Genomic DNA, 44,917 nt, shown 5'->3' with positions numbered 1-44,917 from the left:
ACCCGCAGCAGGCCGCCCCCGTCACGGCTGATGACCTTCACGCCGTTGCCTTGCAAACGGCTCAGCAGCGGTTGCGCAGCGCCCAGATCGCCTTCGACCACGCAGGTTTGCGCAGCTGGAGCATCCGGCAGGGTGCTGGGGCCGGGGCGTTTGGCCTGCTCGCTGTAGCAGTAGAAACCCTGGCCGCTTTTGCGCCCCAAGCGGCCTGCGTCGACCAGCGCTTTTTGCGCCAGTGATGGCTGAAAGCGCGGGTCGCAGTAATAGGCGTCGAACACCGAGCAGGTGACTGCGTAGTTGACGTCATGGCCGATCAGATCGGTCAATTCGAACGCACCCATGGCGAAGCCACCGGCCTCACGTAGCAGCGCATCGAGCGTCGGGCAATCGGCTGCGCCTTCTTGCAGCAGGCGCAGGCTTTCGGCGTAAAACGGCCGGGCGACACGGTTAACAATAAAGCCGGGCGTGGAGCGCGTGTGCACCGGTTTTTTGCCCCAGGCCTTGACGGTGTCGTACAAGCAGTCGGCGAGCGCCGGGTCGCTGGCCACGCCACACACCACTTCCACCAGCGGCATGACCGGCGCCGGGTTGAAAAAATGCAGGCCGAGCAGGCGTTGCGGGTGCTTGAGTGGCGCGGCGATGGCGGTGATCGACAGTGACGAGGTGTTACTGGCGAACACGCACTGCGCACTGCACACGCTCTCCAGCTGCACAAACAGCGCGCGCTTGGCCTCGAGGTTCTCGGCAATGGCTTCGATGACCAATGCGCAGTCAGCCAGCGCTTGTGCGCTTTCGACCGGGTGCAGGCGGGCGAGGGTGGCATCTCGGACTTCGGCGGCGAGCTTGCCGTTTTCGACGCGTTTGCCCAGTTGCCGATCGATGTTGTCAATGGCCTGGGCAGCAGCGCCCGCACGGTTGTCCAGTAACAGCACCTGATGGCCGGCCTGCGCTGCGACCTGGGCGATCCCGGCGCCCATGGCCCCGGCGCCAATCACGCCGATGCGGGCAGTGAGGTTGAGTGCGCTCATGGCTAGCACCCCTTGAAACGCGGGCTGCGTTTTTCCATGAAGGCGCTGACGCCTTCACGGTAATCGTCGCTGCGCCCGGCCAGGCGTTGCAGGTCTTTTTCCAGCTCCAATTGTTCATCGAAAGTGTTGCTCAGGCTGGCATTGAGGCTACGCTTGATCAGTGCCAGGCCGTAGGTCGGTTGCGTGGCCAGGTGGCGGGCGAGGATCAGGGCTTCGTTGCGCAGTTCAGCATCGTCTACACAGCGGTAAATCAGGCCCCATTGTTCCGCTTGTTCGGCGCTCAGTTTATTGCCCAGCAGGGCCAGGGCCTTGGCCCGGGCCATGCCGACCAGACGAGGTAAGGTCCAGGTGCCGCCGGAATCCGGGATCAGGCCGATTTTGCAGAAGGCTTGGATAAAGCTGGCCGAGCGCGCCGCCAGCACCAGGTCGCAGGCCAGCGGGATATTGGCCCCGGCCCCGGCCGCCACGCCATTTACGGCGCAAATCACCGGCATGGGCAGGTCGCGCAGTTGGCGGATCAACGGATTGTAGAATTTCTCGATGGACAGCCCCAGGTCCGGCACTTCGCTGCCGGGCGCCACATTGCGGTCGCTGAGGTCTTGCCCGGCGCAAAAGCCGCGGCCTTCACCGGTCAGCAGCAATACCCGTACTTCGGGGTTTTGCCGCACCTGTTTCAGGGCTTCCTTGACCTCGCCGTGCATCTGCGTGTTGAAGCTGTTGAGCTGCTCGGGGCGGTTGAGGCTGAGCAGCGCAACGCCGGCCTCAATGGAAAACACAATGTGTTCGAAAGTCATGGTCTTGATGCTCGCTTGAGAAGTCGTTCGAGTGCGCGGTTTATTCGCCGGTGAAGGCCGGTCGGCGCTTTTCCTGAAAGGCGCGGATGCCTTCGTCGCGGTCACGGGTGCCGGCCAGCAGGGTGAAAGCATGGCGCTCCAGGCGCAGGCCGCTGGCAAGGTCAGTGTCCATTGCCTTGAGCAGCGCCTCTTTGGCCAGACGCACGGCCAGCGGCGCCTTGGTGGCGATGCTGTGGGCGATGTGCAGGGCGCGTTCAACAGTGAATTCGGGTTGGGTCACTTCACTCACCAATCCTGAACGCAGGGCCTGGCGGGCGTTGATCGGCTCGCCCGTGAGGACCATTTGCATGGCCATCGACTTGCCCACGGCGCGCAGCAGACGCTGGGTGCCACCCGCGCCGGGCATGATCCCCAGGTTGATTTCCGGCTGGCCGAAGCGTGCGTCTTCACCCGCGATGATGATGTCGGCATGCATTGCCAGCTCGCAGCCACCGCCCAGGGCAAACCCGTTAACCGCTGCAATCAACGGCTTGCTGAAACGAGTGAGGGTCTGCCAGGACGCCTGGCGCGGGTCGTCGAGGATGCCGACCAGATTGCGTTCGGCCATTTCGTTGATATCGGCGCCTGCGGCAAAGGCCTTGGCGCTGCCGGTGATGACCACCGCGTGGGTGTTGTGGTCGCTTTGCGCAGCGTTCAGTTCGTCGGCCAGTTCGCCAAGCAATTGGGTGGTCAGGGCGTTCAAGGCTTGCGGGCGCTGCAAGGTAATCAAACGCACGCCGGGCTCGATGAACTCGACGGCAAGGGTTAGTGGCATGGCGGATGCCCTCACGGTGCACGCTCGGCGGTCAGCCGGCTCATTATTGGATCGGCCTGAGGGGCCGGTTTTGCCCAAGTATAGCTTTGACGTGATACACAAATGCAACGATAAAATTAATTTAACGTGTCTTATTCTGTTGGTTTGAGTTTTTGTGTAGCGCTTTTTAATGAGGGTTTATGACCTGAGAGCCGCGATTTTATGCGCTTTAAAGGCGTTATATGGCCGATTTTACGGGGTTGCTGGTGAGAGGTTTTTAAGTGATACGCTTTTTTGTAAATTGTGATTACAAAAGTGATGTGATACAAAATGCCCGAACATTGGCATCGCTTTGCGAATACGCCAGGCACTGAGTCAAAAGGAAGCGTTCATGACCTGTTACAGCCTCGATGGCCTGACCCCGGTGGTCGATCCCACCGCCTATGTCCACCCTTCAGCGGTGCTGATCGGCGATGTGATCATTGGCCCGCATTGCTACGTGGGCCCGCTGGCGAGTTTGCGCGGTGATTTCGGGCGGATCGTGCTCGAAGAGGGCGCCAATCTTCAGGACACCTGCGTCATGCATGGTTTTCCGGACAGCGACACAGTCGTGGAGCGCAACGGCCACATCGGCCATGGCGCGGTTTTGCACGGCTGTCGGGTGGGCGCTGATGCGCTGGTGGGGATGAATGCCGTGGTGATGGACCATGCGCGCATCGGTGAGCGCTCATTTGTGTCGGCGGCGGCGTTCGTTAAAGCCGGTTTCGAGTGCCCGCCGCAGTCATTGGTCATGGGCACACCGGCCAGCGTCAAACGCATCCTCAGTGATGAAGAAGTGGCCTGGAAACGCACCGGTACCCTTGAATATCAGCGCCTGGCCCAGCGTTGCCTGACGCAGATGCAAGAATGCGAGCCGCTTGGCGAGCCGGAGCCCGACCGGCCGCGTATCAGCGACAGCGGTTTGCGCCCCAAGCGCAGCGCCCAGTGAACTCTGGCGCCGAATTTTTCGGTATATTCCTTTCTTTTTTCAGCCCGGTACGTCCATGTCGTCCCTGACCCCCTTGAATCAACTGATTACGCGCTTTCAGGAGCAAACGCCGATTCGCGCCAGTTCCCTGATCATCACCTTGTACGGGGACGCCATTGAGCCCCATGGCGGAACGGTCTGGTTGGGGAGTTTGATTCAACTGCTCGAGCCTGTCGGGATCAATGAACGGCTGATCCGCACGTCGATCTTCCGCCTGACCAAGGAAGGCTGGCTGAGCGCCGAAAAAGTCGGCCGACGCAGTTACTACAGCCTCACCGGTGCCGGGCGTCGGCGTTTCGACAAGGCGTTCAAGCGGGTCTACAGCTCGACCGTTCCGGCCTGGGATGGCTCGTGGTGCCTGGTGATGCTCACGCAACTGGCCCAGGACAAGCGCAAACAAGTGCGCGAAGAGCTGGAGTGGCAAGGTTTTGGTGCAATTTCTCCGGTGCTGCTGGCCTGTCCACGCAGTGATCGTGCCGACGTTAACGCGACCTTGGCCGATCTCGATGCCCAGGAAGACACCATTGTCTTCGAGACCACCGCGCAGGATGTAATGGCCTCCAAGGCCTTGCGTCTGCAGGTCCGCGAAAGCTGGAATATCGAGGAACTGGCGACCCATTACAGCGAATTCATCAAATTGTTCCGACCGCTCTGGCAAGCCCTGCGCGAGCAGGACAATTTGCTGCCGTCAGACTGCTTCCTGGCACGTCTTCTGCTAGTGCATGAGTACCGTAAATTGCTGCTGCGTGACCCGCAGTTGCCAGACGAACTGCTGCCCGGCGACTGGGAGGGCCGGGCTGCACGACAGCTGTGCCGAAATATCTACCGTTTGATCTTCGCCAAGGCGGAGGAGTGGTTGAACAGTGCGCTGGAAACGGCCGATGGGCCGTTGCCGGATGTCGGAGAGAGTTTCTATCGGCGTTTTGGCGGACTTAAGTAGGCCGCCATCATCCCAGGAGAGTCGCTGTTCGTTTTAGCGTGGATCAACGTAGATAAAAACAATAAACCTGCGTGAGGCCTCACATGAATTCTTCAATTGCACAGCGCCGTGACGGGTTCGATCAATGGATCCATCAGGTCAACCGCATCTGCGGCGCCTTCAGCGCGCAAACCTTGGGCGATGAGTTTTCCGGTCACATCCGTGAATACCAGAGCGGTGCACTCAAACTCAGCTTTGTCGATGCTTGTCAGGCCCGGCTGTACCGCACGCCAAAGGAAGTCGCAGCGAGCGAAGGCGGCAAGTACTTTGCGGTGTTCCAGCTTGACGGCAGCGCCTGCATGGCACAGGGCGACAACCGGGTGTCGCTGTGCGCCGGTGACATCACCTTGATCGATGCCTCCCAGCCCAGCGATTTTACTTACCACGAAAACTCCCGCCAGTTGTCATTGATCTTGCCGCATCGGCTGATCGAGCAGTCCTTGCGTTTTACCCCGGTCAAATGCGGCCACCTGATCGGCGCCAAGTCACCCATTGCCACGTTGTCGCACCACTTGATACTGGACGCTGCGCGCCAGACCAACTTGAGCCAGCAGGAAAGCGAAGCGACCCTGGATGCCGTGATCAGCCTGCTGCGCCCGGCCATCAGCCAGAGTGAAGGCGTCGACGATGTGCATGAGCGTATTTTTCGCAAGACCCTCGGCTATATCGATGAGCATATTCGCTCGGAAGACCTCTGCCCCGAACTTCTGGCGCGGGAGGTGGGGGTATCGATGCGCGGGTTGTACCGGATGTTTGCCCGCAAGGGCCTGGTGGTTGCGCGCTATATCAAAAATCGCCGCCTTGACCTGTGTGCCGAATCCCTTCGTCAGTCGCGTACCGAACAGAAGTTGTCGGCACTGGGCTACTCGTGGGGGTTTTCCGATTTGAGCTACTTCTCTACCGCGTTCAAGTCGCGCTTTGGTATTTCGCCAGGTGAATACCGCAAGCAGTACGCCTGATACAACAATGCCCCCGTCACTACGGTGACAGGGGCATGGCTTGTACAGGTTATTTTGCCGCGTTGAGGTTCAGCGTCGGAGTCTCATCGAAGAAGTTCCACGGTTTCAACAGCACGTGTACCCACTCGGTCGGCATGATCGGCCATTCCTCGGCCCTGGCGATGTGGGTTGTACCGGTGGTGAGCCACACCACATTGTCGGTGTTGTCGATGGACTGGTTGTCATGGGTGAACTGCCCCAGCCCGGTGTCGGTTTGCGAGCGATTCGGGTATTTGCCTTCCGGGTACTTTTCGTCCGGGTTGTAGCGCGTCACCCAGAGTTGTTTGTCCATGAAGCTCAAGCGGTGGTAGAGCCATTCGTCCTTGGCGAAGTTGGCGCCCTTGGCCACCGGGTGAGTGCCACCGGCATACGGGATCAGTTGGTAGGACACGGGGTTACCGACTTTGTTTTCCTTATTAAGGTTGCTCAGCAGGCGCACGGTCGACGGGTCGAATTTTTGTGCCGCTTGCTGTTCGGTGCTGACCACCCGCTGTTCAGTCTGCATGGTGCTGGTGCGTGGTCCGCCACGGTCGTTTGGCGCGATGACCGGGTTTATTTCGACCAGTGAGTTGTTTTCCCCGTCAATGTCCATGTCCAGGCGAAAGTTATAGATGTGCTGGTGGGTGGTGCCGACGATGTTGTGGTCGATCAGGGTGCCGTAGCGAGTGTCTTCCTTGGCGGTTGCTTCATGCATGGTTTTACTTTTTACGCCCTTGACCGCTTCGATGCCCGTGGCGCCTACGTCGATGCCAATGGTGCCGTTCTGCTGCAAGACCCAGTCGAAGATGTAGTCGTAGTTGCCCACGGTGCTGATCCAGCGGATCACCAATTCACGCCGCTCGGCGCTCAGGTTGGGCTGGCCCATTTCCTGATGTTTGTACTCTGGACCGGCGTAGCGTTCGAACACAGCGAGGGCGTGAGGGATGGTGGTGGGTGCACCGGTGTAATCAGCAATGGTTGCATCCAGCAGCACGGCATTTTGCGGAGCGTCTTTACCACGGGCTATCGGCGAGGTGAGTGTGCCCATGCCGTAGTCGCCCGAATCCAGATACGCCTTGAAGTACCAGCCTGCGTCCGGGTCCCCGTACGGCACGATCATGCCGCCCAGGTTGCCCTCGTACATGATTTTGCGTTTATTGCCCTTGTCGTCATAAGTGACGGTAGACAGGATCGGCCCGACCCGTGAGTCAAGACGCACGTGCAAGTCCCAGTTCTGCCAATGAATGCTGTTGCCGGTAATGGTGTAGTTCTTGCCCTCCGGCTCGATGATCTCCAGCGGCTTTAGCGCGACGCTCTTGCGATCGCGACCATCGTAGGGGGTGGCTTTTATGGGGACCGGAATCACTCCTCCATCCTCGACCTTGATGAGTTTTTTTTGCTCCAGGTCGACCACCGCGACCAGCCCTTCGATCGGATGGGCCCAGTAGTTGCCGTCACCAACATCGAGGTAGCTGACGATTTTCAGCAGGCGCTTGTCTTGGGTCAGACCGTCCTTGCCGTCGAAATAGCCCACGGTGAGTGGTGTCGTCACCACTTTTTTAATGTCAGTGATGCCACGTTTGGCCAGCGCCTGGGCGTACTCGGGGCTGGTATCGATCACGGATTGCACGGTGGCAAAGTCGTCCAGCAGGACCATGCCGTGAGCGCCTTCAATGGGCTTCCACGACAACAGGGTTTTGCTGTCCAGATCGACCTGGCCTTCAATCACGTGCTTTCCGTCCAGCACCACGATATTGGCCTGACGCGGCTGCGCAGGTTTTTGCCCGGTGTAGATGAAATTCCACACCTGGTCCTTGGGCGGGGTATGCACCGAGATTTCGGTGAAACGCAAACCCGGTTTGTAGTGCCCGGATGTCTTGATGATCTCGACCGCAGTGTTGATCTCATCCGCGCTCAGCGGGTTGAGCGGGCTGGGGCGGGTTTCGATGACAAATGTTTTGTCCAGACCGGACTGGAACACCTGGTTGATAAAGTCTTTGGACATGAACGCCGTCTTGCCCTTGAACACCACTGGCACCGTCAACTCCATGCGCTTGCCGTTGAGCACGGCGACTTTGCTGTCGGGTTTCACCTTGAGGTAGGCGCCGTCCTTGGCAATCACGAACACATCGGCGTAATCGTCCCATTTGACGGTGGCGCCAAACGCTTCAAGGGTTGACTGCAGCGGCACCATTTCGGCGGCGCCGCCATGGGCGTGGGCGTTGGACTGCAAACCGGGCAGGCCTAAGGTACCCAGGGCAATGGCCAGTGCGAGTCGGGCCAGGGGCGTTCGTTTGAGCAAAGCGGCGGGCGAAAGCATTTCTGATTTCCTTGAGGTAAACCGAGGACAGTGTCAGGCAGCACTTTGCTACAGCGCGTGGAGGGATGCTTTTGGATTCTCGCCAAAATCCTTGTGCTGCGTGCCTGAATTGTCAGGCCGCCTTATTCGCAACCGTTGTTCAGCCTGCGATCCAGGTTGCGCAACGTTTGGCAAATCAGCCAATACAACTGGCACGCAGGGAAAACCCGGCTTGGCGTCGAGCATCGACAATCGCGTCAACCTTGCCGGTCACAGTGAACGGCTTGCAACTCAATTGAAAGAAAGGTGCTTTATGAGCAACGTTGAAATCCTGCCACAGGTTGCCGCATTCCTCGATCGTCGCCATGGCTGCTTTATTGACGGCCAATGGGTATTGGCAGAAGGGCAAGCCATTGCAGTGCTCAACCCGGCGACCGGTCAAATGCTGTGCGAAACCCTGGATGCACCGCCGCACCTGGTTGAACAGGCCGTACAGTCGTCTCGCGCTGCTTTCAAGTCGGGTGTGTGGTCCGGTTTGCGTCCGGCCGATCGGGAACGGATCCTGCTGAATTTCACTCGCCTGGTTGAAGAGCACGCTGAAGAACTGGCGCAGCTTGAAACGCTGAGTCAGGGCAAATCGATCAATATGGCGCGGGCGCTGGACCTCAATGCCACCGTTGAATTCATGCGCTACATGTCCGGTTGGGCGACGAAAATTGAAGGCCAGACCTTTGATGTGTCGATTCCGCTTCCGCAGGGGGCGAAGTTCACCACGTTTACCAAGCGTGAACCGGTCGGTGTGGTGGTGGGTATCGTGCCGTGGAACTTCCCGCTGATGATCGCCGCCTGGAAACTGATGCCAGCGCTTGCCAGCGGTTGCACGGTGATCATCAAACCAGCGATGGAAACCCCGCTGACCGCCATGCGCCTGGCTGAACTGGCGGTTGAAGCGGGTATTCCGGCTGGCGTATTCAACGTGGTCACCGGCGGTGGCGCCTCAGTCGGCGGCAGGTTGACCAGCCACTCACTGGTGAGCAAGGTGTCGTTCACCGGCTCCACCCTTGTGGGCAAAAGTGTCGGCGTGGCCTGTATGGAGAACATGACCCGGTTTGCCCTGGAAATGGGCGGCAAGAACCCGATGATCATCCTGGCCGATGCTGACGTCGAAAAAGCCATCCAGGGCGCGATTCTGGGTGGTCTGTTGAACAATGGCCAGGTGTGTGCTGCGGCATCGCGCTTCTATGTGCACCGCTCGATTCACGATCGTTTTGTCGAGGGGCTGGCCGCTGCAGTCTCGGCGTTGCCGATGGGCGCGGGCATGAACTGCGATGCGGCGATCAATCCTTTGGTGTCGCGTAAACAGCAACAGAGCGTGCTCAAGCACATCGAACTGGCGCGCGAGCAAGGTGCGCGCGTGGTGTTGGGGGGTGAATCGCAGGAAGGTGAGGGGTTCTATGTGCAGCCGACCATCCTCGCAGACATTGACCACAGCATGGCGGTGGCCCGCGAGGAAGTGTTTGGTCCTGTGCTGGCTGTCATGCCGTTTGACGATGAGGACACCGCGATTGAACTGGCCAACGACAACCGCTATGGCCTGGCTGCCAGCCTCTGGACCAACGACCTGACCAAGGCGCTTAACCTGGTACCACGCATCGAAGCCGGCACCGTGTGGGTCAACGCCCATGTCCTGCTGGACCCGGCGATGCCATTTGGGGGTGTTAAACAATCGGGCATGGGGCGTGAATTTGGCCGCTCGGTGATCGAGGCGTGTACTGAGCTTAAATCGGTGTGCATTGCCCACTGATTGCTCGTCGCCCAGTTTGATTGCCTTCTCACGCTTCACTGCAAACGGCGCAGGCATGGCTGCGCCGCCGGGTAATCAGGACTCCAGTGGCCACCACCAAAATGCCCACGTAGGTGGTCCAGTGCAGGGCGTCGCCAAACATCAGGGCGGCCCACAGCAAGGTGACCGGCGGCTCCAGATAGACCAGCGCCGACACGCGAGTAGCGGACATTCGCTTGAGCAGGGTCCACAGGCTGAGGTAAGCAATAAACGTTGAGAACAGCGTCAACCAGCCGACGGCCACCCAGACATTGGCCTGGGTGGGCACCTGGAGGTCATTGAGTGCCAAACCGGCAGCAAACAGCAGGACCAGCGTGGTGGCCGATTGTAGAAACAGTGGCATTAGCTGGCCGTCCTTGCTGTGTCCGGTTGCCAATACCGATTGCTGGCGCTGATACAACGTGGCGATAGACAGGGTGATCGCCGCGATCAATGGCAGGGCATACAGACCAATGCCGATGTTGTTGTCGGACAGGGCATACTCGCCGCAGATCACGATGCCGACCCCGCTGAATCCGATCACCAGACCAAGCCATTCTTGCAAGCCGCTGCGCTCGTGGTTGCCCCGTGCTGCCAGGGCGGCGGTGATCAGTGGCTGCAGTGCGCAGATAATCGCCGCTATCCCGGCGGGCAGGCCGCCACGTATGGCGATATAGACACTGACCAGGTAAGCGAACTGAGACAGGAAGCCAATAATGGCGTTATAGCGCAACTGTGCCCGGGACAATGCCCACAGTCGCTGCCAGACAAACGGCAGCAAACACGCAGTGACCAGCAGGAACCGCCAGAACAGCAGGTTGATGGCGCCAGCATCTTCAGTGCCCAAGCGGGCGCCGATAAAGCCCGAACTCCAGGACAGGACGAAGACCGCTTGCAGTGAAAACAGATACAGCGTGCTGCGTGACATAGTCAACTCTCTGGATAGCGCAGTTCTTCGAAGGTAATGGGGGCGATACCGATACGTGCGAATTGTCTGGCGGCTGAGCGCTGTAAGGCCCAGCGCAGTTTTAACCAGTTGGGAATGGTCGCGGGGATGCCATCGTCTGAGGCGAGGTGCCAGAACTGGTTGGAATCTTGACGGGCGTAAGGGCAGTGGAAGGACAGCACCAACGACATGCGTCGGCCGGTGCTTACTGGCCGAACGCCATGAAACAATCGACTGCCATAAATGAATAGCGCATCACCGGGTTCGATCAGCGGGGCGGTTTCGAACGTACGGTGATTAAGGGCGTCGAAAGACTCGACAGTGCTGTTATGAAAGACGAATTCTCCGCCGGTGTAGTCGGACGAGCGCGTCAGCACAATGTTCAGCACATAGTTGGTGCCGTCGGTGTGCCACATACCGAGTTGCTGCTGTTCATGCTCAGGCTTGGGATAGAAATAATTGATCTGCGATCGGGCATTGAGCATGGGGTAGGGCACCAGGGGGACGCCCGCAATGCGCGAGATGGCTAACAGGAAGCGGCGACTGTTCATCATGGCGTTGATGAACGGCGATAGCGTGGTGACTGCGCGTGTGCGCCGGGAAATGATCCAGTCGCTGTTATCTGCACATTCTTCCAGACGCGTGCAGATGTCTTGAAGAATCGCCACGGCTTCGGGCGTGAACAACCGGTGTGCGCAAGCCACTGCGGTGATGGTTTCGGCCGGTATGTCGGGGTGCGGGCTCAAGGCGTAGCCCAGGTCGGCAAGTGTTCGCGCATCGCTGATCGTAAGGTTTGCCTGGCAGAGCAGGTCGTCACGCCAGAGCGCTTGCTCGTCGGCAGTGGGCGAGGCACTGCGCGAGCTTTTTCTCAACGTGGATTTCAGCGCCAGTTTTACTCGCCCGACGCCGCGCTCAAACAGGGGTAGCGGGTCTGTGTGATCCATGGTTCATGGCTCCCTGTGGTGTTGCTATTGGAGGTATTTGGCAATCTGATAGCGCACCGAGCCATCACCGCTGGCGAATTCATCCAGCACGCTGCAGTTGCAGTGTCGGGCTCTGATGCGACGGAACTGTTCTGGGGTGTATTTGAGGCAGATATTGGTCAGCAGGCAGCCTTGTTGGCGTCCCTTCTCAACGGGTTGCAGGGTGACGGCCACATGGATCAGCTCATCCAGCAGTTTGAATCTCACGAGGGTGACAGCATGCTCATCCAGCGGGATGAAGCCTTGCTGCATTGCAACGACCTGCGAAAACCTGATCATGTGCGGGTTGGCATAAAAAGCGTGGATGTTGCTTTGCAGCCCTTCTTCGTAGATCTGCATCTCCGAAATGATGTAAGTGGCGTCGCTCGCGAGGCTACGAATGAGTCGTCCGGTGGTCACCGGCAACTCGTTGCCTTCCTGAAAGCCAAGCAAGGTAATCAGGGTAATGTCCTGCTCATGATGCAGGTCGGCACGTTCAACGGTTCGATAGTCGGCGGCGATGTAATTGAAGCTTCCATGCTGTTCCACGATTGGAAACACCGCGTCACGCATTACGCTTTCTGAGGTCTGATTGATGTCGATGGCGGTATAGCGCAGGGAGGTGCAAGCCTCAGTGATCCGCCCCAGCAAGTGCGCGGTTTTGATCGGTTCAGGGCCTAATTCAACATAGTGCACATGGCGATTCTCGCTCATCAGGGCCAGACGCTCGGCAAGCGTGCCGAGAATGTCTTTGAGTGCGCCCTGGCCTTGGGCGTCGGCACACAGCCCATCCTCGGCCATACCTTGCTGATTCAAGGCGCACATGAGCTGAAATATTTGCAAGTTGAAGCGCGAAGGGTTGCCAGAACTGGCCAGGGGGGCGGTCAGGGTCGAGTACTTGGCGTGGTTCTCAACGGTCCATAGTCGGGTGTTCTTATAGCGTTCGGTGCGTATGAGGGCATCTACAACAAAGTCATTCAGGCTCATCGGTGTCACTCCATACGATGGTTTGAGTGGTCTTGTTTGCTCCGGTTGAGGTTGCGCGTGCAGTGGCTGGCATGTGTTGACCCACCATAGGAGTGGGTGTAAACCCTGTACAGTTGAATAAATCGAATCGCTGGTTCGACATAACGAAATCAGGTGACCTCATGGGCAGAGCCCTCGACATTGATGTGCTCAGAACCTTCCAGGCCGTGGCCAGGTTCAGGCGCTTCAAGGATGCGGCCGATTACGTCCATCGCAGCCCTTCGGCAGTGACAACGCAGATCCAGAAACTTGAGGCAAAGGTTGGGCATCAACTTTTGGTCCGCAACAATCAACTCGTTGAGTTGACGACTGCAGGGCGGCAACTGTTGGGCGAAACCACGCGTTTTTTGATGGCCCATGACCGGCTGTTGGCAACGTTGTCGCCACAACTGATGACGGGCAAGGTTCGTATGGGAGTCCCGGACGGTTATGCCGAGCAATTGATGGCGGACTTTTTACCGCTGTTCGTCGCGGGCAATCCGGCTCTGGAGCTTGAAGTGGTGGTCAAATCCAGTACTGAACTGCTCGACCTGTTTGCACGCAAACAACTGGACCTGACCATCGCTGTCAGTCATGAGCAACTGAGCCATGCTGAGCGGCTGCGTTCTACACAGCCGTGCTGGGCGGCGGCTGCTGGCTTCAAGTACGATCCAGATCAGCCTTTGCCCATTGCCCTGCAATTGAGTGGCTGCCCGTACCGGGAGTCAGCGCTGGCGATCTTGAAAGCCGGCGGGATCCGTTACCGGATCCTGCTGGAGAGTGCCAATTCCCATGCTGTATTGGCGTGTGTGAGAAGCGGTTTGGCGTTGGGCATTGTGGAGGCCCAGGGGGCGGCCGATGACGGTTCGCTGATTCTTCAGATGGCGTTGCCCGGCCTGCCTGAGCATCACGTTTATCTGCTGACGGATACGTCCCATCATGCGGCAGTGCATCTGCACGAAATGCTCAGGTCATCCTTTTTGATTCAGTGATGAAACGCAGGCCCGTTGGGCTTTAAGCGGATGCCTTCACGCAAGCTTGTCCATGGGATGTCCGCCGGGTCTGCGGTCATCGGACCGGGTGCTTTGGCCACCAGGATGTGCTCGGCGATGGGTTGGAAGTCGGCGCGAAAATGCACGGAGCTTTTGTTGACCAGCACGCTCATTTTTTCAGGGTCGATGCCGGCCAGCCGATATAGGGTACGGTCCAGCATCTGGCATTTGCTTGAGCTGACGGCAATGCTCACATCGTCGATTTTCAGACCCGCCACCGGGCCGACATCAACGTCCATGCCATTCATCATGGGGCCTTCGAAGCGGCAGCGGCCGTCAGACAGGTGGGTGACTTCAAAGCGGCCTTGTAATGGCTCATCCCCCGGCACGCCGGATTGCCCGCCCAGCGCGATGTCAATAAAACCACCCAGCCCGGCGGCAATCGCGGCCTTAACGGCCGCAGGGTCATAGATCAAACCGATGGCGGCGTTACGCGCCTGGTGCTTTAACAGGGCTTTGAGCATGCCCATGGTATTGCCGTCGCCACCTGCGCCGGGGTTGTCCTGGGTGTCTGCAATCACGATGGGGCGTTGGGCCGACGCTGCCAATGCCATGGCCTGGCGCACGGCATCGTCTGGAAGCAAAAGCGGCACTTCCCACTGATCTTCTTCTCTGACCAGCTTGTCATACAGGGCGCCGACGGCGGCTTGCAGCGCCTGCGGATCCAGCCCATAGCCCCAGATGACCGGCCCGCACTCTTCGAAATCGGCGGCCGGAAAGCCCGGGGTGAAGGACAGCGACAGGCTTTCTGATTCCAGGTGCTCCAGTTGCTGGTAAAGGCTGCGCGCGGGCTCCAGCAGGGTGCACATGCCATTGACCGGAATCAGGAAGGGCAGTCGCAGACTGGCGTGCTGCAGTTTCCCGCAACGCAGTCGCAGATCAAGCAGTTGCGCGGCTTTTATGCCGGTTTCAGCCATGTCCACGTGGGGATAGGTTCGAAAGGCAACCATGGCATCGGCCTGTTCGAGCATCAAATCGGTCACGTTGGCGTGCAGGTCCAGTGAGACTACGATCGGTATGTCCGGCCCAACCACGGCACGCAGCCGGCTCAGCAGTGTGCCTTCACCGTCATTGGTATGTTCGGCAACCATGGCGCCATGCAGGTCCAGATAGAGGCCGTCCAGTGTCTGGCTGGCAGCCGCCTGAATGATTTCGTTGCCAATGCGTTCGTAGGCCGCTTGGGTGACATGGGCTGACGGGCTGGCTCCGGCCCAGATCACTGGAACCACCTCATAGCCCAGTCGTTCGGCCTCAATCAGAAAGCCGCCTGCGGGGATGTTGACCTCGCGTAATTTGAGCACGTCCGCGCCCCTGACCATTTGCGGAAAACCTTCGCCTCTGACGAAGTTTTCGTATTCTGCTTTGGAGGGCGCGAAGGTATTGGTTTCATGCTGGAAACCAGCCACCAGGATTCGATAGGCCATGACAGTAAACACACCTTTTTATTATGGGTTTAAACGGTTTGGGTAGACGTTGTTCTTTGCTGAGCGTGTTCAGGTTTGTTCGCGGCCAGCAGTACGGCCCCCAGCAGCAGAATCACCGAGATGAACACCAGGCCCGAGTCAGAGTTGCCCGTGGCCGTTTTGACATAGCCCATCAGCGTCGGGCTGAGGAAACCACCGGTAAGCCCTATGGTGTTGATGACGGCAATGCCGCCTGCGGCCGCATCACCCTTTAAGTGCTGCGAAGGGATGGCCCAAAACACCGTGTAGGCGGACCACATCATGGTGGTGGCCAAGGTCAAGAACAGCAGTGATAACCCGAAGTGGGTCTTGTAGATCACCGACGCGGTCAGGCAGATCGCACCAATCAATGCCGGAAGGGCTGTGTGCCAGCGCCGTTCATAGAAACGGTCGGAGGTCCGGGCAAAGATCAACATGCCCGCCATAGCGCCTATATAAGGAATGGCCGAGTACCAGCCGATCTGCATGGTGTCGTGGATACCTGACTCTTTGATGATGGTCGGCAGCCAGAAACTCATGGCATAGATGCCGCAGATCAAGCAGAAATACCCCGCTGCCATCAGGTAAACCCGCGGGTCTTTCAATACCTCTTTGAACGAATGGTGATCGCCCCGACCTGTGCCGATGTGCGCCGCCAGTGCCTGTTTTTCAGGTTCACTCAACCAGGGCGCGGTGGCCGGTTTGTCACTCAGCACTTTCAGCGCAAGCACACCCAGCAGCACAGCGGGGATGGCTTCCAGAAAGAACATCCATTGCCAGCCGGACAAACCGTGTACGCCTTCGAACGCAGTCATCAGCCACACCGAGAGCGGCGCGCCAAAGATCCCGCCCAGCGGCGCTGCCAGCATGACGATTGCCAGCACTTGCCCCAGCCGTTCGCGGCCGTACCAATAGGTCAAATAGAACAACATGCCCGGCGCGAATCCGGCCTCAAACACCCCGAGGAAAAAGCGCAAGACGTAAAACGCCCGCTCCGTTTCGACGAACATCATGCAGGCCGATGTGGTGCCCCATAAGATCATCACTCGACTGAGGGTCTTGCGAGCGCCGATCTTGGGTAGCAGCAGATTGCTCGGCGTCTCGAACAAGGCGTAGCCGATAAAAAAGATACCGGCTCCCAGCCCATAAGCGGCATCGGACAAGTTCAGGTCGCTTTGCATTTGCAACTTGGCAAAGCCCACATTGACCCGGTCCAGATACGCCACGAAGTAACACACGAGCAAAAAAGGTAATAACCGCCAGTCAATCTTTCGATAGATGGCTGAAAGCTCACTCGCTGGCTTGCTGCTGTGCATACGGCTCTCCACGGGATCTTTTTATTGTTCGATCGATATTCAAGTGGAAACCTTGCGTGAGCAAGAGCAACTTTTTAATGCTAGCGTTGCTCTGTAAGCAACAGTCATTGAGCAGCAGGTTTATCGTGAGAGATCTGAATCAACGTCGAATGCGCTATTTCTATGAAGTCCTCTCCAGCGGCTCCATTCGCGGAGCGGCGGAGAATCTGAACACCGCGCCTTCTGTGATTACCCGGCAAATTCAATTGCTGGAGGAAGAGGTCGGCAGCGTCTTGTTTGAACGCCAAGCCCGCGGTGTGGTGCCGACTGAAGCGGCGCAGTTTCTTCTGGAGTTCTGGCGTGGCTGCCAGGCGCAGCAAGAACACCTCGAAGACCGCTTGCGCGGGCTCAAAGGTTTGAGGGAAGGGGATATCCGGATTGTTATCAGCGAGGGCTTTATCGACTTGCTGATCGATAAGGTCTTGAGTGAGTTCACCGACACCTATCCCGGCATTCGCATCACGCTGGATGTGTTGCCGGTCAACAGCGTGCTTGAAGAAGTCGCGCAAAGCGCCGTGAGCATTGGCCTGGCCTACAACCCCCCGGCGCACCCTGACGTGACCTATCGCGCGTCGTCCTTGCAGCCGGTTCGTTTACTGATGCGCTCGGGCCATCCGTTGGCGCAGCTCAGCGAGCCGTTGAAGCTGGAAGACATCTTGCGTTACCCGCTGGCAGTGATGCCGTCGGAATACGGCCTGGGGCAAATCATTCAGCTCGTGCTGCATACCGAAAACCTGTCCATTCGCCCGGCCATGGTCACCAACTCGCTGACGGCCCTCAGGCGGTATGTGATGAGCGGTGATGCGGTGACCATGATGAGCGAGTTCTCGGCCTTCAACGACCGGGTCAGCGGCGCGCTGGTGACCCGCTCAATCGATCACCCGCTGTTTCAGAATGTGCATGCCCGGCTGTTGGTCAAGCTCAACAAGCCGCAATCGGTAGGGGCTGAAGAGCTGCTTAAATGGATCGAGCATCGAACGTCTATTTTCGGTCAGTGAGCGTGTGGCTCAGGCGTAGACGAGCCCAGCCGTTCGCTGATGAACGTGACAAAGGCATTGAGCTTGGGCAGTGATTTTTTTGAGCGCAAATAGACCATTTGCACCGGCTTGGGCTCCGGTGCACAGGCACTCATCAGCGGCACCAACTCACCACTGGCCAATGCCGCGGCTACCAGAAAATCGGGCTGCATCAAGATCCCGCAGCCGGCAATGGCCGCTTCAAGCAGCACCTTGCCATCGTTGCTTTTGAGGACCGCCCGCTCGGGCCATGGGATGTCCTTGTTACCTTGGCGCAAGGGCCAGGCAAAGCGATTGTTCCACGAGGTGTGGGTCAAAATCCGGTGTGTAGAAAGGTCCTCCGGGGTCTGCGGCGCCTGCCAGGTGGCGAGGTATTTGGGTGCCGCGCAGATCACCATCCGGTAGGGCGGCAGTGGCCTGCAGACGAGGTTGACGTCCACCCGCTCGGAAATCCTGAAGCCCAGATCAAATGAGCTTTCGTAGAGGTCCACGACCTTATTGCTCAAGATCAGCTCAATCTGAATCTCGGGATACAGTTGCATGAACTCGGTGACGAGTGGACCAATCAACGCGCTGCCCAGGGTCATCGGCGCGGTTACGCGCAGCAGGCCGCTGGGTCTGTCGGTGGAGGCTTCGACGCGCTTGAAGGCGTACTCGATCTGCTCAAGGGCGGTTTTGGCTTCGGCGTAAAACAACCGGCCTTCACCGGTGACGGACTGGCGGCGCGTTGTTCGCTGAATCAGCCGGGTGTTCAAGGCCGTCTCAAGGCTCTGAATATGCCGCCCGACCATGACCGCCGACATGCCCACCTGAACCGCAGCCTCAGCAAAACTGCCCGCCTCGACGACGGCCACAAAGACTTCCATTTGCCTGAGCTTGCTCATAAAAAATGCCTTCTGGCTGGACAGATAAAAAACCAAAAACCCTTATAGCGCAGTTTGCGGCCTGAACAGCAGGCGACATTGATTGCGAACCTCAGGTTATACAAGTACTAACTTTCAGTGCGTTTATTACCCGCTGGTTTGTTCCTATATTAATTAAGAATAAACATCAGCGATGAGGTCACAGAACATGCAAACCAGACTGGACAAGGCTTTGGCGGCCTTTCCCCGGGCAGATGTGTTGCAGGGCGCACCCGCATTCAACGCGCCGAGCGGCTTGAGCAGGAGTTGGGCTTGCGCGAGCAAGGCGTCGGCCTTTACCTCAAGCGTGATGATCACATGCACATCGGCGGTGGTGGCAACAAGCTGCGCAAGCTTGAGTTTCATCTCGGTGCCGCGCTGAAAAACGGTGTTGATACGCTGATTACGGTTGGTGGTATTCAGTCCAACCATGCGCGTTTGACGGCGGCGGTGTCTGCGCGACTGGGCATGGCCTGCGAGTTGATTCTGACCCGCTCGGTGCCCAAGGCCGACACCGATTACGAACTCAATGGCAACGTCTTGCTGGATCAGCTTTTTGGTGCCCGGATACAGGTGCTGGCCAAGGGGGGCGACTCTCTGGCCGCCGCCGAGCACCGAGCCAATGAATTGAGAGCCGCAGGGCGCAACGTCATGGTCATTCCCACTGGCGGCTCGACGCCGTTGGGTAGCCTGGGCTACGCCCGTTGCGCGGCAGAAATCGCGCAGCAAGAGATCGAATTGGGCGTTCATTTCAGCGAAGTGGTGATCCCCAATGGCAGTGCGGGCACCCATGCCGGGCTCGCGGCAGGCTTTGAGCTGCTGGGGCGTGGGGCTTCGACCGTGAAGTCCTGGTCAGTGCTGGCCGACCAGCAAACCTCTGCGAGCAGGACGCGGCAGCTGACTCAAGAGGCGCTGGCGCTGCTCGGTCATGCAGCCACCCTTGACCCGCAGGCCATCCATATCGATGGCAGCCAACTGGGGGAAGGCTACGGGCTACCGACACCGGCAATGATCGAAGCCGTGCACCTCATGGCCCGTTGCGAAGGGCTGCTGGTTGACCCGGTGTACTCCGGCAAGGCCTTCGCAGGCCTGCTGGCAGACCTCCGCCAAGGCCGCTACCGCGCTGGCGATAACGTGTTGTTCGTCATGACCGGCGGCACTCCGGGCCTTTACGCCTACCGCGACACCTTCACCCAAAGCCTGTAGTCGCTGCCGAGGCACGAGGCAGGGAGAGATGAATCGGCGGTCCTGCGGCCCGCATCGCAGCCTTCGTGCCTCGACAGCGACTACAGCTGCGCCCTCAAATAATAATCAAGGAGGCCACCATGGGTGTGCCAAACGAACGTGTGCCGGTTGACAGTGATAGCGATGAAACCCGGGAGTGGCTGGAGTCGCTGGAGGCCGTGGTACGGGAGGCCGGCTGCGAACGCGGCCAGTTTTTACTTAAACAATTGGAGCAACACGCAAGAGCACTTGGCATCACCGCGCAGGTGCATCCGTACTCGGCCTATCGAAATACCCTTTCGATTGAACGCCAGGGGCCTTATCCGGGCGACCTGGCCGTCGAGGAACGGATTACCGCAATCATTCGCTGGAATGCATTGGCCATGGTGGTGCGCGCCAATCAGGCCTACGGCGAACTGGGCGGGCATATCGCCAGTTACGCCTCTGCCGCTGAAATTTTCGAGGTGGGGTTCAACCATTTTTTCCGTGCCCGTGATGAGCAGCATGGAGGCGATCTGGTGTTTTTCCAGCCGCACTCGGCGCCTGGGGTCTATGCCCGTGCGTTCCTTGAGGGGCGCTTGTCTGAAGAACAACTGGCGAACTATCGGCAGGAAGTCGGCGGCAACGGCCTGAGTTCATATCCGCACCCCTGGTTGATGCCGGACTTCTGGCAATTCCCGACCGGCTCGATGGGTATCGGCCCGATCAGTGCGATCTATCAGGCGCGTTACATGCGTTACCTCGAACACCGCCACCTGGCAGACACCGCCGAGCGCCATGTCTGGGGCGTTTTTGGTGACGGTGAAATGGATGAGCCCGAGTCGATTGCCGGGCTCACGCTCGCGGCGCGGGAGAAGCTCGACAACCTGACCTTTATCGTCAACTGCAACTTGCAGCGTCTGGATGGCCCGGTGCGCGGTAACGGCCAGGTCATTCAAGAACTTGAAGCACTGTTTACCGGCGCTGGCTGGAATGTGATCAAAGTGATCTGGGGCTCGGACTGGGACCCGCTGTTTGCCCGGGACACCCACAACGCCTTGTTGCAACGCTTCGCCCAGACGGTCGATGGCCAGTACCAGACGTTGGGCTCCAAGGATGGCGCCTACAATTTGCTGCACTTCTTTCAGCAGGATCCGGAGATCCAGGCGCTGGTCTCGCACATGTCGGATGCCGAGATTGATGCCCTCAAGCGTGGCGGGCATGACTTGCGCAAGCTGTACGCCGCGTTTGCCGCCGCCAAGGCGCACAAAGGCCAGCCGACGGTCATCCTCGCCAAGACCAAAAAAGGCTACGGCATGGGCGGCGCGGGGGAGTCACGCATGACCTCGCACCAGGCCAAGAAGCTGGATATCGATGCGCTCAAGGCGTTTCGGGATCGCTTCGCCTTGCCGCTGTCGGATGATGATGTAGCGCAGTTGCGCTTTTATCGCCCGGCTGAAGACAGCCAGGAAATGCGCTATTTGCGCGAACGCCGCAGTGCATTGGGCGGGTATCTGCCTGCGCGTAACAAGGGGAGTGAGCACATCGCCATACCGGCCATGGCGGACTACGCGCGTTTCGCCTTTGAAGCCGATGGCAAAGAAATGTCCACCACCATGGCCGTGGTCCGCATGCTGGGCGGTTTGCTCAAGGACAAAGAACTGGGGCCGCGAATCGTGCCGATTGTGGCGGATGAAGCGCGCACCTTTGGCATGGCCAATCTGTTTCGCCAGATCGGCATTTACTCGCCGCTGGGCCAGCTGTACGAGCCAGAAGACGCTGGCTCCATGCTCTATTACCGCGAAGCCCGCGATGGCCAGTTGCTGGAGGAGGGCATCACCGAAGCCGGGGCGATTTCTTCGTGGGTGGCGGCTGCGACCTCGTACAGTGCCCATGGCAAGCCGATGCTGGCGTTCTACATCTATTACTCCATGTTTGGTTTTCAGCGGGTTGCGGACTTGATTTGGGCTGCCGCGGATCAACGTGCACGGGGCTTTTTACTCGGCGCCACCGCCGGGCGAACCACCTTGGGCGGTGAAGGGCTGCAGCATCAGGACGGCAGTAGCCACGTGGTGGCGGCCACCGTACCCAACTGCCGCGCCTACGACCCGGCGTTCGCAGGTGAACTGGCGGTGATTGTCGACCATGGCATGCGCCAGATGATGGAGCGCGATGTCGATGAGTTCTATTACATCACCGTGATGAACGAAAACTACGCCCAGCCGTCATTGCCGAGTGGCGTTGAAGCCCAGGTTATCCGCGGTATGTATCGCTATGCACAAACAGAGGCTGATGCGCCCCGTGGTTCGGTCCGGCTGCTGGGCAGCGGGACTATTTTGCGCGAAGTGATCGCTGCGTCTGAAATGCTCGCAACCGACTGGCAGGTTGCGAGTGAGGTGTGGAGTGTCACCAGTTTCAGCGAGCTGGCGCGTGAAGCCCGTGAGGTCGAGCGGCACAACCGCCTCAACCCGGCCGAGCCTGAGCAGGTCAGCCATCTGTGCGCGTCGCTGGCTGGCGACGCGCCGGTGATTGTCGCCTCTGACTATGTTCGCGCCTGGCCGCAACTGATCGCCAGTTATGTCGATGCGCGCTTTATTGCGCTGGGCACCGATGGCTTTGGCCGCAGTGATACCCGCGCCGCCTTGCGTGACTTCTTTGAAGTGGACCGTCAGCAGATCGTTTTGGCGGCATTGGACGGCCTGGTGCGCGACGGCCGTTTACCGCGGCAGGTGTTGGCTGAGGCCGTTGAGCGTTATGGGCTGGGCGGTGATCGTCCCGCGCCCTGGACGCGCTAACGGTTGTCTTCCCTTTTTTATGCGGCGGTAAGTCATGAGTGAAATTAGAGAGATTCATGTCCCGGACATTGGGGACTTCAAAGACCTCCCGGTGATTGAGGTGTTGGTCAAACCGGGCGACACAGTGGCAATCGATGAGCCCTTGCTGACCCTGGAGTCGGACAAGGCCTCGATGGATGTACCCAGCCCCGAGGCCGGGGTTGTGGTGGCGGTGACGGTCAAAGAGGGGGATCGGGTTTCCAGGGGCAGCCCCATGCTGACGTTGCAGGTGGCGGTGAGTGCCGAGCCTGCGCCTGAACCGGTAGTCAGCAGCCCTGCGCAGATCAGTGTTGCGCCTGTGGCTGTCACTGCGCCGTCGGCTCCTGCGGCTGTTGCGGCGGTGAATCCATCGGCGGCCAAGCCGCACGCCAGCCCCTCCGTGCGCAGTTATGCGCGAAAGTTGGGGGTGGATGTTTCGCGCGTGGTGCCCACCGGCAAGGGCGGACGCATGCTGCGCGAGGATGTCGAGCGCTTCGTCAAGGACGCCATGGTGCGTCTGGATAGCCCTGGGCAAAGCGCCGGGCTCAATCTGCTGCCGTGGCCGGAGGTGGATTTTGCCCGGTTCGGTCCGGTTGAAAAAGTGGCGCTGTCACGCATCAAGAAAATCTCGGGGGCCAACCTGTCGCGCAACTGGGTGATGATTCCCCATGTCACCAATAACGAAGAAGTGGACATCACCGACCTGGAGGCATTCAGGGTTCAACTCAATCAGGAGGGCAGCAAGGAGGCGATCAAGTACACCTTGCTGGCATTCCTGATCAAGGCGGCGGCTGCGACGCTGAAGACTTTCCCGGCGTTCAACAGTTCACTGGGTAATGAAGACGGCGAGCCGATCCTGATTATGAAGCAGTACTGCCACATCGGTTTTGCTGCGGACACGCCTAATGGGCTGGTGGTACCGGTGATTCGCGATGTCGAGCACAAAGGCATCGGCCAGATCGCCACAGAGTGCGCAGAACTCGCGAAGAAGGCCCGGGACGGCAAATTGGGGCCTGCAGACATGAGCGGAGGGACCTTCACCGTTTCCAGTCTGGGCGGGATTGGCGGCACCGGCTTTAACCCGATTATCAACGCCCCGGAAGTAGCCATTCTGGGGGTAACCCGGGCACAGATCAGGCCCCTGTGGGATGGCCAGGCGTTTGCTCCGCGACTGGTTCTGCCGTTGGCGCTTTCGTGGGATCACCGCGTGGTCGATGGCGCGGCTGCGGCGCGTTTCCTTCAGCATCTGGCAGCGCTGTTGGCTGACTTTCGTCGAATTACCCTGTGAGGAGGGCGCACATGAGTCAGGTGAACGAAGTAAGTGTTGAGTGCGATGTGCTGGTGCTGGGTGGCGGCCCCGGCGGCTATTCGGCGGCCTTTCGCTCGGCCGATCTGGGCCAGAAAACCCTGCTGGTTGAGCGCTATGCCACCTTGGGCGGCGTGTGCCTGAATGTCGGCTGCATCCCCTCCAAAGCGTTGCTGCATATCGCTGCGGTGATGGAGGAAGTGCCGCACTTGGCCGCCATGGGCATTGAGTTTGGTGTTGGCCAGGTTGATCTGGGTGCGTTGCGCCGTCATAAAGAGGCGGTGGTCAACACACTGACCAGCGGGCTGGCGGGGATGGCCAAAGGGCGAAAGGTTGAGGTTGTACGCGGGGTCGGGCGTTTTCTGGACCCGCATCACCTTGAGGTCTCGCTGTGTTCGGGCGCAGGTCTTGAGCTGACGGGTGAAAAACAGCTGATCCGGTTCAAGCAGTGCGTGATTGCTGCCGGTAGCCAACCGGTGACGTTGCCGTTCATGCCGGATGATCCACGCATCGTGGACTCCACCGGCGCCCTTGAACTCAAGACGGTGCCCAAGCGCATGCTGGTGGTGGGCGGCGGGATTATCGGCCTGGAAATGGCTACCGTTTATTCGGCCCTTGGTGCACGCATCGACGTGGTCGAAAGGCTGGATGGCCTGATGCAGGGGCCTGATCGTGACCTGGTCAAGGTCTGGGAGCAGTACAACCACCCGCGTTTTGATCGGGTGATGGTCAATACCCGCACGGTGAGCGCCGAGGCCAGCGAGCAGGGCATCTGGGTGACCTTTGACGGTGAGCAAGCACCTGCCGAGCCGCAGTGTTATGACCTGGTGTTGGTTGCGGTCGGGCGCAAACCCAATGGCGACCGGATCGGCGCTGACAAGGCCGGTGTCCATGTGGATGAGCGCGGGTTTATCCGCGTCGACAAGCAGATGCGCAGCACTGTGCCGCACATTTTCGCGATCGGTGACATTGTTGGTCAGCCCATGCTGGCGCACAAAGCTGTGCATGAAGGCCATGTCGCCGCCGAAGTGGCGGCGGGTGAGGCCCTGAATAACCCTGAGCTGGTGTGCAGCCATTTTGATGCGTTGCAGATCCCCGGGGTTGCTTACACCAACCCGGAGGTGGCGTGGGCCGGGCTGACTCAGCAAGAAGCCAAAGCCCAAGGCATCAAGGTAGAGGTGGCGGTGTTCCCGTGGGCCGCATCAGGCCGCGCGATTGCCAACGGCCGCGATGAAGGCCTGACCAAACTGGTGTTCGATGACGACACGCGGCGTGTGATCGGCGGCGGCATTGTCGGTACCGGGGCGGGTGATTTGATCAGTGAAGTCTGCCTGGCCATCGAAATGGGGGCCGACGCTCTGGACATCGGCAAGACCATTCACCCGCACCCCACCTTGGGTGAGACGGTCGGCATGGCTGCCGAGGTTGCCCTCGGCAGTTGCACCGACTTGCCTGCGCGCAGGCGTTAGAGCGCCGCCTCAGGCTTGCCTCCTGCTACCAGCCAAGGAGGCAAGCGTGTCGCGATGACGGTTGCATGTTTACTCCTTGGGCCAGCCGCCGCCCAACGCCCGGTACAGGTGTACACGGTCAATGGCGGCATCGGTCGCGCTGTCGACCAGATCGTTTTGAGTTGCCAGCAAGGCCTGCTGTACGGTCAAAACGTTCAGGAAGTCTGCGGCGCCTTGGGCATAACGTTCTTTGGCGGTACGCAAGGCAAGGGTATTTTCGTTGACGGCTTTTTCCAGCGCGGCGTGGTGTTTTTGCTCGGCCGCGTAATCGGTCATGGCATTGTCGACTTCATGCCAGGCGCTCAATACCACGCGCTGGTAGTTCAATGCGGCTTCCTGCTCCTGACGTTTACGCAATTGCAGTGTGCCGGTAAGGCGACCGCCCTGAAAAATCGGCATGTACACACTGGGCCCATACGACCACTCCCGCGAGCCCCATGCCCCCAGATTTGAGCCATTGAGGGCTTGATAGCCCATGCTAGCGCCCAGGCTGACACGCGGGTAGAAATCCGCTTGTGCAACGCCAATGGCTGCTGTAGCCCGGTGTAATGCGGCTTCGCTTTGCAAGATGTCGGGACGCCGACGGGCCAGCTCCGAAGGCAGGCCCAGCGGCACATCGGGAGCTGGATGGGGGATGGCTTTGGGCTCAATCAGTTCTGCATGCAGCGTGCGTGGCGGGGTGGCGAGTAAAAAGCTGAGAGCGTTGATCAAGCGGCTTTGCGCCGCTTCAAGCGACGGCAATACGGCTTCAATCGTTGCCACCTGTGCGGCCGAGTTGGCGGTGTCCAGGTTTGTAGTCACACCATTGTCATAGCGTGCGCGGGTCAGTTGTTGGCTTTGCCGGGCAATGTCCAGGTTCAATCGCGCGACCGCCAGCTTGGCTTGCACTCCCCGCAAACGAATGTAATCAGTGGCGGTTTCAGCCGCGATGCTCAAACGTACACCGTCGCGTTGTGCCTGGCTGAGTTCGACGTCGGCGTCAGCGGCCTCGATACTGCGGCGCACATGCCCCCAGAGATCAATTTCCCAACTGGCGTCGAGGGCACTGGTCCACAGTTCAAAAGGTGCCTTGCCATTGAGGTTGGACTCGTCCAGCACCCCTTCGGCACTGTTTCGCGCTCGTTTATAAGCAGCGTTGGCACTGACCTCGGGCAGCCTTTCACTGCCGGTGACCTGACGCAGCAAGCGGCTTTGCTCCAGGCGGATACTGGCCGTGCGCACATCAAAATTGGCGCTCGCAGAACGATCGATTAACTGTGTCAGCAGCGGGTCGCCCAAGCGCTGCCACCACAGGTTATCTACCTTGGTGTCCAGGCTTGCACCGGAAGTAACAGCGGTTTGCCAAGTTGCCGGTAGTTGAGCTTCAGGCTTTTGGAAGTCCGGCCCTACGGTGCAAGCGCCAAGGCTTGCTATCGAAATAAACAGAAGCGTGCGTTTCATTTCAGCGCTCCTGGGTGACGTCGACGCTGGCAACCACCGACATACCAACGCGCAGTCGATCCAGATCCGGTTGGTGCTCATCAAACATGATTTTCACCGGGATTCTCTGCACGACTTTGGTGAAGTTGCCCGTAGCGTTGTCCGGAGCGATAGCGGAAAAGGACAGTCCGGTTGCCGGTGCCAGGCTTTCTATCCAGCCTTTGAAACTGTGCTCCGGAAAACTGTCGACACGCAGTTCCACGGCTTGGCGGGTATGCATGTGCGCCAGTTGTGTCTCGCGAAAATTAGCGATCACGAAGGCTTTGTCCACCGGGACCACCGCCATGAGGGGTTGCCCTTGGCCTACATAAGCGCCGACGCGCACGGAGCGCTGGCCGATCATGCCATCCTGAGGCGCGGTTATTTTGCTGTACGACAAATTGAGGTCCGCCTGATCCAGGGCCGCGTTAGCCTTGGCCAATGCAGCTTTGGCAACATCCACCCGGGCTTTCAGGACGCTCAGGGTTTTGACCGCTGCAATGCGGATTGCTTCATCTCGGTCGCGGGTGGCTTGCCAGCCCAGCAACTCGGCCTCGGCCTTTTGTTGTTCTTGCTGAGTACCGGCACCGGCGTTGGAGAGGTTCAGGTAGCGCTGTGCATTGGCCTGGGAGAACTTGAGTGACGCGGCCGTGGCCCGGATCGTCGCGGTGGCCTGATCAATGATTGCCGATTGGCGTTCAATGCTGGCGCCCAGGTTCTCCAATTCAGCCTTGGCTGCTTGCACGCTGGAGGCTGCGGCAGCCTGGGCAACCAGAAGGTCCCGGTCATCCAGTTCGGCCAGCAGCTGGCCGGCCTTCACTTGCTGGTTATCTTCGACCGCAACCCTGGCAATTTGTCCAGACAGGCGCGGTGATACGAAAACAGAGTCAGCCCTGATGTAAGCGTCGTCTGTACTTTGGACGGAGCTTCCACCCACCAGTCTGTAGCCGATGTAGACGACGCAAATGACGACGGCGGTAGTGACTAAGCCAATAGCAGTTCTGTGTTGTTTCATGGTGATACCGGAGGTTGCGGTGGAAAGGCGCGTTTAGGCAGGGTCAGCAGCACGACAAACATCACCGCGATAATGACCAGCAAGGCGAGGTAGGCATCGCTGAAGCTCAAGACGAAGGCTTGTTCTCGTACCCGCTCGGCCAATGCGTGGGCAGAGGGGGCATGCAGCAGGCCGGGCAAGGACGGTTGTGCTGAGGCCAGCCCGTCCAGGAGCGTATTTGAATGCACATGTTCGCGATGAGTAATGAAGTTTTCGACGGTGCAAGCGGCCACCACCGAGAACAGGCCGCGCATCGTGTTGACCATCGAAGACGCAAAGGGGCCTTCCATGGGATGAATCACCCCCGTTGCATTCATCAGCAAGGGCACGACTACCATCGGTTGGCCGAAGGTGTGCAGTATCTGCAGCACATAGAAATCGTCACGAATCCATTCGCTGGTGATCAGCGAACCGCCTGCGCAGGCGATGGCAATTAGCGCCAGACCGGTTGCCATCACATAACGTGAGTCAACCCAGTTTCGATTGATGACGGTCGCGACCAGCGGTGCGAGCAACAATTGAGGCAGCGCAATCAACAGGGCCGTTGGCATGGTTTGCAGCGGTCGATAGCCTTTGACTTCAGTCAGGTAGGCGGCGGGGATGAAGCCACTGGCCATGGTCAGGAACAAAAACAGGCACAGGGTGATAATCCCGTAGGCAAAATTGCGCCGTTCCAGCAGTTGCAGCTTGAACAGCGGCAGCGGGTGGAACCATTCGTTCAGCAAAAACAGTGGCAGGCAAATGATCGCGCCTGCAATCAGCGTGCTGATCAGCGGTGAATTGAACCAGTCGAGCCGCTCGCCCTGAGTCAAGGCAATTACCAGCATTGAAATGCCCGCGACACCCAGCAGTGCACCTCTCCAGTCGAGTTGCTTGAACCGCTCCAGCCGCAGCGGATCTTGCGGCAGGCCGTAAGCAATAAGCGCTGCCCCCATCAGGCACGTAGGTACGATCTGCCAGAAGACCATTCGCCAGTCACCGCCTTCGGTCCAGAGCGCCGCCAGTGGCATGGCCAGGTTAGGGCCGAAGGTAGCGGTGAGCGCGTACGCCGAGAGCCCGTAAAGCTTTACGTGCCAAGGTAAAAAACGCAGTGCTGCGGTCATTAGCAGGGGAGGTAATGCGCCGCCGGCCAAGCCTTGTAGTACGCGCAGCAGCACCAGGCTTTCAACGTTGGGTGCAAACGGGATAATGACGGCCAGGACAGCAAAGGAAAATGTCACCACAATGGCAAAACGGCGAAGTGAAAAGGTGACTGCCAGCCACGGCGACAGCAGCATGGCACTCACTTCGGCAGCGGCGTATGCGGAGCTGATCCAGGTCCCTTCATCATGACCAAGGCCGTAAATACCGAGAATGTCGACCAACGTGATATCGGTGACGCGGTCATTGATGCCTGACGTGAGTGCGGCAACGAGCACGCCGATAAGCCCAAGGGCAATTCGCCAGCCAAATGGAGCCGGCGCCGAGGGGGGAAGGGGAGCGGACAAGGGGAAGGTTCCTGCTGTTGAAATCATTTAACCTGACATGCGGTGCAATGTACCACTAGGCAATACTAAGGACAATCTTATGACTATTCATGAAACTGACCGTGGCGGTGTTCAGGTCATCTCACGTGCGGCAGCGATCCTTCGCTGTCTGGAGGATGAGCCTTCGGGCCTGAGCCTGGGTGCCATCGCCAAGCGTAGCGGCCTGCCGCGCTCAACCGTCCAGCGGCTGGTAGACGCACTTGCACAGGAAGAACTGCTGGAGGTGCACGGTCGTGGTGGCGTTTGCCTGGGGCCGGCGTTGATGCGTTTGGCCTCCCACAGCCACGTTGATATCACCCAAAAAGCCAGGCCCTACCTTGAGGAGCTGTCTCGTGTGACGGGTGAGACAGCAAGCCTGGTCAGTGCCAGTGGTGCGCAAATGATGATTCTTCAATCTGTGGTCTCTCCTCATGCACTGCGGGTTGCGCCGGTCGCCGGTAGTTTTCTGAGCATTTACGCCACGGCCGGAGGGAAAATCCTGTTGTCCACGATGCCTGATCAAGCCATTGGGCAATTGCTAGGCAAGGCACTCAAACCGCTCACCGAGAAAACCCCGTCGCTGTCTCAGTTGCTGGAGCAACTTGAGACGATCCGCGAGGATGGATTCGCGCTGGATTTTGATGAACATACGCTGGGTGTGGGTGCAATAGCTGTAGGGCTGCAAACACCGCAGGGCCGCTATGCGATCGATGTGGTTGGCCCGGTATGGCGTATTGATCAGGCCAAAGACGCGGTGAAAGCAGCTCTCCTGAAATGCCGGGACGATATGGTCAATGGGCTGCGCAGCATTGACTAGCCTGTTCCCGGCTCTTGGGTTTACTGGACATACGCTTGGCCGGGGAATAATGCGTCGTAGTATTTTTTGCCGTCATGCAGGTGCTGGCCGAACCCAAAGCCGTGCTCCAGCATTGTTTGCATATCGGCTTCGGTGATGCGCATCACGTAACTGTTCTCTGTAGTGACCAGGGCACACTTGCGGCCTTTTGCTTCGCGGATGCTGAACCATTTGCCTGGGTCGGCATGTTGGCTGGGGTAGACCTGGCCGTCATGCTCGACTTGCCATGCGCCATCGAGCAGGATCCAGTAATCCGCGGCTGAAGTTGCCTGCTGATCGGCTTTGGCGATCACGGCACCCGGCTCGGCCGCCCACTCCATTGAGTGATCGATCACCCACTGCAGTTGTTCCGTCGACAGTGCGGTGAAAAAAGGCGTATGCCGCAGTAAATGCAAATAGGTAATAGAGGGTTTCATCGTCATCTCTTGCATGGCATCGGGTGTGCGCTTGCCTGTACACAGGCTCAGTCCCCACGCGACCAACAGCGCAAGGAGGGTGCCGTACAGATAATTGAGTCGCCGCCGATGCGCTGTATTGACCTGAAAATTCATTGTGGTCTTGGTTGCAGGTGGTTGGCGTGAGCAGTAAAAAGGTCGGCCTTTTGGCCGACCTGACCAGGTGTCATCAATGGCTCAAATAATCCCGCCGTTGGCGCGCAGGGTCTGGCCGTTGATCCAGGCACCGTCCGGGCCCGAGAGGAACGACACAACTGCTGCGATATCCGCAGGTTGGCCCAGGCGTTCCAGCGGCGCCAGTTTGGCCAGGCGATCGATTACTTCCTGAGGTTTGCCGTTAAGGAACAGGTCGGTTGCCGTCGGGCCTGGAGCCACGGCGTTGATGGTGATATTGCGACCGCGCAGTTCTTTGGCCAGAACGCTGGTCATGGCTTCTACTGCGGCTTTGGTGGCGGCATAGATCGAGTAGGTCGGTTGCAGCAGGGCGGTCACGCTGGACGAAAAGTTGATGATCCGCCCGCCATCACGCAAGTGCTTGGTGGCTTCGCGCAGGGTATTGAAGGTGCCTTTGAAGTTGATCGCCAGCAGTCGGTCGAAGGTCGCGTCGTCGGTATCGCCCAAGGGGGCTAGTGCCATGATCCCGGCATTGTTGACCAGCACATCGACACCGCCAAAGGTTGTGATGGTGGTTTCGAACAGTTGCTTGACCGCTGCACTGTCGCTGATATCGGCCTGGACCGCGATTGCGCTGCCCCCTTGCTGGGTGATTTTATCGGCCAGGGCGTGGGCCGGTTCAGCGCTTCCCGAATAATTGACCACGACTGCGAAACCATCGTGGGCAAGGCGTTCGGCAATGGCTGCGCCAATGCCACGTGAGGATCCGGTAACGATGGCGACTTTTTTGCTGGACGTATTCATGAGTTAAAACCCTTAAGAAAATAACCTGGCCCCCGGCACGTCTGCACAGTCGTGCGGGTGAGCTTAATCGTGCTCTGTCTAAAGGTTTGCATGTTCGGTTGCGGTGAATAAAGATGGGTTTTCTGCAATCTCTATTCGTAAAATCACAATAATGTTGCGCGCTGCTCAGATCGAAAATGAAGAATAAGTCATGTTTTTTAATTTGCTGAACAACGGTAGCTCAATTACTTTCCGCTGACTTTGAATCCGACTGCGCGTTAGCGCGTGGCCGGTTCAAACGGCGCAACACCCCAGCACAACTGCTGCTCGACACGGTTGATAAACCGCCTGTGTATGGGCGCCCAGGCCTTGGCCATCTGATCCGCTGTATTGACCCCGAATTCATCGCCCGCGTGTGCCACGTTCGGTAGCCGCAGTTACCGGGTGTGATGGCGCGTGCCGAACGTGTCGGGATCACACTCCAGAGATAAAAATAAAGTCGAGGATTCAAGAAGTGTTAGACAGGATAGTAGGGCCTCTTTTGCCTGTTGCATGCGTCATCCTCCTCGGCTTCATCGCCGGTAAGCGCGGGAAGTTAACCCACTCGGACAGCTTGTTGATCAGCCGTCTGGTGCTCGGCTGGATCATGCCGGCCTTGCTCTTCGTGGGCATGGCAAACACGCCGCGAGCGCAACTTTTGGACTTCAAGTACATTTTCGCGACGGTGATTGGCATCATCGGCATGTTCCTGCTGGCGCTGGGCATTGGCTGGCTGCGCCTTCGCGACCTCAAGGCGGCGACCCTCAAAGGACTGGTCAACGGTTTTCCGGATGCCGCGTTCATGGGGATCCCCATCCTGGGTGCCATGTACGGGCCGCAGAGCATCTATTCGGTGCTGGTCTTAAACCTTGTCGCAACCTTGATCATGATCCCCCTGACTATCACGTTGCTGACTATCGCCGATGGTAAAGGCAGTGGTGTTCAGGCGTTTGTGTCGAGCCTGTCAACGGCAGTTCGCAGACCTCTGGTGTGGGCGCCAGCGCTGGGCATTCTGCTGTCCATGCTGGAGTTCAAATTGCCCGCCGTGGCCGCCGAGTCGTTCAACCTTCTGGGCAAGGCGACGCCAGGGGTTTCGCTGTTCTGTCTGGGTTTGATCATGTCTACCGACACGTTGAAGATGTCGGGTGAGGTATGGACCAACCTGGGGCTCAAGCTGTTTGTTCAGCCGGCCTTGATGTTTGGGGCGATGGTGGTACTGGGCAGGCACGGCTTATTTGCCCAGCAAATGATCCTGTTGAGTGCGCTGCCCTCGGCGACGATACCGGCCATGTTCGCCAACCAGGCCGGTGTTTATCAGAGCGAGGCCGCGACCTCCATCTTGATCAGTACAGTGTTGTCGATCGTCACGTTTTCTGCCGCCATCTACCTCATAGACGGCGGGCTGGCTGCCTGATCAATACGTCTTGCCGGGGCGCGTTTTCAATAATCGCCCTGGGTCAGGGTAGAGCGGTCGATCTGGTCAATCGACGTAACACCTGTGAGCGTCATGGCGACGCGCATTTCCTTGCTGAAGATATCCAGCAGGTTTTCAACCCCGTGTTGCCCGTCAGCCGCCAGTGCATAAGCGCTGGAGCGCCCCAGCAAGCATCCTTTTGCGCCCAGTGCCAGCATGCGCACTACGTCCAGCCCGGAACGAATGCCGGAGTCGACGAGAACGGTCAGGTCGTCGCCTACGCTGTCGGCAATCGCGGGCAAGGCTTTGGCGGTGGACAGCACGCCATCGAGTTGGCGGCCGCCATGGTTGGAGACAACGATGCCGTCGGCGCCGAAACTCACTGCATCTTTAGCGTCCTGCGGGTCCAGGATGCCCTTGATGATCATCGGGCCTTTCCAGAACTCACGAATCCATTCCAGGTCTTTCCAACTGATGGACGCGTCGAAGTTGTTGGCCAGCCAGCCGATGTAGTCCTCCAGCGTGGTAGGTTTGCCGCGGTATTTAGTGATATTGCCCAAGTCATGGGGGCGCCCCAACAGGCCCACATCGAGCGCCCAGCCTGGCTTGGTCATGGCTTGCAGGATGCGCCGCGAGGAGGCGTACGGCCCGGACATCCCGGAGTGGGCATCACGATAGCGCGCCCCTGGGGTGGGCATGTCAACGGTAAACACCAGGGTCGTTACGCCCGCTGCCTGGGCACGCTCCAGCGCGTTACGCATAAAGCCGCGGTCTTTGAGCACGTACAACTGAAACCAGATCGCCTGCGGGCTCTGCGACGCCACCTCTTCAATGGAGCACACCGACACCGTCGACAGGCAATAAGGGATGCCTTTGTTGGCGGCAGCCTTGGCCACCTGCACTTCACCGCGACGGGCGAACATGCCGGTCAGGCCGACCGGGCTGAGGATGACCGGCATTGCGTGTTCCTGGCCAAACAGCGTGGTCTTGAGGCTCAGGCTCTCGACGTTTCGCAGGATGCGTTGGCGCAAGCTGATGGACGAGAGGTCGGCGCTGTTGGCGCGCAGGGTGTGCTCGGCGTAGGCACCACCGTCGATGTAGTCGAACAGAAAGCGCGGCAACTTGCGTTTAGCGGCTTCACGATAATCGGAAGCGGATGAAATAATCATGTCAATCATTCCTCAAAAACCAGATGAGCTCAGTGACCGCGCCGTGTCGCCGAGGTGGGCTAAAGATAGGCAAAAACCAATTCTGCGTCAGCAAGGCGTTCAAGTCCCTTGAAGACGAGTTGGGCATGCCCTTGTTTAACCGCGCCGGTCACAAAGTTTAGCTGACGGCTGCCGGTGAGATCGCCTGCCGGCGTGCACTTGTTTTGCTCTCTGAGCGTAGTGACATGCTCGCTGAAATCAACGAACTGCTCGACCTCAAGCGTGGCAGGTTGCGCATCGGCCTGCCACCGGTGGGTTGTAGGGTGTTGTTTGCGGCCATGTTTGGCACCTACCGTAAAGCGCTACGCAACTGTAGTCGCTGTCGAGGTACGAAGGCTGCGATCTTTTAACATCAAAAGATCGCGAGGCAAGCTCGCTCCTACGGTTTTGTGGTGCCCCGCAAGCTGCGTTCCATCCGCGCCAGACCTTCTTCCAGGGTCGAGCGCGGGCAACCGAAATTGAGCCGTACAAATTGCTGACAGGCTGCGCCGAACTCAGTCCCGGCGCTCAGGGCAACCTTGGCCTCTTCGAGGAAAAAGCGTTGCGGGTCTTCCAGGCCCAGTGCAGAGCAGTCCAGCCAGGCCAGGTAAGTGCTTTGCGGCGCGTGCAGGGTAATGCCCGGCAGCCGCGAGCGCACGGCCTCAAGCAGATAGTCACGGTTACCCTGCAGGTAAGCCAGCAGCTCGATCAACCACGGTCTGGCATCGGCGTAGGCGGCGCGAGTGGCTTCCAGACCCAAGGCATTTACACTGTCGACCATGCCGGCGCGGGCGTTATCAAAGCGCTCACGTAGCTGCGGGTTCTGGATCACCGCAAACGCGGTCTTCAGACCGGCAATGTTATAGGCCTTGCTGGCCGACATCAGAGTCACCGTGCGGTGCGCGAACTGCGGATCAAGTGACGCAATAGGCACATGGCGCAGACCATCGAATTGCAGATCGGCGTGAATTTCGTCGCTGATGATCAGCGCATTGTGCTCGACACAGGCATGACCAATATCTGTCAGTTCGCTGGCAGAAAAGCTCTTGCCCAACGGATTGTGCGGGTTGCTCAACAGCAGCGCACCGGCGCTGGCCAACGCCTCGTGCAGTGCCGGGATATCGGTATAGCAGTGGCCTTGGAGATCGGCCTGGAACGGCAACTCAATGCTTGGCAACTGCCAATGGCTGGCGGCATTACGCAGCGGCGAATAGTTTGGTGTCTGCACAACCACCCCCGCACCCAGTTCGATCAATGAGCGCAGCGCCATACTGACGCCGGGTTCGATACCCGGTAGAAACACCAGATCCTGAGGTTCGATCCGCCAGGCATAGTTATGCCAAAGGTAATCAACCAGCGTGTGGCGCAACGCGTCGGTAGCCAGGCAATACCCGAAAGCAGGGTGTGCGATGCGCTGTTGCAAGGCCTGCTGAATGACCGGCGCAACGGCAAAATCCATGTCCGCGACCCACATCGGCAGAACCTCATCCGGATAGCGGCCCCATTTTTTACTGCCGCTGCCGGCACGATCCAGCAGCGTATCGAAGTCAAAAGTCATGCTGTTCTCAAAGAAGTCAAAAGGTGTCAGCGCAAGGCATACACCGCCGTGTGGGGCGCTTGGATCGCGTTATTGAAACGGGCGTCATAGTACGCACCGTTGGCACCAAACGGCCACTGTCTGGTGTTAAAAGACGCTGGGTTATGCGGGGTGGGGGTGTTGATCGGTTTGAGTAGTGCATCAGACGTCGTTCGCCGGGGGTTGTCGCTGTAACGCGTTTCGTAGGCGAGGGTGTCGCCGTCCCAGCCGTAGATGTTTTGGCCGCAGACGTATTGGGTGTTGAGCGTGCGCTGCTGTTGCTCGATCCACGCCTGGCCGGTGCCGGACGTGCAGTGGGCTTTGGAGTATTTGGCTACCCGTCGTCCGAGTGCGTCGTAGGCGAAATCGGCGGTGAGGTGGTCGTCTTCGTAGCGGGTCAGGCGGTCATAGAGGTCCCAGGTGAAGCGAGCTTTTTTGCCGTTGTCGAGGCGTTCAAGCAGGTTGCCGCGGGCGTCGTAGGTGTAGTGCTGGCCGACGTAGTCGCGCAGCAGGTTGTCGAGGAGCTTGGGCGGCGGGTGGTGGATGGGCCGGCGCGGAGCCTTGGGGTCTAGCAGGTTGCTGGCCGGGTCGAAGGCGAAGGTTTCTTCGCCCTTCAGGGTAGTGGCACCGAGCAGGCGGCCGAGCGGGTCGTAACGGTAGTTGATGTCGCCACGGCGGTTGTCGTGCAGGTCGGTCAACTGCCCGGCGTCGTCATAGCGGTAGTTGCGCACCAGCAGGCGCGTGCTTGAGCCGGTAAGGGCTACGGTTTGTTCCTGTAACTGGCCGTTGGGCGTCCAACTCTGGCGCTGTTGTAGGCCGTTGCCTTGATGGCGGGCGATTTCGCGACGCAGGTCGTCGCGCTGGTAGCTGAGCAGTTCGATGTCGTCGACTTTCATCGTCAGCAAGTGGCCGCTGCCGTAGGTCAGCCAACTGACCCGGTGGCCGTCGGGGCGGATGGTGGCAATGCGTTGGTTGAGGGCGTCGTACTCGTGCTGCCAGATGGCAACGTGGCAGGGTTCGTAGAGGTGCAGGTGCTGGTGTTCACGGGTGTTGTTGCCCGCCGCATCGTAAAACCACTGCAGTTTGCAGGTCCGGAGCGTCGGAGTGGCTGAGCAGACGGCTTTTAGCATTGCGGGTTTTGATGGGGATCGTAGGCATTGGCGTTGTTGAGCCAATGGCGGTGATACTGAATTGTTAAAGAACGCTCGCTGACATGCTCAACGGTGAATTGATGCCCACGAGCCGCTGGCGATCAGCTTGGCACTGCAGGTAGTCTTCATGCCGTTTAGTGCTACCGGAACGCCGTTGACGGAATAGCTGTTGCTGTCTTCGACAATCGACCCCATGCACAGGGGCGGCGCATCACTAGTTAGCCTTTGGCTACCATTAGTTCGCCGTTGAGACACAGGGTGGGGCATGGTTTGGTTGACGAGTCCTCCGTGGTTTGTAATATACATTTCATAAAGAAGAGATCCTTGGAGTGATAGGGCACGATTTTTTAGTTGGTTGGAATTCACTGCTGAGGTCGAAGTCTGATGTTGTAGTTGGCAACGCGACTAACTCTGTCATCGGTATCCGAACACAGACGTTTAAGTATTGCATGAGGTGTTTTTTGGTTTGACGCAATCGCCTGTCTAACTATGGGGTGCTCGTCATTTGATAGGAGGGCTAATATCTTAGTATCAGATCTTCTTTTTTTTGCAATGCCATGCCTTGTCTTCCAGTTTTCACTTTTTGACAAAAGATTTATTGTGTTGGGCTGGAGAGTTTCGTTTTGCAGTATGAAAATTTCATAGTCTGGATATTTTGCGATTACATTCTCCCAGACGCTCTCATCTGCCTCTTCGGTAATGGCTCTTTTATTGTCAGCTTCAATGTTGCTGTTGATAAGATTGATAAATTCCTCGGCTGAAATGATCATTTTTTGTCCTGGTATTTTAATTTCTTTAGGTCGACGGAGCGACCTGTCGAGCCTTTATGCTTTCCTTTCATGATGTCTCCATACTCATTGAGGTCTGCTGTCCACTCTAGGGTTCCAGCGCTACTCGATTCTGTGAATAATTTCCACGCGCTTCCTCAGTGTTCGGTTTTATCGGCTGAGTACAAATAGCCGTCTTTCGGATCTCGAAATAGAGTTACGTTTCCTACTCCAGGAATATGCCCGTTACACTTTCTGCCATATCGTTCGACGCTCCATTTGTGTGCGAAACATTGTCGGTTGGCAATGTTTGGTTTTGCTGTTGGAGTTGGTTTTCTCCCTGATTTTGAGAGCCCAAACGGATCAATCCACCCCACCGGATTCGGCGCATACGCATAGACATTCAGCCCACCCGCAAACCCGATCGGGTCTTTGCTGATAAACCGTCCGACTTGCGGATCATAGTACCGATAGCGGTTGTATTGCAGTCGGTATCTACATCCAAGTATTGTCTTTGACAACGCAGTGAATTATTCAGGGTTGCGTAAGCTGCGGTTTCAGTTAAGTGCTATTGGGTAAATTGCCATGGTTAAGTAAGATTGTACTGTTGCCTAAATCGAGTCGTTGACTTTACGCTAGGATTAATTTTTTAGCGTGGTGTTTTGTGGTGCGTGTGGTGTTAGCATAGTTGTGCTTTAAATGTGTTTAGCTATTTTGAAATTTCTGCATCAAGTGAGTTAATACTTTTAAGTGGCAAGGTTATTGAAAGCTCCTGTCCAAGCTCTGTGTTTTTTTTTTAGCTATAAATGGTTTATCAATTTCTTCGTCGAGAATCGCTTTGAAAATATCTCCAGTTTTCATGTTTTTTACTGAAAATATAGGGTTTGCATCCATGAAGCTGGTTCCATCGGAGAACTTTGTGTTGTAAAAAGGTAGTGAGAAGCTGCTGGTTTCTATTTTTTTTGTATTGGCTAAGTGTGTGAATTTATTAACGATGTGTTCCTCTAGGCTTTTATAGGTGTCAGGGTTTGATAGGTAGTTTTTGAACATTTTATTTCTCCGTTAATGCTGTGCCTGACGTGATTTCTATATCGACATGTTTGTGCCGGGTATCTTTCACCATGAATGTTTTACTTACAGGTGCGCTGACCCCTTCACATCTGTATGCATCATCAATAAAGCGTTCCGCTTTGCCAAAAACACCTTCTCGTATCTTCATATCTGTGCGACTAATTTTTTCTTTGAGTTTTTCCATTTTTAGTTCCGCATCCGCCGCAGTAAGCGACTCATCTTGGTTCCAGCTCACAGACTGCTCAAGCTTTTTCCCTTGTGCTTGTATTCTTCCTCTGTGGACGGCCAGCCCAAACGGATCAACCCACCCCACCGGATTCGGCGCATACGCTTAGACATTCAGCCCATCCGCAAACCCGATCGGGAGTTTGCGGATAAACTTTCTGACTTGCGGATCATAGTACCGCTGGAGGTTGTAGTGCAGGCCGCTTGCTACATCGATGTATTGCCCCTGAGAGCGAAACGGGTTCTTGAGGTTTGCATGTACGGCAATTCCAATGGGAGCACTGTTGATGGAGTAGGTATTTCAGTCCTAGGTGTAGGAAACGACCTTTTGTATATACGGCATATCTCTAGGTTATTTAGCCTGCCATCGCCCAACTGTTGAGTATGGGCATGCACTCGCTGGTCAGGGAGCTTTAGTCAATAGATATAGTATATGGTTTATTATGCTATATCCATGAATGCGTGAAATTGAATCTCATTGTTTGTTCTGTTGTTTCGGAATGGCAAATATTCTTATGAATTCATCGTTGCAGGTGTGGTCATGAAATCTGCTTTCATAAAAGATAAAGCTGGCATCAAGGTTGCAGTTAATGAAGTGGTTTTTAATTGTTGTCAGCTCAGCAGATATTTCATTTGGCTGTTGATGCATAAGTGTTTTTTGAAGGTTGTCGTCCTTTTTTTGATTAGGGTATATGAATATGTTGGGAATGATGGGGTGGTTGGCGCGGCAACTTTTAAAGCTGGTGAATGTTATGGCAGTAAATAGTTCCTCTTTATTTATGTTTTTGATTTTGCTGATGGTGTGTATTGAATTGAGTAGAAAAACTGAAAGCCCTATCAGGAATTCTAGCGTGTCATTTTGCTTTAGTAATTCTGATAGTCTGCTGATTCTGCTGTCTCTTGATATGAGAGGCACTTCCTCGAAATTATCATGATTTGAAAAAAATATATCCATATCGTTGTATGGTTCTTTGCTTATTATGTCGTTATATAGATTTTCTAGTTTCATTTCTTAGGTATTTCCCATCCGTGATCGTTTAACCATTCGACTGTTTTGTTGGAAAAATTTACGTCGCCTTTGCCCTTGTCATGAATTGTTCCATCTAGGTTGTAGCCTGACCCACATGGGCAATGTGCATGCCATTGACTATTAGGTACGCTCTGTTCTGGTCCGTCAATGCGTACAATTTCAGGTGGCGCTTGCTCCCTTTTAACTTTGATTTGAGCTTCTTTCGGTGTTCCGCCTGATCGGCGTTTCTTTCTAGCCAACCCCAGCGGATCAACCCACCCCACCGGATTCGGCGCATACGCATAGACATTCAGCCCGCCCGCAAAACCGATCGGGTCTTTGCTGATAAACCTCCCGACCTGCGGATCATAGTACCGATAGCGGTTGTAGTGCAGCCCGGTTTCGGTGTCGAAGTACTGCCCTTGAAAGCGCAGCGGGTTGCGGATGTTTTCGCGAGTTGCGCTGTCTGTACGCTTCTCTTTGGCCAACCCCCACGCTTGATACGTCCCACTCCAGGCAATCTCTCCGCGTTGGTCGGTGAGTTCCATGGGCGTGCCGAGGTGGTCGCATTGGTACCAGGCCATGGCGTTGAACGGTTTTGCCACGGGTTGGTGTTGCCACAGCGGGTCGCGGTCGATGTGGTAGCCGTTTTCATGGTTTGGCTCGCGCACGAGCGACAGGTTGCGGTTTTCGACGGTTTGGGCGACGGGGATGAAGCTGCCCGGTTCGTAGAAGTAGTGGATCAGACGTCGTTCGCCAGGGTTGTCGCTGTAGCGTGTTTCATAAGCGAGGGTGTCGCCGTCCCAGCCGTAGATGTTTTGGCCGCAGTCGTATTGGGCGTTGAGCGTGCGCTGCTGTTGCTCGATCCACGCCGGGCCGGCGCCGGGGCTGGGCGGGCAGTGGGCTTTGGAGTATTTGGCTACCCTTCGCCCCAGTGCGTCGTAGGCGAAGTCGGCGGTGAGGCGGTCGTCTTCGTAGCGGGTCAGGCGGTCGTAGAGGTCCCAGGTTAAACGGGCTTTTTTGCCGTTGTCGAGGCGTTCAAGCAGGTTGCCGCGGGCGTCGTAGGTGTAGTGCTGGCCGACGTAGTCGCGCAGCAGGTTGTCGAGGAGCTTGGGCGGCGGGTGGTGGATGGGCCGGCGCGGGGCCTTGGGGTCTAGCAGGTTGCTGGCCGGGTCGAAGGCGAAGGTTTCTTCTTTGTACTGGCTGCTGGCACCGAGCAGGCGGCCGAGCGGGTCGTAACGGTAGTTGATGTCGCCACGGCGGTTGTCGTGCAGGTCGGTCAGTTGCCCTGCATCGTCATAGCGGTAGTTGCGCACCAGCAGGCGCGTGCTTGAGCCGGTAAGGGCTACGGTCTGTTCCTGCAACTGGCCGTTGGGCGTCCAGCTCTGGCGCTGTTGCAGGCCGTTGCCTTGATGGCGGACGATTTCGCGATGCAGGTCGTCGCGCTGGTAGCTGAGCAGTTCGATGTCGTCGACTTTCATCGCCAGCAAGTGGCCGCTGCCGTAGGTCAGCCAACTGACCCGGTGGCCGTCGGGGCGGGTGGTGGCAATGCGTTGGTTGAGGGCGTCGTACTCGTGCTGCCAGATGGCAACGTGGCAGGGTTTGTAGAGGTGCAGGTGCTGATGTTCGCGGGTGTTATTGCCCGCTGCATCGTAAAACCACTGCAGTTTGCAGGTCGGGTTGGTGGCCAGCAGCAGGTTGCCGTTGCCATCGTAAGCAAAGGTTTCGGTCTGCCATTGCTTGCCACCCTGGTAGGCGGCGTGGCGGGCGCTCAGGCGGCCGAGCGGGTCGTAGTCGTATCGCCAGACCCGGTCGCCGTCGGATCGATGGGTCGGCTGTTGGCTGCCGTTCTCGTACTGGTAGTGAATGGTTTGCCGGTCGAAGCCGGTTTCGCTCAGCAACTTGCCTGCCGGGTCGTAGGCGAAGGTGGCTGTGCTGTTGTTCTCGTTACGCAGTTCCAGTAATTGGCCGAGTTTGTCCCAGCGGTAGGCCAGGGTGCTGCCGTCGGCCTGCTGGCGTTGCTGGATCAACCCGGCTTCGTTGTAGTGCCACACGGTGCGCTGGCGCAGGGCGTCAGTGTGGCTGAGCAGGCGGCCTTCGGCGTCGCGCTCGAAATGCTCTTCGGTGTTGTCTGGCAGGGTCAGGCGCACCAGTTGCCCGGCGCTGTAATGGTAGGCGGTGATGTTGCCCACAGCGTCGGTAAAACGGCTGAGCTGGCCGAGGGCGTTGTATTGCCATTGGCTGACTTTGCCCGAGCAGTCGGTGTAGCGGGTCAGTTGGCCGTCGGCGTTGTAGGCCAGGTGTTTGTTGCCGCCGAGGGCGTCGGTGATGAGCACCGGCAGGTTGTCGCTGTTGTAGACGTAGCAGGTTGTGTTCTCCAGCGGGTCGAGGGTTTCGATGATGTTGCCGCGCGGGTCGTAGTCGTATTTCCACAGGCCGCCTTCGGCATCGCGGGTCTTGAAGCGCTGGTCCTGGTCATCATAGGCGTGGTGAATGCTGCTGCCGTCGGCGCGGGTGTGTTGCAGCAGGTTGCCGCGCTCGTCGTAGGCGTAGGTATCGGTACTGCCGTCGGTGTGGATATGGCGGGTGACGTTTTTGGCGGCGTCGCGAAAGAGCCATTCTTCGTTGCCGTCGGGGTAAATGATGCGGTAGGTGTAGCCAAGGATGTCGTAGTAGTGCCAGGTCTCTTGGCCGAGGGCGTCGGTGACGTAGGTGAGACGGATGTTGGCGTCCCATTCCAGGCGGGTGTCGTAGCTGCCGTCGTCGGCCCACTCGCGCACGGCTTTGGCATCCGGACCGTCGCCTTGCCATTGCAGGTTCATGCCACGCCCGGTGCGGTCGGTGTAGCGGGTGATCAGGTGATGCTGATATTGATACGCCCACTGCGCGGCGTGTTCGTCGCGGGCAGCGCGCAGATCGCCGTGTTCGTCATAGTCGTAGCCCGCCAGTTGGCGCAAGGGCGCGCCTTCGTGCATCAGCCACAGGGCGTTGATGCGGCCGTGGTCGTCGAGCTGGGTGTGGATGTGCTGGTGCGGGGTCTCGCCCTGGTGGGTGATCAGATCCGACAGCACTGCCTGGCCTGCGTGCTGGTGGTCATAGTGCAGGGTGACGCGGGCGCCGCCGCGCAGGGTGATGGCGGTGAGGCAGAAGTGTTTGCCGATGCGCTGGTAGTGTTCCTGGCTTTGATGCCCTCGGGCCAACGACAGTTCATGCTCGCTGGTGCGCACCAGCACGACATCTTCTATCGGGTCGTGGTGAAACTTGCCCGGTTTGAGCAATGGATAGTCATGACTGCGCCCATCGTCGGCGTGGTAGACCAGCCCTTTGTGACGAACCTCAAAAAACATGGAATAAGGGGTTGTCCAGCGTGCACCGAATATCCCGCTGTCAAGCGCTGACTGGCTTGAGCGATAGGCCCGCGACCACTCGATCGGGAAAGGTCCCGCAAGCGTAAAGTCGGTGTGGGCGAGGTATTCGCTGCCACGGGCGAAGCTGATGCTGTGGCCAGTGACCGGGCAAACGACATTTTTAGCGCAATTGGCATCTTTGCGCGCAGGGGCCTGGCGGCCAGTGGCGCCAAGGTTCCCTTGACCGCTGATGCTTTTGGCGTGTGCCGAGTGAGAGACCGGAACGTTTGCGTTGAGGTCTCTGCGTTTCTTTTTGGTGGCCTTGCTAAGTACTGAGAGCAAGTAGCCAACACTGTGTTCGGTGTTGACGTCTGCCAGTGCGGCCAACTGGCTGTTCACTTCCTTGGCGAGCTGACGCAGAAGCCCGGCATTGAAGAGAGCAAGTCTTTTAATGTCTTCAGGGATGTAGCCGCTGGCACTGTTCAGGGCGCTTACAGCTGCTTTACCCGGCGCATGGGTAATGGCGCTACCGATCAGTTTAAGCAGTGAAGTTGAGTCGCTGGTGGGCGGCTCCTTGTAGTGAAGGGTGCCGCTGACGAGATCTTCGATGCCCTGCGCGAAGCTGAGCATTATTTCTTGGCCCTTGGCACCGGCTCTTTTCAGCATGTCGTCGAGCTGGGCTTGGGCTTTTTCCACAAAGTCTTCAAGCGAGCCAAGGATGGTGGCGTTCAAGTGGCTGACCAGAACGCTGATGAGTGCGTCACCGAGCACGGCTTTGGGGTTCTGATTGATTTTCTGTCGTACGAGAAAAAGCGTTGGGCGCAAACTGGTGCGCGCGCCTGCCATGAAGGGCGGGGCCGGTATGATTCCGATGAGATTGATGGCCAGGCTGACCCAGTCGAGCAGATGGCGTTTTTCGCTGCGAGCAAGGGTGATGATGTCGTTGACCGCATCAATAGCGGCCATGATGTTGTTGATGATCGGGATGTAGTTGGCGACCGTTTTCAGCCCTTGCAGGGTGATCCGGTCGCCGCTGATTTCTCGCAGCCAGGTATCAACACTATTTGCGCCTTTTTTCAGGTCTTCGACGCCAATCGTGTCCAGTGGCGCAACAGCGACTTGGCCCTGGCGAGTACTCATTGGCCTTGCTCCCGGGTGGCGTGCGCTGCCAGCAGGGTGTGCGCAATCTGAGTGGCGGCTTTGCCGGGCAATGCGGGAGATGTCGAGTCGAAGTCCGGGGCATGGGGCTTACCGATATAACTGCTTAACGCCCAGGTGTCCGAGGGGTCTTTGCCCAGCTGTGCTTTGGCCGGGCCGGGGGCGAGGCCTGCCACGGCAGCGTGGCCCTGCGCGTCGAGCGTGCCCGTGAAGATTTGGCCTGATGCGTCCTCTACTTGATAAGCCGCGCCTTTAAAGGCGTGCTGGCTTGCATAGTGCTGAAACAATTCCAGATTGCCCTGGCCGCTCTTCGGTTCACCGGGAAACGCCGCGGCCTGGCTTTGCGCGTTTTTATAGGCAAAGTTGCTGGCATGGGCGATGTATTGGCCGCGAGTGGTGTGGGTGATACCACCGGCGTTATAGGTGGTGGTGCTGCCCGCGGCCATGATCACCAGTTCTTCTTTGGCGCTGAGGGTGATGCGTTCGGCGGTGGCGGTGATGTTGAGCTTGGCCAGCAGGTTG

At 58.0% G+C, this 44,917-nt stretch carries 38 protein-coding genes and 2 pseudogenes; 13 read left to right on the top strand and 27 right to left on the bottom strand.

Annotated features, from left to right (window positions below):
* The 3 genes from GHO41_RS13960 to paaF all read right to left on the bottom strand — a co-directional run.
* Positions 1 to 1,025: 3-hydroxyacyl-CoA dehydrogenase NAD-binding domain-containing protein (locus tag GHO41_RS13960; protein ID WP_153433885.1), on the bottom strand; the 1,025-nt coding region annotated here is incomplete at its 3' end.
* 2 nt (positions 1,026 to 1,027) lie between these two features.
* Positions 1,028 to 1,819 (bottom strand): 2-(1,2-epoxy-1,2-dihydrophenyl)acetyl-CoA isomerase PaaG, encoded by a 792-nt coding sequence (gene paaG, locus GHO41_RS13955; RefSeq protein WP_048372756.1) that lies wholly within the window; start codon positions 1,817 to 1,819, stop codon positions 1,028 to 1,030.
* A gap of 40 nt (positions 1,820 to 1,859) precedes the next feature.
* Complete coding sequence (paaF, locus tag GHO41_RS13950; protein ID WP_153391057.1) at positions 1,860 to 2,633, bottom strand: 2,3-dehydroadipyl-CoA hydratase PaaF; 774 nt, start codon at positions 2,631 to 2,633, stop codon at positions 1,860 to 1,862.
* A 370-nt stretch (positions 2,634 to 3,003) separates the two neighbouring features.
* Here paaF and paaY point away from each other — a divergent pair, with 370 nt between their 5' ends.
* The 3 genes from paaY to feaR all read left to right on the top strand — a co-directional run bounded on the left by paaY (position 3,004) and on the right by feaR (position 5,577).
* Positions 3,004 to 3,600, top strand: coding sequence for a phenylacetic acid degradation protein PaaY (gene paaY, locus GHO41_RS13945; protein WP_153433884.1), 597 nt, complete (start codon positions 3,004 to 3,006; stop codon positions 3,598 to 3,600).
* Positions 3,601 to 3,655: 55 nt separating this feature from the next.
* Positions 3,656 to 4,579, top strand: coding sequence for a phenylacetic acid degradation operon negative regulatory protein PaaX (paaX, locus tag GHO41_RS13940; protein ID WP_153332071.1), 924 nt, complete (start codon positions 3,656 to 3,658; stop codon positions 4,577 to 4,579).
* An 83-nt stretch (positions 4,580 to 4,662) separates the two neighbouring features.
* Complete coding sequence (gene feaR / locus GHO41_RS13935) at positions 4,663 to 5,577, top strand: transcriptional regulator FeaR (protein WP_153433883.1); 915 nt, start codon at positions 4,663 to 4,665, stop codon at positions 5,575 to 5,577.
* A 49-nt stretch (positions 5,578 to 5,626) separates the two neighbouring features.
* Here feaR and tynA read toward each other — a convergent pair whose 3' ends face one another.
* Positions 5,627 to 7,915, bottom strand: coding sequence for a primary-amine oxidase (tynA, locus tag GHO41_RS13930; RefSeq protein WP_153433882.1), 2,289 nt, complete (start codon positions 7,913 to 7,915; stop codon positions 5,627 to 5,629).
* Positions 7,916 to 8,207: 292 nt separating this feature from the next.
* Between tynA and GHO41_RS13925 the strand changes: the two genes are divergently transcribed.
* Complete coding sequence (locus tag GHO41_RS13925) at positions 8,208 to 9,698, top strand: aldehyde dehydrogenase family protein (protein ID WP_153433881.1); 1,491 nt, start codon at positions 8,208 to 8,210, stop codon at positions 9,696 to 9,698.
* Between the two features lie 28 nt (positions 9,699 to 9,726).
* On the opposite strand, the gene GHO41_RS13920 is transcribed toward GHO41_RS13925, so the two are convergent.
* The 3 genes from GHO41_RS13920 to GHO41_RS13910 are packed head-to-tail and all read right to left on the bottom strand — an operon-like array spanning position 9,727 to position 12,611.
* Positions 9,727 to 10,644 (bottom strand): DMT family transporter, encoded by a 918-nt coding sequence (locus tag GHO41_RS13920; protein WP_053225502.1) that lies wholly within the window; start codon positions 10,642 to 10,644, stop codon positions 9,727 to 9,729.
* A gap of 2 nt (positions 10,645 to 10,646) precedes the next feature.
* Positions 10,647 to 11,606: a 2OG-Fe(II) oxygenase gene (locus tag GHO41_RS13915; protein ID WP_153433880.1), complete on the bottom strand. Its 960-nt coding sequence runs from the start codon at positions 11,604 to 11,606 to the stop codon at positions 10,647 to 10,649.
* Between the two features lie 24 nt (positions 11,607 to 11,630).
* Complete coding sequence (locus tag GHO41_RS13910; RefSeq protein ID WP_048372774.1) at positions 11,631 to 12,611, bottom strand: hypothetical protein; 981 nt, start codon at positions 12,609 to 12,611, stop codon at positions 11,631 to 11,633.
* Between the two features lie 161 nt (positions 12,612 to 12,772).
* Here GHO41_RS13910 and GHO41_RS13905 point away from each other — a divergent pair, with 161 nt between their 5' ends.
* Complete coding sequence (locus GHO41_RS13905) at positions 12,773 to 13,621, top strand: LysR substrate-binding domain-containing protein (protein WP_153433879.1); 849 nt, start codon at positions 12,773 to 12,775, stop codon at positions 13,619 to 13,621.
* Here the strand turns inward: GHO41_RS13905 and GHO41_RS13900 are convergent.
* Positions 13,615 to 15,105: a M81 family metallopeptidase gene (locus GHO41_RS13900; RefSeq protein ID WP_153433878.1), complete on the bottom strand. Its 1,491-nt coding sequence runs from the start codon at positions 15,103 to 15,105 to the stop codon at positions 13,615 to 13,617. The genes GHO41_RS13905 and GHO41_RS13900 overlap by 7 nt on opposite strands.
* 29 nt (positions 15,106 to 15,134) lie before the next feature.
* Positions 15,135 to 16,439, bottom strand: coding sequence for an MFS transporter (locus GHO41_RS13895; RefSeq protein ID WP_153433877.1), 1,305 nt, complete (start codon positions 16,437 to 16,439; stop codon positions 15,135 to 15,137).
* A gap of 125 nt (positions 16,440 to 16,564) precedes the next feature.
* Here GHO41_RS13895 and GHO41_RS13890 point away from each other — a divergent pair, with 125 nt between their 5' ends.
* Positions 16,565 to 17,476, top strand: coding sequence for a LysR family transcriptional regulator (locus GHO41_RS13890; protein WP_371928918.1), 912 nt, complete (start codon positions 16,565 to 16,567; stop codon positions 17,474 to 17,476).
* Here GHO41_RS13890 and GHO41_RS13885 read toward each other — a convergent pair.
* Positions 17,470 to 18,378 (bottom strand): LysR family transcriptional regulator, encoded by a 909-nt coding sequence (locus tag GHO41_RS13885; protein WP_153433876.1) that lies wholly within the window; start codon positions 18,376 to 18,378, stop codon positions 17,470 to 17,472. The two genes, GHO41_RS13890 and GHO41_RS13885, sit on opposite strands and share 7 nt — an antisense overlap.
* Before the next feature lie 187 nt (positions 18,379 to 18,565).
* On the opposite strand from GHO41_RS13885, the pseudogene GHO41_RS13880 reads away from it, so the two are divergent.
* The 4 genes and pseudogenes from GHO41_RS13880 to lpdA all read left to right on the top strand — a co-directional run bounded on the left by GHO41_RS13880 (position 18,566) and on the right by lpdA (position 25,187).
* Positions 18,566 to 19,602 (top strand): annotated as a pseudogene (locus GHO41_RS13880) (D-cysteine desulfhydrase family protein).
* A 119-nt stretch (positions 19,603 to 19,721) separates the two neighbouring features.
* Positions 19,722 to 22,394 (top strand): alpha-ketoglutarate dehydrogenase, encoded by a 2,673-nt coding sequence (gene mdeB, locus GHO41_RS13875; RefSeq protein WP_153433874.1) that lies wholly within the window; start codon positions 19,722 to 19,724, stop codon positions 22,392 to 22,394.
* Between the two features lie 34 nt (positions 22,395 to 22,428).
* Complete coding sequence (gene aceF, locus GHO41_RS13870) at positions 22,429 to 23,700, top strand: dihydrolipoyllysine-residue acetyltransferase (RefSeq protein ID WP_153433873.1); 1,272 nt, start codon at positions 22,429 to 22,431, stop codon at positions 23,698 to 23,700.
* Between the two features lie 11 nt (positions 23,701 to 23,711).
* Positions 23,712 to 25,187 carry a dihydrolipoyl dehydrogenase gene (lpdA, locus tag GHO41_RS13865; protein ID WP_206541201.1) on the top strand — a complete coding sequence of 492 codons (1,476 nt, stop codon included), beginning with the start codon at positions 23,712 to 23,714 and terminating at the stop codon, positions 25,185 to 25,187.
* A 69-nt stretch (positions 25,188 to 25,256) separates the two neighbouring features.
* On the opposite strand, the gene GHO41_RS13860 is transcribed toward lpdA, so the two are convergent.
* From GHO41_RS13860 to GHO41_RS13850, 3 genes are read right to left on the bottom strand one after another with little or no spacing between them, the layout of a single operon-like run.
* Positions 25,257 to 26,666 (bottom strand): efflux transporter outer membrane subunit, encoded by a 1,410-nt coding sequence (locus tag GHO41_RS13860; RefSeq protein WP_048372797.1) that lies wholly within the window; start codon positions 26,664 to 26,666, stop codon positions 25,257 to 25,259.
* A gap of 1 nt (position 26,667) precedes the next feature.
* Positions 26,668 to 27,699 carry an HlyD family secretion protein gene (locus GHO41_RS13855; protein WP_153427926.1) on the bottom strand — a complete coding sequence of 344 codons (1,032 nt, stop codon included), beginning with the start codon at positions 27,697 to 27,699 and terminating at the stop codon, positions 26,668 to 26,670.
* Positions 27,696 to 29,252: an MFS transporter gene (locus GHO41_RS13850; protein ID WP_153433872.1), complete on the bottom strand. Its 1,557-nt coding sequence runs from the start codon at positions 29,250 to 29,252 to the stop codon at positions 27,696 to 27,698. The genes GHO41_RS13855 and GHO41_RS13850 overlap by 4 nt, the downstream gene beginning before the upstream one ends.
* 52 nt (positions 29,253 to 29,304) lie before the next feature.
* Here GHO41_RS13850 and GHO41_RS13845 point away from each other — a divergent pair, with 52 nt between their 5' ends.
* Positions 29,305 to 30,060, top strand: a complete 756-nt coding sequence (locus GHO41_RS13845) for an IclR family transcriptional regulator (protein ID WP_153433871.1) — start codon at positions 29,305 to 29,307, stop codon at positions 30,058 to 30,060.
* A 20-nt stretch (positions 30,061 to 30,080) separates the two neighbouring features.
* On the opposite strand, the gene GHO41_RS13840 is transcribed toward GHO41_RS13845, so the two are convergent.
* Together GHO41_RS13840 and GHO41_RS13835 are read right to left on the bottom strand one after the other, a co-directional pair.
* Complete coding sequence (locus GHO41_RS13840; protein WP_153427948.1) at positions 30,081 to 30,650, bottom strand: hypothetical protein; 570 nt, start codon at positions 30,648 to 30,650, stop codon at positions 30,081 to 30,083.
* Positions 30,651 to 30,731: 81 nt separating this feature from the next.
* The gene (locus tag GHO41_RS13835; RefSeq protein WP_153433870.1) at positions 30,732 to 31,472 is read right to left on the bottom strand and encodes an SDR family oxidoreductase; all 741 of its coding nucleotides are present in this window, start codon (positions 31,470 to 31,472) and stop codon (positions 30,732 to 30,734) included.
* A gap of 493 nt (positions 31,473 to 31,965) precedes the next feature.
* Between GHO41_RS13835 and GHO41_RS30740 the strand changes: the two genes are divergently transcribed.
* On the top strand, positions 31,966 to 32,904 hold the full coding sequence (locus tag GHO41_RS30740; RefSeq protein WP_278938667.1) for an AEC family transporter: 939 nt from the start codon (positions 31,966 to 31,968) through the stop codon (positions 32,902 to 32,904).
* A gap of 26 nt (positions 32,905 to 32,930) precedes the next feature.
* On the opposite strand, the gene lldD is transcribed toward GHO41_RS30740, so the two are convergent.
* Positions 32,931 to 34,073 carry an FMN-dependent L-lactate dehydrogenase LldD gene (gene lldD / locus GHO41_RS13825; protein WP_153433869.1) on the bottom strand — a complete coding sequence of 381 codons (1,143 nt, stop codon included), beginning with the start codon at positions 34,071 to 34,073 and terminating at the stop codon, positions 32,931 to 32,933.
* Between the two features lie 77 nt (positions 34,074 to 34,150).
* Here lldD and GHO41_RS30360 point away from each other — a divergent pair.
* A pseudogene (locus GHO41_RS30360) lies at positions 34,151 to 34,411 on the top strand (LysR family transcriptional regulator); the annotation flags it as partial.
* Between the two features lie 80 nt (positions 34,412 to 34,491).
* Here the strand turns inward: GHO41_RS30360 and GHO41_RS13820 are convergent.
* The 11 genes from GHO41_RS13820 to GHO41_RS13770 form a co-directional block, all read right to left on the bottom strand.
* Positions 34,492 to 35,649, bottom strand: coding sequence for a MalY/PatB family protein (locus GHO41_RS13820; RefSeq protein ID WP_153433868.1), 1,158 nt, complete (start codon positions 35,647 to 35,649; stop codon positions 34,492 to 34,494).
* 26 nt (positions 35,650 to 35,675) lie between these two features.
* Positions 35,676 to 36,797: an RHS repeat protein gene (locus tag GHO41_RS13815; protein WP_153433867.1), complete on the bottom strand. Its 1,122-nt coding sequence runs from the start codon at positions 36,795 to 36,797 to the stop codon at positions 35,676 to 35,678.
* A gap of 87 nt (positions 36,798 to 36,884) precedes the next feature.
* Positions 36,885 to 37,124 carry a PAAR domain-containing protein gene (locus GHO41_RS13810; protein ID WP_153433866.1) on the bottom strand — a complete coding sequence of 80 codons (240 nt, stop codon included), beginning with the start codon at positions 37,122 to 37,124 and terminating at the stop codon, positions 36,885 to 36,887.
* A gap of 56 nt (positions 37,125 to 37,180) precedes the next feature.
* Positions 37,181 to 37,588: a HEAT repeat domain-containing protein gene (locus GHO41_RS13805; RefSeq protein ID WP_153433865.1), complete on the bottom strand. Its 408-nt coding sequence runs from the start codon at positions 37,586 to 37,588 to the stop codon at positions 37,181 to 37,183.
* Between the two features lie 155 nt (positions 37,589 to 37,743).
* Entirely contained in the window at positions 37,744 to 38,106 is a 363-nt protein-coding gene (locus GHO41_RS13800) for an RHS repeat-associated core domain-containing protein (protein ID WP_256678757.1), read from the bottom strand.
* Between the two features lie 238 nt (positions 38,107 to 38,344).
* Positions 38,345 to 38,635, bottom strand: a complete 291-nt coding sequence (locus GHO41_RS13795) for a hypothetical protein (RefSeq protein WP_153433864.1) — start codon at positions 38,633 to 38,635, stop codon at positions 38,345 to 38,347.
* A 1-nt stretch (position 38,636) separates the two neighbouring features.
* Positions 38,637 to 38,891, bottom strand: a complete 255-nt coding sequence (locus tag GHO41_RS13790; protein WP_153433863.1) for a hypothetical protein — start codon at positions 38,889 to 38,891, stop codon at positions 38,637 to 38,639.
* 96 nt (positions 38,892 to 38,987) lie between these two features.
* Positions 38,988 to 39,149 (bottom strand): RHS repeat-associated core domain-containing protein, encoded by a 162-nt coding sequence (locus GHO41_RS13785; RefSeq protein ID WP_371928921.1) that lies wholly within the window; start codon positions 39,147 to 39,149, stop codon positions 38,988 to 38,990.
* 207 nt (positions 39,150 to 39,356) lie between these two features.
* The gene (locus GHO41_RS13780; RefSeq protein WP_153433862.1) at positions 39,357 to 39,890 is read right to left on the bottom strand and encodes an Imm15 family immunity protein; all 534 of its coding nucleotides are present in this window, start codon (positions 39,888 to 39,890) and stop codon (positions 39,357 to 39,359) included.
* A complete protein-coding gene (locus GHO41_RS13775) occupies positions 39,887 to 44,377 on the bottom strand; it encodes an RHS repeat-associated core domain-containing protein (RefSeq protein ID WP_153433861.1) in 4,491 nt (1,496 codons plus the stop codon). The genes GHO41_RS13780 and GHO41_RS13775 overlap by 4 nt, the downstream gene beginning before the upstream one ends.
* Positions 44,374 to 44,917 (bottom strand): DUF2345 domain-containing protein (locus GHO41_RS13770; RefSeq protein WP_153433860.1); only part of this gene is annotated, 544 nt, incomplete at its 5' end. The genes GHO41_RS13775 and GHO41_RS13770, both read right to left, overlap by 4 nt.

The organism is Pseudomonas sp. FSL R10-0399 (genome assembly GCF_009600165.1).
GTDB lineage: Bacteria > Pseudomonadota > Gammaproteobacteria > Pseudomonadales > Pseudomonadaceae > Aquipseudomonas > Aquipseudomonas helleri.
This window is presented reverse-complemented; position numbering and strand designations above follow the sequence as displayed.

Bases quoted from the DNA above. Each gene is read 5' to 3' on its own strand.
- paaG (WP_048372756.1), bottom strand. From the start codon at position 1,819: ATGACTTTCGAACACATTGTGTTTTCCATTGAGGCCGGCGTTGCGCTG.
- mdeB (WP_153433874.1), top strand. From the start codon at position 19,722: ATGGGTGTGCCAAACGAACGTGTGCCGGTTGACAGTGATAGCGATGAA.
- GHO41_RS13910 (WP_048372774.1), bottom strand. From the start codon at position 12,611: ATGAGCCTGAATGACTTTGTTGTAGATGCCCTCATACGCACCGAACGC.
- GHO41_RS13845 (WP_153433871.1), top strand. From the start codon at position 29,305: ATGACTATTCATGAAACTGACCGTGGCGGTGTTCAGGTCATCTCACGT.
- GHO41_RS13805 (WP_153433865.1), bottom strand. From the start codon at position 37,588: ATGATCATTTCAGCCGAGGAATTTATCAATCTTATCAACAGCAACATT.
- GHO41_RS13850 (WP_153433872.1), bottom strand. From the start codon at position 29,252: ATGATTTCAACAGCAGGAACCTTCCCCTTGTCCGCTCCCCTTCCCCCC.
- GHO41_RS13795 (WP_153433864.1), bottom strand. From the start codon at position 38,635: ATGTTCAAAAACTACCTATCAAACCCTGACACCTATAAAAGCCTAGAG.
- GHO41_RS13855 (WP_153427926.1), bottom strand. From the start codon at position 27,699: ATGAAACAACACAGAACTGCTATTGGCTTAGTCACTACCGCCGTCGTC.
- GHO41_RS13775 (WP_153433861.1), bottom strand. From the start codon at position 44,377: ATGAGTACTCGCCAGGGCCAAGTCGCTGTTGCGCCACTGGACACGATT.
- paaX (WP_153332071.1), top strand. From the start codon at position 3,656: ATGTCGTCCCTGACCCCCTTGAATCAACTGATTACGCGCTTTCAGGAG.
- GHO41_RS13820 (WP_153433868.1), bottom strand. From the start codon at position 35,649: ATGACTTTTGACTTCGATACGCTGCTGGATCGTGCCGGCAGCGGCAGT.
- GHO41_RS13835 (WP_153433870.1), bottom strand. From the start codon at position 31,472: ATGAATACGTCCAGCAAAAAAGTCGCCATCGTTACCGGATCCTCACGT.
- GHO41_RS13920 (WP_053225502.1), bottom strand. From the start codon at position 10,644: ATGTCACGCAGCACGCTGTATCTGTTTTCACTGCAAGCGGTCTTCGTC.
- GHO41_RS13885 (WP_153433876.1), bottom strand. From the start codon at position 18,378: ATGAGCAAGCTCAGGCAAATGGAAGTCTTTGTGGCCGTCGTCGAGGCG.
- feaR (WP_153433883.1), top strand. From the start codon at position 4,663: ATGAATTCTTCAATTGCACAGCGCCGTGACGGGTTCGATCAATGGATC.
- GHO41_RS13815 (WP_153433867.1), bottom strand. From the start codon at position 36,797: ATGCTAAAAGCCGTCTGCTCAGCCACTCCGACGCTCCGGACCTGCAAA.
- lpdA (WP_206541201.1), top strand. From the start codon at position 23,712: ATGAGTCAGGTGAACGAAGTAAGTGTTGAGTGCGATGTGCTGGTGCTG.
- aceF (WP_153433873.1), top strand. From the start codon at position 22,429: ATGAGTGAAATTAGAGAGATTCATGTCCCGGACATTGGGGACTTCAAA.
- tynA (WP_153433882.1), bottom strand. From the start codon at position 7,915: ATGCTTTCGCCCGCCGCTTTGCTCAAACGAACGCCCCTGGCCCGACTC.
- paaY (WP_153433884.1), top strand. From the start codon at position 3,004: ATGACCTGTTACAGCCTCGATGGCCTGACCCCGGTGGTCGATCCCACC.
- lldD (WP_153433869.1), bottom strand. From the start codon at position 34,073: ATGATTATTTCATCCGCTTCCGATTATCGTGAAGCCGCTAAACGCAAG.
- paaF (WP_153391057.1), bottom strand. From the start codon at position 2,633: ATGCCACTAACCCTTGCCGTCGAGTTCATCGAGCCCGGCGTGCGTTTG.
- GHO41_RS13925 (WP_153433881.1), top strand. From the start codon at position 8,208: ATGAGCAACGTTGAAATCCTGCCACAGGTTGCCGCATTCCTCGATCGT.
- GHO41_RS13905 (WP_153433879.1), top strand. From the start codon at position 12,773: ATGGGCAGAGCCCTCGACATTGATGTGCTCAGAACCTTCCAGGCCGTG.
- GHO41_RS13915 (WP_153433880.1), bottom strand. From the start codon at position 11,606: ATGGATCACACAGACCCGCTACCCCTGTTTGAGCGCGGCGTCGGGCGA.
- GHO41_RS13810 (WP_153433866.1), bottom strand. From the start codon at position 37,124: ATGTATATTACAAACCACGGAGGACTCGTCAACCAAACCATGCCCCAC.
- GHO41_RS13900 (WP_153433878.1), bottom strand. From the start codon at position 15,105: ATGGCCTATCGAATCCTGGTGGCTGGTTTCCAGCATGAAACCAATACC.
- GHO41_RS13840 (WP_153427948.1), bottom strand. From the start codon at position 30,650: ATGAATTTTCAGGTCAATACAGCGCATCGGCGGCGACTCAATTATCTG.
- GHO41_RS13860 (WP_048372797.1), bottom strand. From the start codon at position 26,666: ATGAAACGCACGCTTCTGTTTATTTCGATAGCAAGCCTTGGCGCTTGC.
- GHO41_RS13780 (WP_153433862.1), bottom strand. From the start codon at position 39,890: ATGAAACTAGAAAATCTATATAACGACATAATAAGCAAAGAACCATAC.
- GHO41_RS13895 (WP_153433877.1), bottom strand. From the start codon at position 16,439: ATGCACAGCAGCAAGCCAGCGAGTGAGCTTTCAGCCATCTATCGAAAG.